Consider the following 54,953-nt stretch of genomic DNA (forward strand, 5'->3'; position numbering starts at 1 on the left):
GCCTGCCGCTGGAAGACCGACTGCTGGCCGTCCTGGCCAAGTACGGTTACACCACCAAGGCATCGCCGGTGATCGTGCAATCGTTCGAGGTATCCAACCTCAAGTACCTGCGCACCAAGACGCAGATCCGCCTGGTGCAACTGGTGGACGCGAACGATGTGAACCCCGACGGCAGCATGGACCTGACCGCACCCTACGACAAACCGTACGACTTTGCCGTGGCCGGCGACACGCGCACCTTCGCAAGCCTGCTGACGCCAGCGGGCCTCAAGGAAGTCAAGACCTATGCCGACGGCATTGGCCCCTGGAAGCCCTACCTCATCCCCTCCAAGCAGGTGGATGCCAACAAGGACGGCAAGGCCGACGACCTCAATGGTGACGGCAAGATCGACGAGCGCGACCGCGTGATGATGCCCGCCACCGATGTGGTGAAAAACGCCCACGCCGCAGGCCTGCTGGTGCACCCCTACACTTTCCGCAGCGAGGCCAAACGCCTGGCCTCGGACTTCAAGGGCGACCCCAAGGCCGAATACAAGCTGTTCTACCAACTGGGCGTGGACGGCGTGTTCAGCGACTTCCCCGATACCGCCAAGGCAGCGCGCGACAACTGAGCGACCTGAGGTGTGCGCCCGCGCGCATCCGATCCAAAAAAGCCTGCACCTGCAGGCTTTTTTTGTTTCCTCGGGGCCATGGCTTGGCCCCGCGCCGCGTATGGCACCTTCGCGCCGGATCGGGCCACAATGTGGCCGGTGCGGAGGCATCGCTGTCCTGCGCCTTCCGTGGGTTTGCTTCTTTCCACCCTTTGATTGATGAATGGCACCGCTATGTCCACAACTCCGATCTTCCGCACCACGTTGCGCTCCCTGGCCGTCACAGTGGCTGCGCTGGTCTTTACCAGTTCTGCCTTGGCGGCCGATGTCCTGCAGGGCATTGAGAAGCTGTTGGCCGACGCCCAGCAGCAGCGGCACAGCGTCACCCTGTATGTGGGCGGCCAGTCGGTGGGCGGCGCTGTCACGCGCCTGGAGCCCGGCCAATGGGTGGAGTTGCGCAACCAGCAGTTTGGCCGGATCCTGGTGCGGCTTGACCGCATCGACGCCGTGGCCACCCAATGAATGAAGGCGCGTTGCAGGGTGGCCGGGCCAGCGTGCCGTCCGGCGGCCATGCGCGCGCAGCACTTCCTCCCAGCCCGTGGGATCAGGCCGCTGCCGGTGCTCCCCCGATGTTGCCGTCGGCCAGGGGCATGTCCATCCAGGCCCGCATGAGTGGGACCTGTTTGCGCAGCCAGTGGGTGGGCATCGCCTGCGTACCCCACACAGGAATGCGCCCCGCGTATTCGCCCATCACCCAGAACTGCCGCACCGCAAGGCAGGGTGCAATGGCCGCCAGGTCCACCTCTGGCACTGCGCGCACGCCGGTGTAGCCGGCCAGATAGCGGCGCCAGCGCTCCTGCGTGGCGGCCGATGTGGGGGTTTCCAGGCTGCGCGGCAGCAGCACCCACAGGTACACGCTCAACTCGTAGGCCAGCAGGCCCGGGCCGGTGTCGTCAAAGTCAAAGAACGCGGCCACACGGCGGCCTTCGCCTGTGCCATGCGGCCCGTCGGACATGAAGTTGTTGCTGCCGTGGCAGTCGCCATGGCAACGCACGTGGGTCAGGCCGTGCAGTGTGGCAAAGCGTTCGTGCAGATCACGGGCCAGTGCAGAAAACTCGCGCGCCAGCGGCCCGTCCACCGTGGGCGCTTGCAGCATCCGCTCCAACGATGCGTCCAGCAGTTCGGGCAGATCCAGCACGTAGCGGCTTGCCGGGCCCGCGTAGTCCTGTGCTGCGGTGTGCAACTGCGCCAGCCCCCGGCCGGTGGCTTCGATGTCCACCAGCGATTCGCCGGGAGGATTGCCCGGCAGAAAGTCAAACAGCATCAGGGTGCGCGGCCCCTCGGGCAAGCTGAGTACCAGGCTGAATGTTCCATCTCCTGCAGCCAACGGCGCTGCCACTGGAATGCCCCGGGCTTGCAGGTGCAGGAGCAGGGCGGTTTCGTACGCGAGGTTGGGCTCGCCGCGCGGCCTCTCGGCGCTCAGGCGCGCGATGGTGTGGCGGCCACTATCAAAGTGCAGCTCGTACACCTGGTTGAAGCCGCGCCGCATCAGCACGCAGTGTTTTACGGGCCCGAGCGCCCAGAAGGACACGACGGCCTGCGCAATGGCCTCGCCCGTGGGTGTGGTCTGCGCGATGGATTGGGCGTTGAGTGCAAACATGAAAGGGCCAGCCAGAGGTGTGGGGCGGCCGATTCTGCCCGTGTCTGCGTCTTTGGAGCTTAACGCCAGCCAAAGGCTGGGATGGGCTCAACCGGTGGTGGTCGGGTGCCCGTTAACGGCCGCGCAAAAACAACCCATCCAGCTCCTTCATCGACAGCTGCCGCCACGTCGGCCTTCCGTGGTTGCACTGGTCCGACCGGTCCGTGGTTTCCATTTGCCGCAGCAGGGCATTCATCTCGTCGATGGTGAGCTTGCGGTTGGCGCGCACGGCGCCGTGGCAAGCCATGGTGCCCAGGATTTCATTGCGGGCGCGTTGCACCACCGTGGTGGCGTCGTGTGCGGCCAATTCGGCGAGCACGCTGCGGGCCAGTTCCACGGGGTCGCCCTGGGCCAGCGTGGTGGGCACGGCGCGCACGGCCAGGGTTTTGGGGGAGAAAGGCACGACCTCCAGGCCCAGCGTGGCCAGCACCTCGGCCGACTCTTCGGCGGTAGCCACTTCCTGCGGGGTGGCGGCAAAGGTGGCGGGGATCAGCAGGGGCTGGCTCGCAATGCGGGCGCCGCTGTCCACCTGGGATTTCAGGCGCTCGTAGACGATGCGTTCGTGCGCGGCGTGCATGTCCACGATGACCATGCCTTGGGCGTTTTCAGCCAGGATGTACACACCGTGCAACTGGGCCACGGCCTTGCCCAGCGGCCAGGCGATGTCGTTGCCGCCCTGGCCCTGGGGCCAGGCGGCTTCATGTCCGGTATTGTTGCTGGGCCAGGCCACAGCGCCTGCTGCGGCAGGGGGGATAGACGAGGCGGGCGCAAAGGGCTGCGGCATGGCGTCTGCCTCAGTGGTGTTGGCCGCAGTGCCCCAGTTCACGAAGGGTGCAGTGGGGCCAGAAGGCACGGTGGCTGCGTTGTCTTTCCGGGGCCCCCACAGGGCCTGCAGGTCGGCCACATGGTGGCCACGTTCTTCAAATTTGATAGCTGCTTGCGCTTGCCAGTTGTGCGCCAGGGGCTGATTGGGCTTGAAATTTTCGATGCTGCCCTGTGCCGAGGAGCCTGTGTCTGCTGATGCGCCAGCCCCTGCTGCCGCCAGCGCAGCGGCGCGCGGCGCGGCCAGCGCGTTTTCCACGGCGTGGCGCACGGCCTGGTGCACCTCGCGGCTGTCCCGAAAGCGCACTTCGATCTTGGTGGGGTGCACGTTCACGTCCACGCGGGCCGGGTCGATCTCGACATACAGCGCATAAATGGGCTGCTTGTGGCCGTGCAGCACGTCTTCATACGCGCTGCGGGCGGCGTGGGTGAGCACCTTGTCGCGCACGAAGCGGCCGTTGACGTAGCAATACTGGTGGTCGGGGCGCGAGCGGGCGGCGTCGGGCAGGCCTGCGCGGCCGGTCACGATGACAGGGCCCACGCGGTGCTGTACGGCGATCGATTGCGTGACGAAGTCTTCGCCCAGCACGTCCGAGAGGCGGCGGGCCAGCGCATCCTGCACGGCGTCGGCGGTGCCTTGGCCAGGAATGAAAGTCGCGCGCCATTGCTCCACCAGCTTGCCTTCGTGCCAGATGGCAAAGCCCACATCGGGCCGCGCCAGGGCATGGCGGCGCACCGATTCAATGCAGTGCGCCAATTCGGTGGCGTCGGTCTTCAAGAACTTGCGGCGCGCCGGGGTGGAGAAGAACAGTTCCTTCACCTCCACCGTCGTGCCGGTGCTGCGTGCGGCGGGGCGCAGTTCGCCGCTGCGGGCGTCCAGCAGGAACGCGCTGGCCTGTGCGGCCGGGCGTGAGAGCAGGGCCATCTCCGACACCGAGGCAATAGCCGCCAGCGCCTCGCCCCGAAAGCCCATGGTGGCCACGGTTTCCAGGTCGTTCAGGTTGGTGATCTTGCTGGTGGCATGGCGGCGCAGGGCCACGGGCAGCTCTTCGTGTGGAATGCCGCCGCCATCGTCTTCCACGGTGATAAGCCGCACGCCGCCGGCCGACAGGCGCACGGTGATCTGCGTGGCGCCCGCATCGAGCGCGTTGTCCACCAGCTCGCGCACCACCGAGGCGGGGCGTTCCACCACTTCGCCCGCAGCAATCTGGCTGATCAGCTCGTCGGGCAGGTCGCGGATGGGGCGGCGGGTGGCGGGTGGGGCAGGCTGTGCCGCAGCGAGGGTGGGGATGGTGTCGTTCACCCGGCAGATTTTAGGGCGAGGGCTGCGCAGGGGCATCGGTCGATGGGAATCGACCGATGGGGATAATGCCCGCAACTTTTTTAACGTCCGGTGCCCCCACCGGCTACCCCATGGAACTGGTCACTTTTCTGATCGACTTCATCCTGCATGTCGACAAGTACCTCGAAGCCTTCGTGCAAACCTACGGTGCCTGGGTGTACGCGCTGTTGTTCCTGATCGTGTTCGTCGAAACCGGCGTGGTGGTCATGCCTTTTCTGCCGGGCGACTCGCTGCTGTTCATCGTGGGCGCGCTCTGCGGCGCGGGGATGATGAGTTTTCCGCTGGCCTGCGCGGTGCTCATTGCGGCGGCCATTCTGGGGGACCAGTGCAACTATTCGATTGGTCGCTTCTTTGGCCCCAAGGTGTTCCAGTGGGAGGATTCGCGCTGGTTCAACCGACGCGCTTTCAACCAGGCGCACGAGTTCTATGAGCGGTATGGTGGCATCACCATCATCCTGGCGCGTTTCATGCCCTTCATCCGCACGTTTGCGCCTTTTGTGGCGGGTGTGGCCGAGATGGGGCGGGCCAAGTTCACGGCGTTCAATGTGGGTGGCGCGCTGCTGTGGGTGCTGGGCATTGCCACGGCGGGCTACTTCTTTGGCAACTTTGCCTGGGTCAAGGAGAACCTGGACAAGATCATCTGGGCGATGATTTTTGTGCCCGGCCTGATCGCTATTTTCGGCGCATGGCGTGCTGGGCGGCAGGCCAAGGCGGCCTGAGGCAATCATTTCATGGTTGCTATCAAAAAAGAGCTGCTGGCGCTTGTTGAATAAGCGCTAGCAGCTCTTTTTATGCCAGATTCCCGTGGGGATCCGGCACGGAGGGTGGGATCAACGGCGATAAGGCCTGCGCTGATCGCGGTCTTCGCCGATTTCGTGGCCGATGAGGGCGCCAGCTGCTGCCCCGCCTATGGTGCCCACCGGGCCGCCAAAGATGGCGTTGCCGGCCACACCACCGACCACGGCGCCGACACCGGTGCCGACCTGGGCGTTCGACGGATTCGAAGCGCAACCACCCAGAGCAAGGGCTGCAGTGCAGGTGGTCGCAAGAAGGATGTGACGGATTTTCATGGCAGGAGTCCTTTGTGAATGGATTCAGGCCTTGGCTCCCAGCAGCGGTTGCGTCTGGGCTCGACCTGTGGTTTCACTATCCATCCGGCGCCTGCCGTCTGGCGTAGGCACCCTTGGCATGCGCCTGTAGGACATGGGGCTTTCTGAGATCACTGTTTCCTCCTGCGTCGGGCCACCGCCGGGGCGATGGTGGGTCTCCATGGATCAGGGTTTACGTGGCGTGTGGGGTGGTTGCCAACGGGCGGGCACCGGCAGATCATTTCCTGTGTAAACCCATTACTCATACAAGGGGACACCATGGACCAGCAATCACGGCGGATGGGCGCGCAGCTGACGGTGGCGCAACAGATCGGGTTGATTGTGGGGGTGGCTGTGCTGGCGCTCGTGCTCATCCTGGCGTTGAGCCTGGTGCGGGTGCAGCATCTGGGCAGGACGGTGGACGGCCTGGCCACCGAGCAGGTCGAGCGGCTGCAACTGGCCCTGCGCTGGCGCAGCAACATTGCCGTCAACGCCACCCGGGTGTTCTCCATCGTGCAGACCGAGGGGGACGACCTGCAGAACTACTTCAAGGACATGATGGCGGCGACCACGGCCGACACCAGCACGGTGCAAAAGCGCTACACCGAGCTGGAGAACAGCCCTGAAGGGTTGCGCATCCAGGAGGAGCTTGCCGCCGTGCGCAAGAACTACCTGGAAACCCGCGACAAATCCCTGGCACTCAAGAAAGCGGGCGACATGGCGCAAGCCAAGAGCTACGCCCTGGGGACGTTTGCGCCCGTGCTGAACCAGTACAACGCCGTGGCCGACAAGATGGTGAGCTACCAGGTGCAGCGTTCGGGCGAACAGGCGTCCGAGGCGGCTGCGCTCATCCAGTCCTACCGCATGGCGGTGCTGTCGGCGGGCGTGGCGGGGCTGGCGCTGCTGGTGGTGTTGTCGTGGGTGGTGGTGCGGCGCATCCGCCGCTCGCTGGGCGAGGTCAGTGCGGTGGCGCAGCGCATTGGCGGGGGCGATCTGTCGCAGCCCATCCATGCCAGCGGGCGTGGCGAGGTGGCCGAGATGATGCGGGCGATGGAGGCCATGCAGACCTCGCTGGTACGCATCGTGGGCGACGTGCGCCACAGCAGCGACTCCATCGCCACCGGCTCCAGCGAGATCGCCTCGGGCAATGCCGACCTGAGCCAGCGCACCGAGGAGCAGGCCAGCAACCTGGAGCAGACCGCCGCCTCGATGGAAGAGATCACCAGCACCGTGAAGAACAACTCCGACACTGCGCAGCGCGCCGCCGTGCTGGCGGGCTCCGCTTCGGCTGCGGCCGTGAAGGGCGGTGAGGTGGTGGGCCAGGTGGTGGCCACGATGCAGGACATCTCGGCCGCGTCGCGCAAGATCACCGACATCATCGCGGTGATCGACGGCATTGCGTTCCAGACGAATATCCTGGCGCTCAATGCTGCGGTGGAAGCCGCCCGCGCGGGCGAGCAGGGCCGGGGTTTTGCCGTGGTGGCCAGCGAAGTGCGCAGCCTGGCCCAGCGCTCTGCCTCTGCGGCCCGGGAGATCAAGGCACTGATCAGCGACAGCGTGCACAAGGTGGAAAACGGCACCCAGCTGGTGGGCGACGCCGGGCGCAGCATGGAAGACATCGTCACGCAGGTCAAACGCGTGAGCGATCTGATTGGCGAAATCTCGAGCGCCACGGGCGAGCAGACCATCGGCATCAGCCAGGTGGGCGAGGCCGTGACGCAGCTTGATCAGGTCACTCAGCAGAACGCGGCGCTCGTGGAGCAGAGCGCCGCTGCGGCCGACAGCCTCAAACACCAGGCCGCGCGGCTGGCTGAAATTGTGAGCGTGTTCCGGCTGGGGCGCTGACCGGACGCGGCCTGGAAATCCTGTTTACGGTCGCCCCTGCGAGATCGTGAACACGTTCTTAACCCGGCCGCAGGCAGATGGTGACCAGCAGCGAGGCGTGCTCCACGGCCTTGAGCGCGTGCAGCGCACGGGGGGCCAGGTGCACAAAATCGCCGGGGTGCAGCCGCTGGATACCCTCTTCGCTGACAAACTCGACCACACCCTCGATGCACTGCACCGTGGCTTCGCCGGGGGTCTGGTGTTCTTTCATGGATTTGCCCACCGGCAGCACCACGCGCATGACTTCGAGCTGGCCCGCTTTGAGAATGGCGGTGGTGATGGCTTCTGGCAGGCGGTGGCCCAGGGGGCGCACGCTGACGATCTGGCCGGATTGGGCGTGGGGTAATGCCATAGCTTGCCTCCTTCCCATCGCTGGGATGGGCGTCGTGATGAAGGCTACTGTGCCTGCACTTGCCCGCCAGTGCAAGGCGCAGGGTACTCCCCGGGCAGCAGGGGTTACACGGAGCGGCTGCGCGCCAGCGGCGGGTTCTTGGCAAAGTAGCGTGTGATGCCGCGCATCAGCGCATCGGCCAGCTGTTCCTGGTAGGCGCTGCTGCGCAGGCGCTTTTCTTCTTCGGGGTTGCTAATGAAGGCGGTTTCGACCAGCACGCTGGGAATGTCGGGCGCCTTCAGCACGGCAAAGCCCGCTTGTTCCACGCGGGGCTTGTGCAGCTTGCCCACGTTGCCGATCTCGCCCAGCAGCACGGTGCCCAGCTTCAGGCTGTCGTTGATCTGTGCGGTGGTGCTCATGTCCAGCAGCGCGCGCTGCACGTGCTGGTCTTTGGACTGCACGTTGATCCCGCCCACCAGATCGGCCTGGTTCTCCTTGTTGGCCAGCCAGCGGGCGGCCGTGCTGGAGGCGCCGCCCTGGCTCAGCGCAAACACGCTGGCCCCCCGGGCGGCGGGCGTGGTGAACGCGTCGGCGTGGATGCTGACGAACAGGTCGGCCTGCACGCGCCGCGCCTTTTGCACGCGAGTGCCCAGGGGCACAAAATAATCGCCGTCGCGCGTCAGGTAGGCACGCATGGGGTTGCCGCCCACGGTGGTGGCGTTGATGCGGTCGCGCAGCAGGTGTGCCACGCGCAGCACCACGTCTTTTTCGCGCGTGCCTGCGGGGCCGATGGCGCCCGGGTCTTCGCCACCGTGGCCGGGGTCCAGCGCCACGATGATGAGCCGGTCAGTCTGTGTGGAGGTGGCTCGAATGCCGGGGCGCGCGGGTTCGGCGGGGGGCGGTGCAGTAGCCACCATGGGCGGCGGCTCGGGTGGGCCGGGGCGCTGGCTGCGTTGTGCAATCAGATCGCCCAGTGGGTCGTGCTCCGGTGGGGCGGGTGCGCGCGCAGCGGCTGCGGCGGTGGTCAGGGGTGGGTTGGGCGCCGGTGCGGCCTTGGCGGGGGCCTCCCGCAGGCGCTCGGCAATCAGTGCCTCCAGCGGGTCCACCGGCGCGGCCGGGTACAGGTCAAACACCAGCCGGTGCTGGTAGGCGGCCACGGGTGGCAGCGTGAACACCTGGGGCATGGCGGCCTGTTTCAGGTCGACCACCAACCGCACCACGCCGGGCGCGTTCTGGCCCACGCGGATGCCGGCGATGTTCGGGTCGTCCGGCTTGACCTTGGCCACCAGCTCGCGCAGCTCGGGGCTCAAGTCAATGCCCTCGATGTCCACCGCCAGCCGGGGCGGCGTGGTCACGAAGAACTGCTTGGCCACCAGCGCACCGTCGGATTCGATGGTCACGCGCGAATATTCGGGGGCGGGCCACACGCGCACGGCCAGGATGGTGGCGCCGCGCGCAATCTGCTGCGTGCCCAGCAACAGAACCAGGCTGCCCGCCTGCAGCACAGCGCGGCGTGACGGAAGGGGGGTAGCGGCGGGGCGGGCGGGCAGGGTGGGTTCGTTCACGGCGTCTCAGAGTGCTTGCAGCAGGCTGCGCCCGATGGCGGTGTGGGCGTGCAGCGTGACCTTCCTTTCGGTGTCATCCATTGCTTCAATGTGGATAGCAAGGTCCGCAAGTGGCGTAAGCCCTGCAGCCTTTTCCGGCCATTCTGCCACCTTGAGGCCGGGGTTGGCAAAAATGTCCCTGAAACCCGCGTCCTCCCACTCGCGTGGGTCGTCAAAGCGGTAGAAGTCAAAGTGCCAGATGGCCAGGCCCGGTGCCTCGTGGGGCTCCACCACCGCATACGTAGGGCTCTTGATGCGGCCCCCAACGCCCAGGGCGCGCAGCAGGTGGCGCACCAGCGTGGTCTTGCCCGCGCCCAGGTCGCCGTGCAGGGTCAGGTAGGCGTTGGCCAACTGCGGCTGCGCTGCAAGCTGGCGTGCAAAGGCGCTGGTGTCATCCTCGCTGTGCCAGGTGATCTGACGGGGTGGTTCTGCCGGAGCGGCAGCGGCGCTTCCTACAATCTGGCCGGTATGTGGTGCAACAGTCAACTCGTTCCTCAAATGCAGGCGTGGGCCCGCGAACTGGGATTTTCCCAAATCGGCGTGGCGGGGGTGGACTTGTCTGCGGCAGAGCCCGGTCTTTCGGCCTGGCTGGCGCAGGGCTTCCATGGTGACATGCATTACATGGCATCGCATGGTCTCAAACGCGCCCGCCCGGCCGAACTGGTGCCCGGCACCGTGAGCGTGATCACGGCGCGCATGGATTATTTGCCCGGAAACACGGGCAGGCAGGCGCCGGGGGCATGGCAGGCGTTTGAATGGGGGCGTCTGGCGCGCCCGCAGGAAGGCATCGTCTCGGTCTATGCCCGGGGGCGGGACTATCACAAGGTGCTGCGCGCGCGCCTGCAAAAACTCAGCGACCGCATCGCCGAGGCCATCGGCCCCTTCGGCCACCGCGTGTTCACCGACTCGGCGCCCGTGCTGGAGGCCGAGCTGGCCGCGCGCAGCGGCCAGGGCTGGCGGGGAAAACACACGCTGGTGCTCAACCGCGAGGCGGGGTCGATGTTCTTTCTGGGTGAGATTTATGTGGACATGGCTCTGCCCGCGAGCGAACCGGTCACGGCCCACTGCGGCAGCTGCAGTGCCTGCATCGACGTGTGCCCGACGCAGGCCATCATTGCGCCGCACCGGCTCGATGCGCGGCGCTGCATTTCGTACCTCACGATCGAACACGCCGGGCCCATTCCTCTGGAGCTGCGCCCGCTGATGGGCAACCGCATCTACGGCTGCGATGACTGCCAGCTCATCTGCCCCTGGAACAAGTTCGCACAGGTCAGCCGGTTGCCCGACTTTGACGAGCGCAAGGGCCTGGCGGGCCAGCAGCTGGTGCACCTGTTTGCATGGGACGAGGCCACCTTTTTGCGCATGACCGAGGGCGGCCCCATCCGCCGCATTGGCCACGAGCGCTGGCTGCGCAACGTGGCCGTGGCGCTAGGCAACGCGCTGCGTGCCACCGGGGATGAAGCGGTGCGTGCGGCGCTGCAGTCCCGCGCCCAGGACCCCAGCGAGCTGGTGCGTGAGCATGTGGCCTGGGCGCTGAATCTTGAGTAAAAATGGATGCTAGCGCTTGATGGATAAGCGCTGGTAGCTATCAAAAAATGAGTATTTGAACCGTGACCTTGTGTGGCTTTACCGTGCCAGCAGTCCGGTGTCCTTGAGCGTTTCCACCAGCCCTTGCGCAAATCGCTCGTAGCCCGCTGCATTGGCGTGGATCTGGTCGGACCGCAGGCGCGCGTCGGCCAGCACGCCGGACCAGCCTTTGCTGTGCAGGGGGATTTTCAGCTCGCTCGCCACTTCTTCGTACAGCGCGTGGTCGCTCAGCCGGCCGGTGGAGGCCGCCAAAAGCGACAGCTCGGGCACGGCCACCAGCAACACCTGGGCGCCAGTGGACTGCGCGTCGGTGCAGATCTGGCGGATGTTGGCGCGGGTGGCGCTGGCGCTCTGGCGGCGCAGGAAGTCGTTGCCGCCGATACCCACGATCACGAGTGCGGGCTGGTGTTTTTGCAGCAGGGCCGGCAGGCGTTCGAGCGCCTGGACCGAGGTGTCGCCCGATACGCCTGCGTTGACCACCTTCCAGCCCGTCAGGCGCGCCAGCACAACCGGGTAGGCGGTGTCTGCCGATGCGCCCACGCCGGAGGTCAACGAATCACCCAGCGCCAGCACCGTGGCACCGGTGGGCACGGCCTGGGCGCGCGGGGCCTTGCGCCCGCAGCCCGCCAGCGGCGGCACCAGCGCGACTGCGGCCAGGCCCGCCATCAGGGTGCGGCGCTGCGCCAAGACCAAGGAGGCGGAACGCGGGGCGGGGTGTGAATCGGTCATCGCAGAAATCCCAGGGCAAATGGCAGGCTGACCATGCCCAGCAGGGTGGACAGCGTCACCAGCCCGGCCACATAGGGGCCGTTGTAGCCCATGCGCGCCGCCAGCACATAGCAGGTGGAGGCCGTGGGCAGGGCCGAGAACGCAAGCAGCATGGTGGTCTGCACCGGGTTCAGCCCGAACAGGCGCGCCATGCCGAAGGCCAGCAGCGGCTGCACCAGGTGCCGGATGGACAACACCGCCACGCTCAGCGCCTTGCCGCGCGAGAGCAATCCAAACTGCAGGCCCGCGCCCGCCGCCATCAGCCCCAGCGCCAGCGATGCGGCACTGATGCGGCTGACCGTGGGGCTGGCCCACTCCGGAATCTGAAAGCCCAGCAGGTTTGCCACCAGGCCCGACACCGTGGCGACGATGAGAGGGTTGCGCACCAGCTCGCGCGCAAAGCTGTGCTGGCCATGCCGCGCCATGGGCCACACGGCCGCCACGTTGAACAGCGGCACACACACGCCGATCAGCACGGCAATCATGAGAAGGCCCTCCGAGCCTGCCAGGCGCTCGGCGATGGCCAGGCCAATGAAGGAGTTGAAGCGGAACGCCACCTGCGCACTGGCAGCGTGGTCGCGTGCGTCGATGTGTTTGCCCAGCCACGGCCAGTGCGGCAGGCTGTAGGCCAGCGCAATGCCCGTGACACCCATGGTCAAACCCGCAGCGATCAGGCCCGACGCGGCGCCGATGTCCACCGGGCTCTTGACGATGGACTGGAACAGCAGCACGGGGAACAGCAGGTAGTACACCAGGCTCTCCACGGGCTGCCACACCGAGCGGTTGAGGGCGGTGTACCGGCAGATTAGGTAGCCGCAAAGGATGAGGGAGAAGTCCGGGATCAGGAGCTGGGCGTAGTTCACGCACCGAGAATACTTGATGCGGGGCAAGTCCTTCGGGTTAGCCCTTATGTGGAATCCGCAGGGCTCCTTGGGGCTGGTTGCGCATACCATCAGCGCTGTTTGTTACCCCGCACGAAGGAGAACTCCATGCATCGTCGTCAATGGCTCGCACTGACCGTACTGGCTACCGCCGCAGGGGCCGCAGCCGCCCAGGGCTACCCCAACAAGGTGATCAAGCTGCAGGTGCCGTTTGCGCCCGGTGGCACCACCGACATCATTGCGCGCGTGATTGCCGACCCGCTGGGCAAAGCCCTGGGCCAATCCGTGATCGTGGAAAACAAGGCCGGTGGCGGTGGCATTGTGGGGGCGTCGGAAACGGCACGTTCGGCGCCGGACGGCTACACGCTGGGCGTGGCCACCGTGTCCACCACGGCGGCCAACCCGGCCATCAACCCCAAGACGCCCTACAACCCGCTGACGGACTTCACGCCCATCATCAACATTGCGGCCACGCCCAACATCATTGCGGTGCACCCGGGCTTCCCGGCCAAGGACTACAAGGCGTTCGTGGCCGAGCTCAAGAAGTCGCCCGGCAAGTATTCGTACTCTTCGTCCGGCACGGGTGGCATTGGCCACCTGCAGATGGAGCTGTACAAGAACCTCTCGGGCACCTTCGTCACGCACATTCCCTACCGCGGTGCGGGCCCCGCCCTGAACGACACGGTGGCGGGCCAGGTGCCCATGATTTTTGACAACCTGCCCTCGGCGCTGCCTTTCATCAAGGAAAACCGCCTCGTGCCCATCGTGGTGGCGGCGCCTCAACGCGTTGCCGCCTTGCCCAATGTGCCCACCTTCAAGGAAATGGGCCTGGAGCCCGTGAACCGCATGGCGTACTACGGCATCGTGGGCCCCAAGGGCCTGCCCAAGGACGTGGTGGACAAGGTCAACGCTGCCGTGCGCAAGGCACTGGAAGACCCGGCCGTGAAAAAACGCATCGAAGACACCGGCTCCATCGTGCTGGGCAACACGCCCGAGCAGTTTGCCGAGCAGATCAAGGCAGAGTTCGCCGTGTACAAGGATGTGGTGGTCAAGCAGAAGCTGACGCTGGAATAACCAGCACCGCATTCCGTCCTGCACAAAGCCGCCCGTTGCCATGGGCGGCTTTTTTCATGGGCTTTACGTGCTATTGTTTTTGGATGCTCACCGCCAGCCTGAACGCGATCGATACCTTTGTGGACGCCCTCTGGCTGGAGGACGGCCTTTCACGCAACACGCTGGCTGCCTACCGGCGCGACCTGACGCTGTATGCGCATTGGCTGGCCGCGCAGCAGCCTGCGCTGGCACTTGATGACACGGCTGAGCACCACCTGCAGGGCTACTTCGCGGCACGCCACGCGCAGACCCGAGCCACCTCGGCCAATCGGCGCCTCACGGTGCTGCGGCGCTACTTTCACTGGGCGCTGCGGGAGCGGCGCATCACGGCCGACCCTACAGTGCGGCTGCAGGCAGCGCGCCAGCCCCTGCGTGTGCCCAAGACCTTGTCGCAGGCGCAGGTGGAGGCCCTGCTGAATGCGCCAGACGTCGGCAACCCGTTGGGCCTGCGCGACCGCACCATGCTGGAGCTGATGTACGCCAGCGGGCTGCGCGTGACGGAGCTGGTGACGCTCAAGACGTTCCAGCTGGGCCTGAACGAAGGTGTGCTGCGGGTGATGGGCAAGGGCAGCAAGGAGCGGCTTGTTCCGTTTGGCGAAGTGGCCCGCCAGTGGCTCGACCGCTATCTGCAGGAGGGCCGCAGCGCCATCCTGGGCGGGCAGCAGACGGACGACCTGTTCGTCACCCAGCGTGGCAGCGGCATGACGCGTGTCATGTTCTGGGTCATCGTGAAAAAATGGGCGCAGGTGGCGGGCGTCACCGTGCCACTGTCGCCCCATACGCTGCGGCACGCGTTTGCCACCCATTTGCTGAACCATGGTGCCGATCTGCGTGTGGTGCAGCTGCTGCTGGGCCACGCCGATATCTCCACGACCACGATCTACACCCATGTGGCGCGGGAACGCCTCAAGTCGCTGCATGCGCAGCACCATCCGCGCGGATAGCGCGGATCGGCACTGGTAGTGCGGCCGTCTGCCGTTTGTATCTACAGCTTGTATTCACAAGGAAATCCATGAAAAAACTGATAACCGGCGCGTTGCTGATAGGCGCTGCCACCCTGGCCGTGGCGCAGGCCTGGCCCACGGCCAAACCCATCCGCCTTGTGGTTGCTTATCCCGCCGGCGGCGTGAGCGACACCGTGGCCCGTGCGCTGGCCGACAAACTCGCGGTGCAGCTGGGCACCCCCGTGGTCATCGAGAACAAGGCCGGTGCGAGTGGCAGCCTGGGCGTGGATGCGGTCGCCAAGGCAGTGCCAGACGGCTACACCCTGGGCTTTGCGGCGGTGAGCCCGCTGGCGCTCAATCCGCACCTTGGCAAATCTCCATTCGATCCCCACAAGGACATTGCACCGGTCGTGAGCGTGATGTATTCGCCCGTGCTGCTCCTCGGAACCTCGGCCAGCAAGGCGGGGGATTTCAAGGAACTGATCGCCACCGCACAGGCCCGGCCCGGTGCCGTGCGCTGGGCCACCTCGGGGCAGGCGTCGCTGGGCCACATCATGGTGGAGCAGATCATGGGCAAAAGCCAGGTGCAGATCACCCATGTGCCCTACAAGGGCGGTGGCCAGCAGATGAACGACGCGCTGGGCGGGCAGTTCGAGGTGCTGTCCACCAATGCGGGGCCTGCCGTGCTGCAGCACATCAAGGCGGGCAAGCTCAAGCCACTGGCGGTGGGTGCGCCGGCACGGCTGGATTCGTTGCCCCAGGTGCCTACGCTGGCGGAGCTGGGTCAGCCCGCCGCCAACCTGTCGTCGCTGTTCGGCATCTATGCGCCAGCACAGACGCCCGCCGCTGTGCTGGAGCGCATCAACACCGAGGTGAACAAGGCGCTGGCATTGCCTGACATCCGCAGCAAGCTCGAAGCCACGGACAACGTGCCGACCGGTGGCACGGCGGCGGAGTTCGCGCGCCAGATCGCGCAGGAGTCGGAGAGCAATGCGCGCATCATCCGCGCGGCGGGCATCCAGGGAAATCAATGACCGCCTGAAAAACGAAGGGCCCTGGATGGCCAGGGCCCGTGCAGGCGAATGCAAGGAGCGAGGAGCGCTCCCGCCCCCGGGAGGCTAGTCTTCGTTGAGGCTCTCGGCCCAGGTCAGGGCCTGCAGGTGGGCCCAGTTGACCTGGCGGTTGGACAGGTGCAAGGCATCGGCTGCCTTGGCAAAGGCCACTTCATCACCACTTTCGCAGGCCTTGGTCAGCTCCAGGAACGGGGCAAACACACCGGTCCCGCGCAGCAGGGCATCCATCACGGGCTCGGGCAGGGCGACGGATTCCAGCGCCTTTTCAATCGGAACCCCCAGCATGGTGTCGAGCAGGGAGAACACGCCCACGACAAAGGCGTTGTCGCAGTCTTCGGGCGGCAGCAACTCGCCGGCCAGCAGCTCCATGAGGCGCCCGCGCACCACGGCGGTCTGGCCCACAGCGGGTGGTGCCCCTCCGGCGCGGGAGGTGGTCATCAGCAGGGCTGCCCAGCGGAAAAGCTTCTTGAGGCCCAGGATCATCACGGCATGGCGGAACGAGGTGATCTCGCACGACAGGCCAAAACCCGAGGAGTTGATGAAGCGCAGCAGGTTGAAAGACAGCGTGGGGTCTTTCTTGAGCAGGTCTTCGATCTCCGCCGTGCTGGCCTGTTTGCGCACCAGGTTGATGAGCTGGATGATCGTGGCCTGCGAAGGGCGGATGGTGGTGGCCTTCACCAGCGAGGGGCGTGCGAACCAGTAGCCCTGGAACAGTTTCACCCCCAGGTCGCGCATCATTTCGTACTGTTCGGCGGTTTCCACCTTTTCGGCCACCAGCGTGGCCTTGCTGTGGGTGGTGGAAAACTTGACCAGCGGTCCCGCCAGCTCGGGCTTGAAGGCCTGCATGTCCAGCTTGATGAAAGACGCCAGCGGCAACCAGCTGGTGTAGGCGCGGCGCAAGGCCTGCTGGTCGAACGCCAGGCGAAAGCCGCGGGTGCGCAAGGCTTCCAGTGTGGGGATGCGGCCTTCGATTTCCTCGGGCGTGGCGCTGTCTGGCAGGGGGGGGACTTCCAGCACCACCTTTTCGGGGTGGATCAGTTCGAGGTGTCCACCCGAAAGGCTGTCATGGGTGCAGTTGATGAACACCGTCTTCTTGCCGACCAGGGCCTCGGTGCCAGCGTACGACAGGGCGTTGAACAGCAGGGCGGCATCGCTGGCCGCCGTGTGCGCATCCGAGGCGGTGGACCGGTCAAACAGCTCATAGCCATAGACGGCGCGGGATTCGTCCACGATGGCCTGGCGCGCGATGATGGCAAGGTTTTCGTCCACGGGGTCAACCGCAGTCGGTGCAGCTTCGGGGGCGTCTTGTTCAGGTGTGGTCGACATGGGGTCCGCGGTGGTGAAGTGCTGGGCGCTGCAATGATTCTAGACCGGCACGCGGCGCTCGCCTATGAATCAATGTGTGGAGCACTCAGGCAGCGAGCTGGTCGGCCCAGGCCAGGGCCTGAAGGTGCGCAAAGTTGATCTGCTGGCTGGTCAGGTGCAGCAGGCCCGCCGTGCGGTCAAAAACGACATCGTCGCTGGACTCGCAGGCTTCGGCCAGGGTCAGCAGGTCTCCCAGGAAGCCTTCGCGCCGCAGCAACGCCGCCGCCACGGGCTCGGGCACGTTGAGCAGGCCCAGCGCGGACTCCATGGGCATGGACAGCATCACGTCCAGCAACGAGAAAATGCCCACCACAAAGGCCTGGTCGGCTTCCTCGGGCGGCAGGGTCTCCAGGGCCAGCAGTTCCATCAGGCGGCCGCGCTCGACGGCGGTCTGGCCCACCGACGACGGCGTGCCGCTGGTACGCGATGCCGTGAGCAGCAGCGCCGCCCAGCGGAACAGTTTCTTGAGCCCCATGAGCATGACGGCCTGGCGAAAGGATGTGATCTCGCGCGTCAGGCCAAAACCCGCGGAGTTGATCAGGCGCATCAGGTTGAAGGCCAGGCCGGCGTCCTTCTTGAGTGTGTCCTCGATGTCATCGGTGCTGGCCTGTTTGCGCACCTGGTTGATGAGTTCGATGATGCTGGCCTGCGACGGGGTGAGCAGCTTGGCCTCCACCAGCGCGGGGCGAGCGAACCAGTAGCCCTGGAACAGCTGCACTCCCTGGCTGGACACCATGTCGTACTGTTGGGCGGTTTCCACTTTTTCCGCGATCAGCTCGGCCTGGCAATGGCGGCCTGCATAGCTGATGAGCACCGCCAGCTGGTCGGCGGCCAGCACCGAAAGATCGAGCTTGATGTAGTCCGCCAGCGGCAGCCACGGGGCGTAAGCCGACTGCAGCACCGTGTGGTTGAACGCTAGGTGAAAACCCCGGTCGCGCAGCTCTGCCAGGATGGGCATGCGCGTGGCAACTTCTTCGGCCGCCGTGTGGCCCAGCGGGGGGATTTCCAGCACCACCTTGTCGGGCTCCACCAGTTCGAGGTGGCCCCCGGAAAGGCTTTCATGCGTGCAGTTCACGAAGATGAGCTTCTTGCCCACCAGTTCTTCGGTGCCCGCGTGTGAGAGCGCCGTGAAGACCAGGATCACATCGGTGGCGGCCGTATGCGCCGCACCGCTGCGCGAGCGATTGAACAGCTCGTAGCCAACCACCACCTGCTGCGCATTCACGATGGCCTGCCGCGCGATCATGGCGACGGAGGTCTGGCTGCCGGAGGGGGGGGCTGGGGGGGTTCCGGGGGCGGAGGGTGAGGTCATGGTGGGAGTATCGAAGAAAGAGGGGCCAGTGTCAGTGGTGCCTGGCGCGGCGGATTGTAGGAGCCGCTGCCGGCCCGCGCTGTAACCACAGGAATTCAGATTTGCTGGAGCCAGCGCAACTCGTTGTCGGTGAACCCTGCCTTGCGGCGGGCGGTTTCGTTGAACGGTGGTTTCAGGCGTGGGGCCTCGTACAGCTTGACCAGGGTGCCGTAGTGGGCCTCCGGGTCCACCCCTTGGCGCTCGCACAGCCAGCGGTACCAGTGGTTGCCGATGGCCACATGGCCCACTTCGTCGCGCAGGATGATGTCGAGAATGTCCACGGCGGCCAGCGCGTCGGGCGTGCCCACCTGGCGCAGCTTGGCCTGGATCTGCGGCGTCGCGTCCAATCCGCGGGCCTCCAGTGTGCGCGGCACCAGGGCCATCCGGGCCAGGATGTCGTGCTGGGTCTTCTCGCACATCGTCCACAGGCCCTGGTGGGCCGGAAAGTCGCCATAGTCATGCCCCTGGCTGCGCAGGTGGTCGCGCAGCAAGCGGAAGTGCCGGGCCTCTTCGCCAGCCACAAGCATCCAGTCGGTGTAGTAGTCGCGGGGCATGCCATCAAAGCGCCACACGGCATCCAGCGCCAGATTGATGGCGTTGAACTCAATGTGCGCAATGGCGTGAATCAGGATGGCTCGCCCCTGTGCGGTGGCGGGCGAACGGCGGGCGACGTCGGTATGGCGAAGCAGCGACGGCCGCTCGGGCCGACCGGGCAGTGCGCTGGCGTCCGATGGGGGCGAGGGGGCTTTTTCTGCTACTGAAAATATAGCTGCTTGCGCATGCAGATCCAGCGCTGCAGCCGCTTTTTGTTCAGGGTCGGCGAGGCACAAGACCTGCAATGCACGGTGGCGAAGCTCCATCCTTACAATTCTAGGCCCTGCCATTCGGAACACTGCGCACGCTTTGTAACGACTGGCGACTTCCCTGGGCTTGCGCAAACGCTGGCCTTTCCCCTTTTTCGGAGTGGTGCATGGCGATTTACGAACTCGATGGCATGGTGCCCCAGTTGGCTGCATCGGCCTGGGTGGCGGACAGCGCCCAGGTGATGGGCAATGTGGTGCTTGGCGAAGACACCAGCGTGTGGTTTGGCACGGTGATCCGGGGTGATACGGAGACCATCACTATTGGTGCCGGTTCCAACATCCAGGATGCCAGCGTGCTGCACGCCGACATTGGCAAGCCCCTGGTGGTGGGCGAGCGTGTGACGGTGGGCCACCAGGTCATGCTGCACGGTTGCACCATCGGCGACGAGTCGCTGATCGGCATTGGCGCCGTGGTGCTCAATGGCGCGAAGATCGGCAAAAACTGCCTGGTGGGCGCGGGTGCGCTGGTCACCGAGGGCAAGGAATTCCCGGATGGTTCCATGATCATCGGCAGCCCCGCCAAGGCGGTGCGCGAACTGACCCCCGAGCAGATCGAAGGCCTGCGCGAGAGCGCCCGGCACTACATCGACAACGCCCGCCGTTACCACAACGGCCTGCACAAACTCGCCTGAGCAGCGGCCGCTTTCTTTCGTTGCTGCGGCCCATTTTTTCTCCTGGAACCCCTGCGTGTCTGAACTCCACAAGTTTCTTTTCGAAGGCCTGCCCGTGCGTGGCATGGTCGTGCGCCTGACCGATGCCTGGACCGAAATCCTGCGCCGCCGTGCGGGCAACACCGCCAACGGCGCTTACCCCGCACCCGTGAGCGAGCTGCTGGGCGAAATGGCCGCTGCAGGCGTGCTCATGCAGTCCAATATCAAGTTCAATGGCGCGCTGGTGCTGCAGGTGTTTGGCGACGGCCCCGTGAAACTGGCTGTGGCCGAAGTGCAGTCGGACCTGAGCCTGCGTGCCACGGCCACCCTCAATGGCGAAGTGCCAGAAGGCGCACCGCTGAGCCAGATGGTGAATGTGGGGGGCGGTGGCCGCTGCGCCATCACGCTGGACCCCAAGGACCGCCACCCCGGACAGCGGCCCTATCAGGGCGTGGTTCCGCTGTACGGCGACCGCCACGAGAAGCTGGAGCGCCTGTCCGACGTGTTGCAGCACTACATGCTGCAATCCGAGCAGCTCGACACCATCCTGGTGCTGGGCGCCAACGACCAGGTGGCCGCCGGCCTGCTGATCCAGCGCATGCCGATCAAGGGCGAGGGCAACCTGGCCTCGGGCCTCTCGCACCGCGAGAACGAAGACCAGATCGGCCACAACGAAGACTACAACCGCATTGCCCACCTGGCCGCCAGCCTGACCCGCGAGGAACTGCTGACGCTGGATGTGGACACTATCCTGCGCCGCCTGTTCTGGGAGGAAAAGCTGCTGCGCTTCGAACCCCAGCAGGGTGCCAGCGGACCGCGTTTTGCCTGCACCTGCAGCCGTGAGCGCGTGAGCAACATGCTGCGCAACCTGGGCATCGAAGAAGCCGAGAGCATCCTGGCAGAGCGCGAGGACATCGAGGTGGGCTGCGAGTTCTGCGGCCAGCAGTACCGCTTCGATGCGGTGGATGCCGCACAGATTTTTCTGCCACCCACCGCCACCCAGCCGCCGGGGCCGACCGGCATCCAGTAGGCGTCCCAGCGCCCGTTGCCGCCATGGAGCTGCAGCGGCCGGCCGAGGCATCGGGCGGATGACCATCGTTGACAATCGCGCGCGTTTTCCCCCGCTCTGCGCGCCTAAGATGGGCGCCTTTCACACACGAGGTTCTCTGCAGGGCGCTCCATAGGACACCTGGCAGCTGCGCCGCATGGTGTGGCAAGAGGGGCTATGGATTTCTTACGTCGTGTATTTGTGGGCGCCCGAGGGCGGGAGGCTGTGCCTTCGCTGGAGCTGTGCGACAGCAGCCGTGCCGCAGGCGCGCCGGACTCGCTGCGTGCGGACACTGTGCTTGCGGCCCTCGACATCGACGCAGCGATCAATGCCCACGAGCGCTGGAAAGCCCACCTCATGGACTACCTCGAAGGCCGCACCAGCGAGGGCCTGGACCCTGCGGAGGTGCGCCGCAGCGACCGTGGCGCGCTCGGGCGGTGGCTGCATGGCGTGGGCGGGGAATTGCTGGGCGACCAGCCTGCCTATGCAGTGCTGATGGCGCGCCACCAGTACTTTCACGAACAGGCCGCGGTGCTGGTGGAATGGGCCCAGCAAGGGGAATGGGAGAAGGCCGTGCAGGTGCTCCACGGCGGGTACCGCTATGGCTCCAGCCAGGTGGTGCTGCTGCTCAAGGAACTCAAGCGCGGCCTCGTGCAGCAAGCCTGAGTGCCGTCGCGCCACCCCCTCCCCAGCACGCATTTTCGGGGGATGTGCCCTGGGTTGCCAGGATTCAGGTGGTGCGTGTGTCTCGCCCCGTGAGCGCGGTGAACAGGCGGTACTCGCATTCAGGGTCGCTGCATTTTTCGCAGTTCCAGGCTCGAAGACGGGCCGGTGTGCGGGTGCTGGCATCGGATTTTGGGTCAAAAATGCCCCTGGTGCTTGATTGGTGAGTATTTATTGCTATATTTTTAATAGCAATCAGTGCATTGGCAATGCGTTGCTCGCCATGCCCATACACCACCCGATAGCCCATGCCAGCCTGGGCCAGATCCACACGCAAACGTGCGTCGACTGCCTCCTGCGCCGCCCGTTCGCCAGCGGGGCAGGGCAGATCCAGCCCCATCAGCAGAATCAGGCTGGCCTCAATGACTTCCTCAGGGGGCAGGCCGCACAGGGCAGGGTTGCAGAGAATGTGTACGGAACCGGCGGCAAGCTGCATGTGCAGCGCGTTGCTCAACGCCTGGGCTCCAGTGCCGGGCGCGCCGAGCAGAACGATGGTGGGCGAGGAGGGCACGGGGGCAGGTGGTCAGAAGATGGGGCGTCGCCCCCTGTGCCGTCGTCAAGACATCCGAACGGCGGTTTTTTGGGGGAGGGTCACTGAACCTCGGAGTGCAAACGCACGGGCTCAGCGTGGCGTGAACTGCACGTAGACCTCGTTGGGCTTGACCATGCCCAATTCGCTGCGCGCCTTCTCTTCCACCATGTCGAGCCCTTCCTTGAGGTCGTGCACCTCGGAAGACAAGCGCTCGTTGGCCTGCCGGGCCTGGTCATTGGCGACCTTTTGCACATCAATCTGCCGCTGCATCTCGTTGACGCGCGGAACACTGCCACGCCCCAGCCAGAGCTGGGCGTGCAGTGCTGCCAGCAGAGCCAGCAGGATGACAGGCACTATGCGGGAGCCCATGGCGGCGGTTCAGTCCTTGGTGCGATGCCGCGCCGTCCGACCGGCTGCAGCAGGCCATGCCTGTGTCCTGGGCGCGCTGCACGCCAGTGCACCCGTGGAACCGGCTTGACCGGGCCACTGGGTGCGTCCCCCTCCCGCAGGAGCGGGGGAAGGCGCGAAGCGGCTCAGAGGGAGCTTCATTTCAGGTTGTAGAACGCAGCGCGGCCAGGGTACTGAGCGATTTCGCCCAGGTCTTCCTCGATGCGCAGCAGCTGGTTGTATTTGGCGATGCGGTCCGAGCGCGACAGCGAGCCCGTCTTGATCTGGCCAGCGTTGGTGCCCACAGCGATGTCGGCAATGGTGCTGTCTTCGGTTTCGCCCGAGCGGTGCGAGATCACGGCGGTGTAGCCGGCGCGCTTGGCCATCTCGATGGCAGCGAAGGTTTCGGTCAGCGTGCCGATCTGGTTGATCTTGATGAGGATCGAGTTGGCGATGCGCTTGTCGATGCCTTCCTTCAGGATCTTGGTATTGGTCACGAACAGGTCGTCACCCACCAGCTGTACCTTGTCGCCCAGGCGTTCGGTCAGGTGCTTCCAGCCGTCCCAGTCGCCTTCGTGCATGCCGTCTTCGATGCTGATGATCGGGTACTTGTCGACCCAGGCGGCCAGCATGTCGGTCCATTGCTGGGCAGTCAGCTTCAGGCCCCCTTCGCCTTCCAGCACGTAGTGGCCGTCCTTGTAGAACTCGCTCGCAGCGCAGTCCAGGCCCAGGGCGATCTGCTCGCCGGCCGTGTAGCCTGCGGCTTCAATGGCTTGCAGGATGAGGCGGATGGCCGCTTCGTGGTTCTCGACGCTGGGGGCAAAGCCGCCTTCGTCGCCCACGGCGGTACTCATGCCCTTGTCGTGGATAATCTTCTTGAGCGCGTGGAACACTTCGGCGCCCCAGCGCACGGCTTCGCGGAAGGTGGGAGCGCCCACGGGGATGATCATGAACTCCTGCAGGTCCAGGCTGTTGTTGGCGTGCGCGCCGCCATTGATCACGTTCATCATGGGCACGGGCAACTGCACGCTGCCCATGCCGCCCAGGTAGCGGTACAACGGCAGACCGGATTCTTCGGCAGCGGCACGGGCCACGGCCATCGAGACGGCGAGCATGGCGTTGGCGCCCAGGCGGCTCTTGTTCTCGGTGCCGTCGAGGTCGATCAGGGTCTTGTCCAGGAAGGCCTGCTCGGAGGCGTCCAGGCCCAGCACGGCTTCGCTGATTTCGGTGTTGATGTGCTCCACGGCCTTGAGCACGCCCTTGCCCAGGTACCGGCTCTTGTCGCCATCGCGCATTTCAATGGCTTCGCGGCTGCCGGTGGATGCGCCCGAAGGCACGGCGGCGCGCCCCATCACGCCCGATTCCAGCAGCACGTCGCATTCGACGGTGGGATTGCCGCGGCTGTCCAGAACTTCGCGGCCTACGATGTCAACGATTGCGCTCATTTTTTTCCTTTGGATAGATAGGGGTCAGACCGGGGCGTCTACGCCTTCGACCAGCACCATATTGAAAAACTCGGTGGCGCCTTCGCGCTTGGCGCGCGCGGCCCGGTACAACTCGGCGTCGTAGAAAGCCTTGGCATTGTCGAAACTGGGGAAACGAAGCATGGCCACTCGTGCTGGCGTCCAGTCGCCTTCCAAAGTCTCGAACTTTCCGCCGCGAACCAGGTATTCGCCACCATGGGCTTTCACCGCAGCGGGGGCGGCGGCCATGTACAGCTTGTACTGCTCGGGGTCAGTCACTTTCATGTCTACGATGATGTAGGCGACGGCCATTTTTTCGTCCTGTCAGTTGAAGTTGTTTTCGAGGAATCCGTTTTTCTTTGTGATGTCGTCCAGCGCCACCAAGGTCTCCAGCAACGCCTTCATGTGCTTGAGGGGCACGGCATTGGGCCCGTCCGACCAGGCCTCAGCGGGCTTGGGGTGGGTTTCCATGAACAGCCCTGCCACGCCCGCAGCCACACCGGCGCGGGCCAGCACAGGAACCATGTCGCGCGCGCCGCCGCTCACAGCGCCAAGCCCACCAGGTTTTTGCACCGAATGGGTCACGTCAAACACCACCGGCGCGCCAGACTTGCGCATCTCGGCCAGGCTGGTCATGTCGGCCACCAGATTGTTGTAGCCAAAGCTCACACCGCGTTCGCAGGCCAGAAACCGGTCTTCCGACAGGCCAACTTCCAGCGCGGCAGCACGGGCTTTGTCGATGACGTTCTTCATGTCCCAGGGTGCGAGGAACTGGCCCTTCTTGATGTTCACCGGCTTGCCGGACTGCGCCACGGCACGGATGAAGTCGGTCTGGCGGCACAGGAATGCGGGCGTCTGCAGCACATCGACCACGCTGGCCACTTCGGCCACCTGAGCCGTGTCGTGCACATCGGTCAGGATGGGCAACTGCAACTGGCGGCGCACCTCATTCAGGATCTTGAGACCCGCCTCCAGCCCCACACCACGCTGGCTGGAGCCGGACGAGCGGTTGGCCTTGTCGAACGAGCCCTTGTAGATCAGCGGGATGCCCAAGGCGGAGCAGGTTTCCTTGAGCTGGCCTGCGACGTCGAGCGACATCTGCAAACCTTCAATGGAGCAGGTGCCCGCGATCAGGAAAAAGCGCTGGTGGAGGTCGACGTCGAATCCGCACAGTTGCATGGCCGTTTTCCTCAGGCTTTCGCCGCTTGCTTCTGGTGTTCCACCGCCGCCTTGATGAAGGCATTGAACAGCGGGTGGCCGTTCCAGGGCGTGGACTTGAACTCAGGGTGAAATTGCACGCCGATGAACCAGGGGTGCACGTTTTGCGGCAACTCCACGATTTCGGTGAGTTCTTCACGCTGCGTAAGCGCCGAGATCACCAGACCCGCCTTGCGCAGCTGGTCCAGGTAGTTCACGTTGGCTTCATAGCGGTGGCGGTGGCGCTCGGTCACCACATCTCCGTAGATGCTGTGGGCCAGAGTGTTGGCCGATACGTCAGAGCTTTGTGCACCCAGGCGCATGGTGCCGCCCAGGTCCGAGTTTTCATCGCGCTTCTTGATCGTGCCGTCTGCATCTTTCCACTCGGTGATCAGGGCGATCACGGGGTGCGGTGTGGTGGGGTCGAACTCGGTGCTGTTGGCGTTCGCCAGGCCCGCCACATGGCGCGCGTATTCGATGGTCGCCACCTGCATACCCAGGCAGATGCCCAGGTAGGGCACCTTGCGCTCGCGGGCAAACTGGGCCGTGGCGATCTTGCCTTCCACACCGCGTTGGCCAAAGCCGCCGGGCACCAGGATGGCGTCGTACTTGGCCAGTTTGGCCACAGCCTCTGCACTGTCGATGGTTTCAGAATCGACATGGTCGATCTTCACGCGCACATGGTTGCGCATGCCGGCGTGGCGCAGGGCTTCGTTGACGGACTTGTAGCTGTCCGAAAGGTCCACATACTTGCCCACCATCGCGATGGTGACTTCGCCTTGTGGGTGCTCGGTTTCGTGCACCAGGTCGTCCCAGCGCTTGAGGCTGGTGGGCGGCGTGTTCAGACGCAGCTTGTCGCAGATCAGTCCGTCCAGGCCCTGCTCGTGCAGCATGCGGGGCACCTTGTAGATGGTGTCCACATCCCACATGCTGATCACGCCCCATTCGGGCACGTTGGTAAACAGCGAGATCTTGGCGCGCTCTTCCTCGGGAATGCGGCGGTCGGCGCGGCACAGCAGGGCGTCGGCCTGGATACCGATTTCGCGCAGCTTCTGCACGGTGTGCTGGGTGGGCTTGGTCTTGAGCTCGCCCGCTGCTGCGATCCAGGGCAGGTAGGTCAGGTGCACGAAGGCCGCATTGTTGGGGCCCATGCGCAGGCTCATCTGGCGCACGGCTTCCAGGAACGGCAGCGATTCGATGTCGCCTACCGTGCCGCCGATTTCGACAATGGCCACATCCACAGCGTCCGGCGTGCCGATGCCAGCGCCGCGCTTGATGAATTCCTGGATTTCGTTGGTGACGTGCGGGATGACCTGCACGGTCTTGCCCAGGTAGTCGCCGCGGCGCTCCTTCTCCAGCACGGACTGGTAAATCTTGCCCGTGGTGAAGTTGTTGGTTTTCTTCATGCGCGTTTCGATGAAACGCTCATAGTGGCCCAGGTCGAGGTCGGTTTCTGCACCGTCGTCGGTCACAAAAACCTCGCCGTGCTGGAACGGCGACATGGTGCCCGGATCTACGTTGATGTAGGGGTCAAGCTTGATGAGGGTGACTTTGAGTCCCCGCGATTCGAGGATCGCGGCAAGGGAGGCTGAGGCGATTCCCTTACCGAGGGAAGACACCACACCGCCGGTGACGAAGACAAATTTGGTCATGTCTTTTTTGGTGGTGGGAAATTGGGATTATAGATGGCACCCCGGCAGCACCCCGGCCGGCAGGGTCACCCCCGTCTGCTAAATTCGCTCCATGAATGAGCTTGCTGGCAAACACATTGTTCTGGGTCTGAGTGGGGGCGTGGCTTGCTACAAGGCGGCTGATCTGTGCCGCCAGCTCGTCAAGGAGGGGGCCACCGTGCAGGTCGTCATGACCGAAGCGGCTGAGCAATTCATCACGCCGGTCACCATGCAGGCCCTGTCCGGTCGCCCTGTGTATGGCTCGCAGTGGGATGCGCGCGAGCCCAACAACATGCCCCACATCAACCTGAGCCGTGAGGCCGATGCCATCCTGATTGCGCCCTGCAGTGCGGATTTCATCGCGCGGCTGGTGCAGGGGCGGGCGGATGAGTTGTTGAGCCTGCTGTGCCTGGCACGTCCGGCGCAACAGGTGCCGTTGTTGCTGGCACCCGCCATGAACCGTGAGATGTGGGCTCACCCAGCCACGCAGCGCAACCTGGCCCAGGTTGCGCAGGATGGTGCGGTGGTGCTGGGTGTGGGCAACGGCGACCAGGCTTGTGGCGAGACCGGCGATGGCCGTATGTTGGAACCTGGGGAGCTACTTGAGGAGTTAATTGCCTTCTTCGCGCCCAAGGTCCTGGCGGGGCGCAAGGTGCTGGTGACGGCGGGCCCCACTTTTGAGGCCATCGACCCTGTGCGCGGTATCACCAACCTTTCAAGCGGGAAGATGGGCTTTGCCATCGCCCGCGCGGCCCGCGAGGCCGGAGCCGATGTCACTTTGGTGGCCGGGCCTGTGCATGTGCCCACTCCGCGTGGCGTGCGCCGTGTGAATGTGCTGTCGGCCGAGGAAATGTTGGCGGCGGTGGAACGGCATGTACAGGCGGCTTCGGTGTTCATTGCCACGGCTGCCGTGGCGGACTGGCGGCCTGCCAGCCAGTCTTCCCAGAAGATCAAGAAGGACGGATCGGGCCAGACGCCGACCCTGGGTTTTGTCGAGAACCCCGACATTCTGGCTGCGGTGGCGAAGTCATCGCATGCCCTCGCAGGCGATTTGTTCTGTGTCGGTTTTGCGGCGGAGAGCCATGATCTGCTGGCCCATGCGACGGCCAAGCGCGTGCGCAAAGGGGTACCGCTGCTGGTGGGCAACATCGGCCCTGCCACTTTTGGGATGGATGACAATGCCCTGTTACTAGTGGATGCGGAGGGTCACCGGGAGTTGCCCCGTGCTTCCAAGCGCGTGCTGGCGCAGCAACTGGTGGAGGACATCGCCGCCCGCTTGCCGCCCCTGGGTTCGTGACTTTCGTTTTTAGGAGGTCGTATGAATACTGGCTCCACCAAGCCTGAATGGGACACACCGCCCAATGGCGATTTTGCGCGATATGTGGAGCGGCTGAGCGCGTCAGCTCCCGCCAGGAGCGCGCAGGCACCGTCCCCTGGCTCCACCACGGCATCTAAGCCGGCGGCTGCAGGTGGTGTGCGCCCGATGTCTCCGGCTGTTCCGCTGGACCTTGCCCAGGTTCTCATGCCTTTGTTCGGAGTGCTGCGGACGGTGCGTGTCGTGCTGTTGGTGCTGATTGCACTGCATGCCGTTGCGCTGTTCGTGTTCAGCCAGGGCTCTTTGCCGGGGCTGGTGGTCATGGGGGCTATTTGGTGGGGGCTCGGCTGGCTGATGGAGGCCGCGCCCAAAGCCCTATCATCCGCAGGCTCCGGCGCCACGCCAGGCGTGGCGCCCTTGCAGGAGCGGCTGCGGCAAGTGACCCAGCAGCGCAAAACAGGAAAGAAAAAATAGCTGTGAAGATTGATGTGAAGATTCTGGATTCGCGCATGGCGGACCAATTGCCAACCTATGCCACGCCCGGTAGTGCTGGCCTGGATCTGCGGGCCTGCCTCGATGCTCCGCTGACATTGCAGCCCAATGGTTGGCAGCTGGTGCCCACGGGGATTGCCGTGTACCTCAAGGACCCCGGGTATGCCGCGCTGATCCTGCCACGCTCGGGCTTGGGTCACAAGCATGGCATCGTGCTGGGCAATCTCGTGGGGTTGATCGACAGCGACTACCAGGGGCAGCTCATGGTGAGCGCCTGGAACCGCAGCGGCACTGCATTCACTCTGGAGCCGATGGAGCGACTGGCCCAGTTGGTGATCGTCCCGGTGGTGCAGGCACAGTTCAATGTGGTGACGGAGTTTGCAGCGACGGAGCGTGGTGAGGGCGGCTACGGATCTACCGGAAAAGCCTGAAAAACGAGCAGCCAGTGGGCCGTGGGCGTGGTTGTAAGACGGCGCTTACCTTTGGAAGAGTCTGTTACTGACCAACTCGCAGCCTCCGCGTCTACGGCATGGGGTGCTCGCGCGTTGTTCCAATCAAGGCATGCGCACCGAGTCTGAATTCTCAGAGCGCCATGCGCCAGCCCCCTGACTTTAGGAGTTTGAAAATGCTGCAATTTACCCGTTCCTTCGCCATCGCCGGTGCTGTCGTCCTCGTGGGCTCTTTGGCCGCTTGCGGCCATAACCGATCGGCTCCTCCGCCGCAATATTCGGGTGGCTACTCGGGTGGCTACCAGACCGCGCCAGCCTACCCGAACAGCCCTGCAGGCACGGAATATGGTCGGGTTTCCAATATTGAAGTGCTGCAGGGGCGCTCACAAGGCCAAACCTCTGGTGCAGGTGCTGTGATCGGAGCCGTGGTCGGGGGTGTGCTGGGCAACCAGATTGGCAAGGGCTCAGGCCGCGCCGCAGCGACAGGCGTAGGCATTGTTGGGGGAGCCGTCGCAGGCAATGCCATCGAGGGCCGCAATAACAGCCAGGAAGTACAGGGTTATCGCCTGTCGGTACAACTCGATCACGGGGGCTACCGCGTCTACGACGTGAGCAGCCCTGGGGATCTGCGCATGGGTGACCGTGTGCGCCTCTACAACGGCCAGATTTCTCGCCTTTGATGAACCGGCAGGTTGCGCGGGAGTCCTGAGTCGTTCAGGACTGCCCGTCAACGTGGTTCAGTGGAGCGGGTTGTTGCCAGGAGCCTGGGGCTGAACCCGAAAGAAACCGGTACCGGCGGTGCCACGGCCAATCTCTTCTTCAGTGGCTTCACGCACCGCTTGTACGGTCAACTGCAAACGCAGCGCAATGCCCGCCAACGGATGATTGCCGTCCAGAACCACATGTTCAGGATAGATCTCGGTCACCGTGTAGAGCCCGGTGCGGGGAGCATCGGGGTTGCAGCCTTGCGGCAAAGCGGCGCCGTCAAACGTCATTCCCTCTTCGATCTCTGCGGGAAACAGGGCACGCGGTTCCAGGAACAGCAATTGATCATTGAAGTCGCCGAAGGCGTCTTCGGGCTCCAGGTGGAGTGCCAGCGTGGCCCCGGGGCTGTGGCCTTGCAGGGCTTCCTCGATGCGGGGCAGCAGATCGTCGCCCCCCACCAGAAACTCCACAGGGTCATCGAGAACGTCCAGCTCTTCGCCCAGGGTGTCTTTCAGCGTCCAGGTCAGTGCGACCACACATTGTTGGGTAATTTCCATAGGAGAATTGTCGCAGTTTGACCAATGGCCCCGCAAAGGGGTAGACCTGTGCCCATGGATATCCAGCAACCCCTTTCCCTGCTCGGTGGCCTGACCCCCGCGCAATTCATGCGCCGCCATTGGCAGAAGAAGCCTTTGCTGGTACGCCAGGCTATTCCCCAGTTCACGCCCCCGGTGCTGCGGTCCGAGCTTTTCGCGCTGGCCGCCCAAGAGGGGGTGGAGTCCCGCCTTGTTCAATTGGCCAAAGGGGCGTGGAAGCTGCGCCACGGCCCTTTCCAGCGGCGTGCCCTGCCTGCACTCCAGCAGCCAGACTGGACCTTGCTGGTGCAAGGGGTAGACCTGCACAATGATGCAGTACATGCGCTGATGCAGCAGTTCAGGTTTGTGCCGGAAGCGCGGCTTGATGACCTCATGGTCAGCTATGCGTCCCCTGGCGGGGGGGTGGGCCCGCATTTCGACAGTTACGACGTCTTTCTGTTGCAGGCCCACGGCCGGCGGCGCTGGCGCATTGGCCGCCAGAAGGATCTCACGCTGCGTGACGGCATTCCGCTCAAGGTGTTGGCGCAGTTCGAGCCGGAAGAGGAGTTTGTGCTGGAGCCTGGCGACATGCTGTACCTGCCACCGCGCTATGCACATGACGGCATCGCCGAGGGCGAATGCATGACCTATTCGATCGGTTTCAGGGCCCCGGCCCGTGCTGAGATTGCGCAAGAGCTGCTGGTGCGCCTGGCGGAAGATGCTGCCGATGAGGGCAGCCCCTTGTTGTACCGAGACGCGCAGCAGGAGGCTGTGCCTCAGCCCGCCGCCATTCCCGCGGGGTTGCAGGATTTTGCGCGCGATGCACTGGCCCGCGCGCTGGCGCAGCCCCTGGTGCTGGAGCGCGCGCTCGGTGAATATCTGACCGAACCCAAGCCCAGCGTGTGGTTCGAGCCAGGGGACGCGGGTGTGATGCTCGAAGGTGTACGCCTGGATCGCCGCAGCCGCATGATGTACGACACGCACCACGTGTTCATCAATGGCGAGAGCTACCGCGCTGCTGGCCGCGATGCGACGCTGATGCGCCGCCTGGCCGACGAACGCCGGTTGAGCGCCCGCGAACTGGCGCGCGCCAGTGACGATGCGCTGGAGCTGCTGTCGTCCTGGTGTGATGCGGGCTGGGCCCATGTCTGGGCTGAATAGACTGTCGCACCCAAGGAGACATCGCCATGACCGAGGCTTCCACTCCCCCGAATTCGCTGCCTGATCTGCCTTCAGGGCGTTTCAGTGGCAGAGAGGCGTTTCAGCAGATGGTGCGCGATGCGATTGCTACCGCCGCCCGGGATGGCTGGAAGGAAATTCTGATCAGCGATGCGAATTTTCATGACTGGCCCCTGGGTGAACGTGGCGTGGTCGAGGCCCTCCAAGATTGGGCCCATGGGAGCCGGCGGTTCACCATGCTGGCGTGCAGCTACGACGACGTGATTCGCCGGCATGCGCGGTTTGTACGCTGGCGGGGCACCTGGGACCACATCATCAATTGCCGTCGCAGCCCGACCGCCGATCCCTTGGATATTCCCAGCGCGTTCTGGTCGCCGCAGTGGGTGATGCAGCGGCTGGACCCGGAGCGGTGTGTAGGTGTTACCGGCAACGAGCCGGACCGGCGGGTGCTGCTGCGCGAGACCCTCAATGAGTGGGTGCGCAGCAAAAGCACGCCCGGTTTTCCCGCATCCACGCTGGGGTTGTGAGCAAAATGCACGCTTTGTGCCTTGTCAATCGGGTGTAAAGGTTTCGTCAGTGTTAGTCTGTATTGACTAAATACCAATATAATCGGCGGCTGCGCCAAAAAGGTGCAAGCCAAGCGCATTGTGCCAAAGCGTACCGGGGCTTCCAAAAAGCCTGACGCCGTGGCTTTTCAAGATTCTGTCTGTCCAACTAGGAAAATCGAAATGAAGAACTCTCTCGTTCTGGCCGCCCTGATCGCTGCTGCAGCACTCGCCGCTTGTGGCAAGAAGGAAGAGCCAGCTCCAGCGCCAGCACCTGCTGCCGTGGAAGCCCCAGCTCCAGCACCCGCACCAGCTCCTGCCGCTTCTGAAGCCGCTCCTGCTGCTTCCGACGCTGCTTCGGCTGCCGCCGCACCCGCTGCTGACGCTGCCAAGGCTGCTGCTGACGCTGCTGCCACCGCTGCTACTGGCGCTTCCGCAGCCAAGTAATTCGCTGCAGGCCACAGCGGGTTGCAAGACCCGCTATCGCCCCGAAAGCCCCGCATCGCAAGGTCGGGGCTTTTTCTTTTTAGCGGTGCCTTCCTTCCCTGGGGTTGGTCGTTTGCGACGTGGCCAGGGTCACTTCATCCTGCAACTGAAAGCCAGGGTGTTCCCATCGTTGGGCTGGCGACGGTGATTTCGTCGGCGGGCCACTCCAGCGCAAGACCCAGTGCCTGTTGGGCGAGGGCGGGGGCATTGTTCTGCGCGCTCAGGTGGGCGGCGACCACACGCTGCAGACCAGGGTGCCGCACGGCGCGCAGGATGTCGGCTGTCGCCAAATTGGCCAGGTGCCCATACGGTCCTCCGACGCGGCGCTTCAGAAAGGCCGGGTACCTGGACGCTTCGAGCATTGCGGGGTCGTGGTTGGCTTCAATCATGAGCGCATGGCAGCCCTGCAATTGCTGCAAAACATGGTCACTGGCGTGGCCCAGGTCGGTCAGCACACCCAGGTGGGTTGCACCGTCCGAGCAGCGCAGCTGCAGCGGTTCGCGGGCATCGTGTGGCACGGTGAAGGGCAGGGCGCTGAAGGTGCCCAGGTCCAGGGCCTGCATGTCGTGCGCGATGCGTAGCATGCCATCAAAGTCGGGCGCGCCCAGGGCAGCGTAGGTGCCTTGGCTCATCCACACCGGAATACGGTGGCGCACCGCCACGGCCAGCGCACAGCCGATGTGGTCCGAGTGTTCGTGGGTGATGAATACGGCATCCAGGTCTTCCAGCTGCAGTTGCGCTTGCGCCAGGCGGGCCTGCAGTTGCCGGATGCCGAATCCACAATCAATGAGCAGGCGGCGGACCTGCGGGCCGCTGCTGCCTTCCACCACTGTGGCGTTGCCCGTGCTACCGCTGCCCAGGTTTTTGAAGCGCAGCATGTCGTGGTCGAAAGCGTTTCCCGTGCAGCGTACCCCCGCTCCACGGGCAGGCGGCCGGGGCAATGGAGGTGGCGCGCGCCGGGGGTGCTTATTTCAGATCGTCGGCAATCACGCGCACGATGCGCTCGGCATTGGCTGACGACTCGGGGACGCCAGCCTCATTGAGCACCGACACCGTGGTGGACTCGCCCTGGCTGCGCACCACGATGCGGTACTTCAGTGGAGGCGTGGTGTTGGACGAGCTGAAGAGTTTGCCGAAGAATCCTGGGTCCTTCTTTTCGGCATTGGGGGCCACATAGCGCACAAAGTAGGTACCTTCATTGCGATTGCGGTCTTCCACCGTGAAGCCTGTGCGGTCCAGGGCCAGGCCGATGCGGCGCCATGCGCGGTCAAAACCCTCGTCGAGCTGGACCACGGGCTTGTTGTCCACCGTGGCCATGCGGGCAGATTGAGCACGTGGTGCGGGAGCTGCGGCCACCGCCTTCGACTGCTCCTGGCTCACACCCAGCTTGACCATCAGGCGGCGCAGGAATTCGGTTTCCAGCTCGGGGTCAGAGGGGCGGGGCTGCCACACCGTGTTGTCCTTGGTGGCCGTGCCGTAGACCTCGATCATCCCGCGGTGGGTGATGTAGACCTCGGTGCCGCCATTGGCGTTGCGCTCCAGGCGGGTGCGGAACTTGTCGCGCTCACCGGTGGAGTACAGCGAGTCCAGCAGCTTGCCCAGGGTTGAGCGGATGAAGTCCTGTGGCAGTTTGGCGCGATTTTCAGCCCAATCGGTTTCCATGATGCCCACGTTGGGCTCTGCCTGGGCCAGGTTGAAACCGCTTTCTTGCCAGAAGTCGCGCACGGGCTCCCAGAGCTTGTCGGCCGGGCGATTGACCACCAGCCAGCGCTGGTTGCCATCGCGCTCAATGCGCACGTCGCCCAGTTGCAGGGCGGCGGCGTTGGCAGTGCCCGATGGCTGCGCGGCCTGGCCGGCCTGCATGGCGGCAGCCGAGACAGCGCCGCCAGGGACGTTGTAGCGCGAATCGCGCGACAGCTGGGTCAGGTCTGGTGGGACTTCCAGGGTCGAGCCTTTGGTGGCGCTCTTGTAGTCGATCTTGTCGCCCTCCAGGGCGGCACAGGCGGACAGGGCCATGGCAAGGGTCAGCAGGCTCAGGCGGGTGGTAGCAGCTTTCACGCGGAAATCCTTGGAGAGTGTCTCGGGGAGCGGGCGCAGCCCGGATTAGATCAGGCCGCTGTTGCGCAGCGCAGATTCGACCACAGCCTCGTTGCTGGTGGTCAGCGGCGTCATGGGCAGGCGCATGGTGCCACCACACAGGCCCATGCGGGCCACGGCCCATTTGACCGGGATGGGGTTGGCTTCGACAAACAGGTTCTTGTGCACGGGCATGAGCTGGAACTGGATCTGCATGGCACGCTGGACATTGCCAGCCAATGCGGCCACGCACAGCTCGTGCATGAGGCGGGGCGCCACATTGGCCGTCACGCTGATGTTGCCATGGCCGCCGCACAGCATGAGCGCCACGGCGGTCGGGTCGTCGCCCGAGTACACACCAAAGCCTTTGGGCACATCGCGGATGAGCCACTGGGCGCGCTCGATGTTGCCGGTGGCTTCCTTGATGCCGATGATGCCGGGCACCTGGGCCAAGCGCAGCACGGTGTCGTGCTGCATATCGGCCACCGAGCGGCCGGGCACGTTGTACAGCACGACAGGCAGGTCGCCCGTGGCTTCGGCAATCGCCTTGAAATGCTGGAACTGGCCCTCTTGCGTGGGCTTGTTGTAGTACGGCACCACTTGCAACTGGCTGTCGGCCCCCACGCCACGCGCGAACTTGGCCAGTTCGATGGCTTCAGCGGTGGAGTTGGCTCCGCAGCCGGCCATGATCGGCACACGCTTGGCAGACTGCTCCACGGCCACGCGGATGATTTCGCAATGCTCTTCGACGTTGACGGTCGGCGATTCGCCCGTGGTGCCCACTACGCCGATGCAGTCGGTGCCTTCGGCAATGTGCCAGTCGATCAGTTTGCGCAGGGCCGGGTAGTCCACGCTGCCGTCCTCGTGCATGGGAGTGACGAGGGCGACGATGCTGCCGGTGAGGGCGACGGAAGAAGAGGTCATGTCCGCAGTGGTAAACGGTAAAAGGGCATTCTAACTAGCCCACATGGGCAAAAGATGTCGTGAGGGTCCACCAGACTGTGGGAGTTCCCGCACGGCCGTGATGCGTTGCACGAAACGGTCGGGGTTTTGTTGGAAGCCGTCTTCATAGGCCACGGTGCGCAGTCCGGTGCAGGCGGTTAGCAGTTCCCCGGGCTGTAGAAGAAATTCGGGCCGGGCCGGGCGGCCCACGGTGTCGTTGCCGTGTGCGAAGGTTTCGTAGATCAGCACGCCGCCCGGTGCCACGCTCTCCACCATGGTGGCCAGCAGGGGCCGCCACAGGTAGTTGGTGACCACCACTGCACCAAACTGACGGCCTGCAAAGGGCCATGGGCCCTTCTCGATGTCGGCCAGCACCAGCTCCCCCAGCCCCTCGCAGGCGGCCAGGGCCTCGGCAGAACGGTCGACCCCGACCACGGGGTGGCCCAAGCCGCGCAACCAACGCAGGTGGCGCCCTGCGCCGCAGGCCACGTCGAGCGCAGTGCTTCCCGGCGCGATCAGATGGGACCAGCGGCGAACCCAGTCGGAAGCGGCTTCGTTACCGTGCATTGTGTTTTGCTGCAAAAAATATAGCTAACAGCGCTTGATGGATAAGCGCTGGAGGCCAAAAATAACCGAAATTTTGAGGTGCCGGCTCAGAAGCAAGCCCACATCTGGTCGGTCAGCATCACCATGAAGTCCGGCACCGTGTACATGCCAAACACCGCGAGGCACAGCAGCACGGCAACCGTCCAGGCCAGCCAGCGCCAAGCCCACGGCACGCTCCGGCCGAGCGGCGTGGGAGATGTGCTGGTGGTCGGCATGGTGGTGTCTGGATGGCGTTGCTGGTTTCAGGCGGGTTGGGCCGCGCCGCGCTGGATGGGGCTTTCCCGGACGGGCAGGTTCACCAGGCCGGCGAACACCCCGAGCCCAATGGCGATGTACCAGACGATATCGTAGCTGCCCGTAACGTCATACAGGTAGCCGCCCAGCCACACGCCCAGAAAGCTGCCGATCTGGTGGCTGAAGAACACAAAGCCGCCCAGCATCGACAGATGCTGCACGCCAAAGATCTGCGCAATGGTGGCGTTGGTGGGTGGAATGGTGGACAACCACAGCGTGCCCATGACCGCCGAGAACACATACACCGACAGCGGCGACAGCGGCACGAGCAGGAACACAGTGATCACCGCCGCGCGCGCGAAGTAAATGAAGGCCAGGATGAACCGCTTGGGCATGCGCTGGCCCAGGGTGCCGGCCACGTAGGTGCCCAGCACATTGAAGAGGCCGATCAGCGCCAGCGCATAGCTGGCCACCTGGGGAGACAGGCCGTGGTCCTTGAGATAGCTGGGCATGTGGACCCCAATGAAGACCACCTGGAAGCCGCAGACGAAGTAGCCCGCCATCAGCAGGTTGAAGCTGGGATAGCGGAAGGCCTCGCCCAGCGCCTGCACGATGGTCTGCTCGCGTTTGACCGGGGCGGCTCCGGCAAAGCTGGGCTCGCGCAGGCCAAAAGCCAGGGGCACGATCAGCAGCACCATCAGCGACAGCGCCAGCAGCGCCTGTTGCCAGCCCAGGCCAGCGATCAGCCAGCCTTCCACCGGCACCATGAGGAACTGCCCGAACGAGCCTGCCGCAGCGGCCACGCCCATGGCCCATGAGCGGCGCTCTGGCGCAATCTGCCGCCCCAGCACGCCATAGATCACCGCATAGGTCGTGCCAGCCTGCGCTGCGCCGATGAGCACGCCAGCAGTCAGTGCAAACAGGGTGGGCGTGGGCGACAGCGCCATGCCCGCCAAGCCCAGGCCGTACAGCACGGCACCGCCCATGAGCACACGGAAGGCGCCAAACCGGTCGGCCACCATGCCGGCAAAAATCCCGATCAGGCCCCAGGACAGGTTCTGGATGGCAATGGCCAGCGCGAATGACTGGCGCGTCCAGCCCATTTCCTGGGTGATGGGCAAGAGCCACAGCCCGAACCCGTGGCGGATGCCCATCGACAGTGTCACGATGGCCGCGCCACAGGCGAGCACCTGGAACATGGACAGTTTGGGAGGATTCATATGCATGCGCAGGAATGTAGCGAGATTGGGCGAAACGCGCTGATACACCGGTGACCAATACAGTTGCAAGCAGGGTCAGGCTTTGCGAGTCTGCTGGAAGACTGGTTTTATATCCAGTTATTGCTGCGCTGCCGCACTACAATCCGCCCTATGTCTGCCAAACCGTCCCCCGTGTCCGCCAGTGAATATTCCGAAGGCTCGATCCGTGTGCTCAAGGGCCTGGAGCCCGTCAAGCAACGCCCGGGCATGTACACCCGCACCGACAACCCGCTGCACATCATTCAGGAAGTGCTGGACAACGCCGCCGATGAGGCGCTGGCTGGCCACGGCAAGAAGATCCGCGTCACGCTGCATGCCGATGGCTCGGTGAGTGTCGAAGACGATGGGCGGGGTATTCCCTTCGGCATGCACCCCGAGGAAAACGCCCCGGTGATCGAACTGGTGTTCACCCGCCTGCACGCGGGCGGCAAGTTCGACAAGGGCAAGGGCGGCGCCTACAGCTTCTCAGGCGGCCTGCACGGCGTGGGCGTGAGTGTGACCAACGCCCTGGCGACGCGGCTGGAGGCGACGAGCTACCGCGAAGGCAAGGCGGCGCGCCTGGTGTTTTCGGCCGGGGATGTGATTGAACCCCTGGTGGCCCGGCCGCTGGAGGCGGGCGAGCGCAAGCAGGGCACCTCGGTCCGTGTATGGCCTGATGCCAAGTATTTCGAGTCGAGCGCGTTGCCCATGGGCGAGTTGACCCACCTGCTGCGCAGCAAGGCGGTGCTCATGCCGGGCGTGACGGTGCAGCTCGTCAACGAGAAAACCCGCGAGACGCAAACCTGGCAGTACAAAGGCGGCCTGCGCGACTACCTGATGCAGACGCTCAACGGCGACCCGGTGATCCCGCTGTTTGAAGGCGAGGGTTTTGCCGACCGCAACAACGAAAGTTTTGCCGAAGGCGAGGGCGCATCCTGGTGTGTCGCCTTCACCGAAGACGGCCAGCCCGTGCGCGAGAGCTACGTCAACCTGATCCCCACCAGCGCGGGCGGCACCCACGAAAGTGGCCTGCGCGACGGCCTGTTCAACGCGGTCAAGAGTTTCATCGAGCTGCACAGCCTGTTGCCCAAGGGCGTGAAGCTGCTGCCCGAGGACGTGTTTGCGCGCGCCAGTTATGTCCTCTCAGCCAAGGTGCTGGACCCGCAGTTCCAGGGCCAGATCAAGGAGCGCCTGAACTCGCGCGACGCGGTGCGCCTGGTCAGCGGCTTTGTGCGCCCCGCGCTCGAACTCTGGCTCAACCAGCACGTTGAATACGGTAAGAAGCTCGCCGAGCTGGCCATCAAGGCCGCGCAAACCCGCCAGAAGGCCGGGCAGAAGGTTGAAAAACGCAAGGGCTCGGGCGTGGCCGTGCTGCCCGGCAAGCTCACCGATTGCGAAAGCAAGGACATCGCCCACAACGAAGTCTTCCTGGTCGAGGGCGACTCGGCTGGTGGCAGCGCCAAGATGGGCCGCGACAAGGAAAGCCAGGCCATCCTGCCGCTGCGCGGCAAGGTGCTCAACACCTGGGAGGTGGAGCGCGACCGCCTGTTTGCCAACAACGAAATCCACGACATTTCGGTGGCGATTGGCGTGGACCCGCACGGCCCCAACGACACGCCGGATTTGAGCGGCCTGCGCTACGGCAAGGTTTGCATCCTGAGTGACGCCGACGTGGACGGCTCGCACATCCAGGTGCTGCTGCTCACGCTCTTCTTCCGCCACTTCCCCAAGCTCATCGAAACCGGTCACATCTACGTGGCGCGCCCGCCGCTGTTCCGCGTGGATGTACCCGCTCGCGGCAAGAAGCCCGCCGCCAAGATGTATGCGCTGGACGACGGCGAGCTCACCGCCATCCTCGACAAGTGCGCCAAGGACGGCGTGCCGAAAGAGAAGTGCCAGATCAGCCGCTTCAAGGGCCTGGGCGAGATGAACGCCGAGCAGCTGTGGGAAACCACGCTCAACCCCGACACCCGCCGCCTGCTGCCCGTGCAGCTGGGCGACATGGACTTTGCCGCCACCGAAGGCCTCATCACCAAGCTCATGGGCAAGGGCGAAGCCGCCGCGCGCCGCGAGCTGATGGAGCTGCATGGCGACGCGGTCGAGATCGATATCTGACCGCATCGACACGCTCCGCCCGGTGTTTGTGATGAAAAACCCCCTTAAAAACAGTGCCCTGCGCTTGTCTGTATTGGGTATGCTGCTATGTTTTGTGCAGCAAGTGGCCCATGCGGACCTGTGGGCGCACGTGGACGAGCGCGGCGTGACGCACTTTGCCGCCGAGCAGATCGATGCGCGCTACCAGCTGTTTTTTCGTGGCAACGACTTTGACTCGACCCGGGATGCACCCGCCAAGGCCCCGCCCATGCCCTATGCGCTGCCTGCAGCGGGTGCGCGGTTGCTGGCTTTTTTTGACATCGCGCCCGACTACAAGAGGGTCAAACACCACCTGCGTGCTGCGTCCAGCAAACACGGTGTGGACTACGAATTGCTGCAGGCCGTCATCGCGACCGAGTCCGGTTTTGACGCCACTGCCGTGTCGCCTAAGGGTGCCGTGGGGCTGATGCAGGTGATGCCCGCCACGGCCCACCGGTTTGGCGTGAGCACGGATGCAAAACGCACGGTGGAGCAAAAGCTGGCCGACCCGGCCGTGAACGTGCCCACCGGCACGCGCTACCTGCGCCACCTGCTGGACCTGTTTCCAGGCCGCATGGACCTGGCTGTTGCCGCCTACAACGCTGGCGAAGGCGCCGTGCAGCGCGCGGGCAACCAGATTCCAGCCTTCAAGGAAACGCAGAACTATGTGCGCACGGTGCTGGGTCTGTATGCCCAGCTCAAGCCCCCAGCCCCGGTGCTGGCGCAACGGGCCGTGCCGGGCCGCGTGCGCATGGAGCTTTCGGGCGGCGCGCAGAACCGGGGCAACCTGCCGCCCACCCGCGTGGCGCAGACCCGCAGCGCCCCCCAGAACGTGAACCCAGAAACTGTATCCAACGAATGAGCGACCAACCCACTCTCGATTTCACCACCGCAGGCGACGACGGGGGCGACTCCCTGGGCCTGGCCGGCTACGCCCAGCGCGCCTACCTGGAGTACGCGCTGTCGGTCGTCAAGGGCCGTGCGCTGCCCGATGTGTGCGACGGCCTCAAGCCCGTGCAGCGGCGCATCCTGTATTCGATGGACCGCATGGGCCTGGGCTACAGCGGCCCCACGCGCAGCGCGGCGGCCAAGCCGGTCAAGAGCGCCCGTGTGGTGGGCGATGTGCTGGGCCGCTTCCACCCGCACGGCGACCAGTCGGCTTACGACGCACTGGTGCGCATGGCGCAGGACTTTGCCCAGCGCTACCCGCTGATCGACGGCCAAGGCAACTTCGGCAGCCGCGACGGCGACGGCGCAGCGGCCATGCGCTACACCGAGGCCCGCCTGTCGCGCATCACCAGCCTGCTGCTGGATGAAATCGACGAAGGCACGGTCGATTTCATGCCCAACTACGACGGTAGCACCGAGGAGCCGCGCCAGCTGCCCGCACGCCTGCCGTTCGCGCTGCTCAATGGCGCCAGCGGCATTGCCGTGGGCCTTGCCACCGAAATCCCGAGCCATAACCTGCGCGAAATTGCCGACGCCTGCGTTGCGCTCATCAAGACGCCGTCGCTCAGCCAGGAAGAACTGCTGGCCATCGTGCCCGGACCGGACTACCCCGGTGGCGGCCAGATCATCAGTGCTGCCTCCGACATTGCCGATGCCTACCGCACGGGCCGGGGCAGCCTCAAGGTGCGCGCGCGCTGGAAGATCGAAGACATGGCGCGTGGCCAGTGGCAGCTGGTGGTCAACGAGTTGCCACCCGGCGTGAGCACGCAAAAGGTGCTCGAAGAGATCGAGGAAATCACCAACCCCAAGGTGAAGGCGGGCAAGAAGGCCCTGAGCCAGGACCAGACGCAACTGAAGGCCAGCATGCTGGCCGTGCTGGACGTGGTGCGTGACGAGTCGAGCAAAGACGCGCCCGTGCGTTTGGTGTTCGAGCCCAAGACGGGCAAGACCCCGCAGCAGGAACTGATCACCGCGCTGCTGGCCCACACCAGCCTCGAATCCTCGGCCCCCATCAACCTCACGATGGTGGGGCTCGATGGCCGACCCACCCAAAAATCCCTGCGGCAGATGCTGGAAGAGTGGATTGCCTTCCGCCAGACCACCATCACCCGCCGCACGCAGCACCGTTTGAACAAGGTGCTGGAGCGCATCCACATCCTCGAAGGGCGGCAGATTGTCCTGCTCAACATCGATGAGGTGATTGCCATCATCCGCCAGGCCGACGAGCCCAAGGCGGCGCTGATCGCGCGCTTCAACCTCAGCGACCGGCAGGCCGAGGACATCCTTGAAATCCGCCTGCGCCAGCTCGCGCGGCTTGAAGCGATCAAGATCGAGCAGGAGCTGAAAGAACTGCGCGAAAGCCAGGGCAAGCTCGAAGACATCCTGAACAACCCTGGCTCGCTGCGCCGCACCATGGTCAAGGAGATCGAGCAGGATGCCAAGACCTTTGCCGACGCGCGCCGCACACTCATCCAGGCCGAGAAGAAGGCCGTGGCCGAAGTGAAGGTGGTGGACGAGCCCGTCACGGTGGTTGTTTCGGAAAAAGGCTGGGTGCGTGCACGCACCGGCCACGGGCACGAGGCCGCCAGTTTTGCCTTCAAGGCGGGCGACGGGCTGTATGGCACGTTCGAGTGCCGCACGGTCGATACCCTGCTGGCCTTTGGCAGCAACGGCCGCGTGTATTCGGTGGCCGTGTCGCTGCTGCCCGGCGCGCGTGGCGATGGCCAGCCCGTGACCACGCTCATCGAACTGGAAGCGGGCACGCAGCTGATGCACTACTTTGCGGGGCCCGCCAACGCCACGCTGCTGTTATCCAACTCGGGCGGCTACGGCTTTCTGGCGGCGGTCGAGAACATGGTCTCGCGCCAGAAGGGCGGCAAGACCTTCCTCACGCTGGGCGAGGGTGAAGCCGTGTGTGTGCCTTCGCACGCGGCGGGCACCACGGGCAGCAAGCCGGTGCTGCCTGCTACGCACGTGGCCTGTGCCTCCACGGGCGGGCGCATCCTCACGTTCGAGATCACCGAGCTGAAAACCATGGCCAACGGCGGCCGGGGCCTGATGCTGATCGACCTGGAAGACAAAGACCAGCTCGCAGGCGCTGCAGCCTACACGCGCAGCATTCGCCTCGATGGCATTGGCCGGGGCGGCAAGGTGCGCGATGAGACGCTGGAGATTCGCAGCCTGAACAACGCCCGTGCTGCGCGCGGCCGCAAGGGCAAGGCGGCAGACCTGGGCTTCAAACCCAACGCGGTGACGCGGGTGGAGTAAGGGTGTGGCGCGCAACTCACCCACGCTGGATGAGCTGCGCCGCTACGCGATTGCGCGCAGCCTGTTCAAACCACTGACGCTGCCCGGCGCGATTCGCAAGCTTGGTTTTGTGCAGGCCGACCCGATGCGGGCGCCCGCACGGGCACAGGATCTGATTTTGCGCATGCGGGTGCGCGGCTACCGCGCAGGGGACCTGGAGCGCCGCTATGAGCGGTTGGGCATCGAGGAAGACGCTTTCGTCAACTATGGCTTCGTCTCGCGCGAGATGCTGGCGCTGCTGCATCCACGCACGCCGCGCCGGCCCTGGGATGCCGTGACCACCGAGCGTGCGCGCGAGGTGCTGGCATTTGTGCAGGAGCGGGGCGTGGTGCACCCACGTGAGGTCAGCGAGGCGTTTGCACACCACGGCCGCGTGGCGGGCTACTGGGGCGGAGAGCTCAACGCGAGCACCCGCCTGCTGGATGCCATGCACCACCATGGCTGGCTGCGGGTGTGCCGCCGCGAATCGGGCACCCGGGTGTATGCGCCGATGGAGCACCCCGCGCAGGATGCCAGCCCCGCCGCGCGCCTGGCGCGCGCCGAAGCCCTGGTCGATCGCATCGTGGCACTGTACGCCCCGCTGCCCGCCTCCAGCCTGGGCTACCTGGTCACGCTACTGCGCTACGGCGCACCGCAACTGGCGGCCGAGGCGCGCGCGGTGGCCAAGGCCGCGCATTTGCGCTACGGTCATGCGGTGGTGGGCGGAACGACCTGGTTCTGGCCCGCCAACGAAAACCCGGTCTCACGCCGCCACCAGCCAGACCCGGGCGTGCGGCTGCTGGCACCGTTCGATCCCGTGGTCTGGGACCGCCGCCGTTTCGAGATGCTGTGGGGCTGGGCGTACCGGTTCGAAGCGTATGTGCCGGCCCCCAGGCGCACCATGGGCCACTATGCGTTGCCCGTGCTGTGGGGGGAACAGATGGTGGGTTGGGCGAACCTGCGCGTGGAGCGCGGGCAACTGCGGCATGAGTTGGGATTTGTGGCTGGCCGGCCTCCACGCGATGCGGGTTTTCGGCGCGCGCTGGACGAGGAACTGGCGCTTTTCGAGGCCTTTCTGGGCACCGCGGCCTGACGGCCGGTTGCCCTGTCCGGATCAAGGCTTCAGCATTTGCCGGCGGCTTTGCTGAGCGCGTTGCAGGAGGCCGAGGCGGCCGCAGGTGCTGCCGCCTTGCCGGCCATCGGCGTGCAGATGGCATCCGAATTCGGCGTCTGCCCGAACGACATGGCTTTCTGGAACCCCGTGGCCGAGTACATGTAGCACTGGTAGGTGGCCCCGTCGGTGGTCTTGGCGGTGTAGTTGATGCGCCCGCCGGTTTCTTCGCTCTTGTTGGTGATGGTGAAGGCGCCCACCTGGCGGCCAATCGCCACGGAGGTACGCTGCTCCAGGCCCTCCTGGCTGATGGTGGCGGCACATCCAGACAGGCCCAATGCGATCAGGAGGGTGGCGCCGAGGCACGTGCGGTGGAGCTTGCAGGAAGTCATGGAGTCATTGGCCTTTGAAAATGAATTAGGCCAGTTTGATGGCTTCGCCGCTGCGCGGGAACCCGACCCCGGTAGGGTGTTGTCCGCGCGCGAAATGTGGGCCAATGGGGGCCGTCGTGGACATCGACGCCCTGATCGGCACAGATCTTTTCGTGAGGCACTGCACTGGTGATGGGGCTGGGGGCATTCGCCCCAGACCAATGGTGGATGGATGTTGCCGCTGGCATGGCTCCACGCGTGGCCCCTGATGGGGCAGTGCAGGCAGGGCAGACCCTGATGTGTTGTGACAGAGTTTGTGCAATCGTGCAAAAGCGCGCAACATCTGTACGCAAACACACGCTTCAGGAGACAACCATGCCCACGAACTTTCGGATGGCTCACAAGCTCTGGCTGGCAGTGATTCTGATTGTGGTTCTGCTCGTCGCCGTGGTGGGGTTCTCAGGCTACCGGTCTGTCAAAGTGCAAGCCCAGGCCGATGCGGTAGCCCGGGACAGCGAGGCGCGCGTGCAGGCGGCGATCCGATGGTCGGGCCTCACCGAAACCAACGCCGCACGGACCCAGGCGCTCATCGTCAGCAGCGATGCGGCGGTGGAGGCCGAATTCAAGGACGTGATTGCCGCCACCAGCGCGCAGATCAGCGAGGTGCAGAAGTCGCTGGAGGCCATGGCGCTGTCCGATGCCGACAAGGCGCAGATGGCCAAGATCGCCGAAGCCCGCAAAACCATGATCGACCTGCGCGGCCAGGCCCGCAAGCTCAAGGCGGACGGGCAACAGGACCAGGCCGTGGCCCTGGTCAAGCAGTCCTACAACCCGGCCGTGGCCACTTACCTGCAAACCCTGCGCGACTTTGTGCAGCAGCAGCAGCAGGGCGCGGTCGCCAAGCAGCAGGAGATGGCGGCATCGCGCATGCTTACCGTCAAGATCGCGGCTGTCGCCGTGGGCCTGCTGCTGCTGGCCATCATCGTGGGGGCCTACTACCTGATTGGCAGCATCCAGCGGCCGCTTGCGCAGGCGAACGGGCTGGCCGAACGCATTGCGGGCGGTGATCTGAGCATGCAGGAGTCAGTGACCCGGGGCGATGAATTTGGCGACTTGCTGCGCTCGCTCTACACCATGAGCAGCGCGCTGGGGCGCATGGTGCACCAGGTGCGCCAGAGCACGGACAGCATTGCCATCGCCAGCGCCGAGATCGCCACCGGCAACCATGACCTGTCGGCCCGCACCGAGCAGACCTCCAGCAACCTGCAGGAGACGGCTGCCGCCATGGAGCAGTTCACCAGCACCATTCAGCAAAGCGCAGGCAGTGCCCAGCAGGCCAGCAGCCTGGCGGCGGGAGCCACCGGCGTGGCGCGCCGGGGCGGCGAGGTGGTGACCCAGGTGGTGGCCACGATGGAGGACATCAACCACAGCAGCAAGAAGATTGCGGACATCATTGGCGTGATTGATGGCATTGCATTCCAGACCAACATCCTTGCGCTCAACGCCGCCGTGGAGGCCGCGCGTGCAGGTGAGCAGGGCCGGGGGTTCGCCGTGGTGGCCAGCGAGGTACGCAGCCTCGCCCAGCGCAGCGCCGAGGCCGCCAAGGAGATCAAGCAGCTCATCAGCGCGTCAGTGGAAAAGGTGGAAACGGGGTCGAGGCTGGTGTCGGACGCTGGCACTACCATGACCGACATCGTGCAGTCGGTGCAGCGCGTGACCGACATGATTGGCGAGATCACGGCGGCATCGTCCGAGCAGAGTGCTGGCGTCTCCCAGGTCAACAAGGCGATCAGCAACCTCGACCAGATGACGCAGCAGAATGCGGCGCTGGTGGAAGAGAGCGCCGCCGCTGCCCAGAGCCTGCGCGAGCAGGCGGACCACCTTGCGCGCGAGGTGTCGATGTTCAAGGTGAATGCCGCCAGCTATGGGCCTGCGCAGGCGGCCATTGGTGCGGCGCGCGCCACGGCTGCCCAGCGGCCGCAGGTACCTGTCGCCGCCGCCGCTCCAGCTGCCCCAGCTGCGTCCGCACGGCCTACAACGGGTTCAGGCGCGAAGACGGCGGGGCACGGTGCCCGCCCCGCCGTGGCCAGGGCGCCCGTTTCCGCCACGGCGGTGGCCAAGGTATCTGCCGCACCTGTACCCGCCGGCCGCAAGCCGGTGGTGGCCCAGGGGGCGGAAGAGGATTGGGAATCCTTCTGACTTGTTGACGCGCGGTCTGCCAGGGGGCGGGAGGCTCCATCCACCGCCGCCTTGCGCGGAAAACAAAAACCCCATGGCAACCATGCCCTGGGGTTTTTTGTGGAGCACGTGGTCTGTCAGGCCAGTTCGGCGATCAGCTCGATTTCCACGCAGGCGCCCATGGGGATCTGCGCCACGCCAAAAGCGCTGCGGGCGTGCACACCCTTTTCGCCAAAGACCTGGCCCAGCAGTTCGCTGGCGCCGTTGGTCACCAGGTGCTGCTCGGTGAAGTCACCCGTGGAGTTCACCAGGCTCATGACCTTGACGATGCGCTTGACGCGGTTCAGGTCGCCGCCACAGGCTGCCTGCAGCGTGCCCATGAGATCAATGGCCACCGCGCGTGCGGCTTCCTTGCCTTCTTCAGTGCCGATATCGCGACCGAACTGGGCGGCCCAGGGCTTGCCGTCCTTGCGTGCGATGTGGCCCGACAGGAACACCAGATTGCCCGTTTGCACATAGGCCACATAGGCGGCAGCGGGCACCGACACCGGCGGCAGGGTGATGTTGAGTTCTTTCAGCTTGTCGTAAACGCTCATGGTCTTCCTTGGTGTGACGTGAAGGTGAAGGGTGGGCACTGACCGATGTCCGCAATGCCGACAAGGCCCGCAGGGGTGGCTGGGTCGCCCGGCCGCGCCCGGATGGCCGCGAGTGTTACACAGCCCGGTGTGCAGAATCCAGCGGCCAGCCCCCTGGAGCCGCATTAGCATCAGCCCATGCCCGCCATAAGCGCCTCTAATGCCGTTTCCTCAGTCCACACGGGCCCGGACGGTAGCGTGGTCGATGCAAGCCCTGCGGTGGCCGCCGCCACGCCCTGGCGGTTGCCCGCGTGGCTGCTGGGCGCGGTTTTCGGGGCAGCGCTGCAGCTGCAGCAGCCGGCGTTGTGGCCAGGAGGGGCCTATGGGGTGATCTTGGTGGCCGCCTGTGTGGTGGGCTGGTGCGCGCGGGCAGCCTCCAGAAGCCGCCGTGCGGTAGCGACAGGGGCTGCTGCGCCGGCCGCAGCGCTGGCGCTGGGCGCGGGGGTGCTGGCGATGTTCGCCCTGTGTGGATTGCGCGCAGTGGACTATGCGGGCCACGGGCTCGCGCCCGCGCTGGAAGGCCAGGACATCCGCGTGACCGGGGTGGTGGCGGCCATGCCCCAGACCAACGAAGCTGGCACCCGCATCCGCGTGGACGTTGAGGCCGCGCGCCTGAACGGTGCCCCGGTGCAGCTGCCGCCGCGCATCGACGTGGCCTGGTACGGTGGCCCGTTCCGCGATGCGGCAGGGGCGCTGGACCTGCAGCGCCCCCCGCCAGCCCTGAAAGCCGGTGACCGCTGGGCCCTGACAGTGCGCCTCAAAGCGCCGCACGGCCTGCGCAACCCGCATGGTTTTGATTACGAGCTGTGGATGTGGGAGCAGGGCGTGCAGGCCACGGGCTACGTGCGCGCGGGGCCCAAAGACGAGCCGCCAGAGCTTTTGGCCGCGACCTGGCGGCATCCTGTGGAGCGGGTGCGGCAGTCGGTGCGCGATGCGATCCTGGAGCGCCTGGCCCGCGATGTGAATGGCGACGACCCGGCCCGCGCGCGCATCGCGGGTGTGGTGGTGGCCCTGGTGACGGGTGACCAGCGCGCCATCGACCGCGCCGACTGGGATGTGTTCCGCGCCACGGGGGTGGCGCATTTGATGAGCATCTCGGGGCTTCACATCACCTTGTTTGCCTGGCTGGCTGCGCTGATGGTGGGGGTGCTGTGGCGGCGCTCCACCCGGCTGTGCCTGGCGGTGCCCGCGCCCTCGGCAGCACTGGCCGCCGGGGTGGTGCTGGCAGCGGCCTACGCGCTGTTCAGCGGCTGGGGTGTACCCGCGCAGCGCACCGTGATCATGCTGGCCGCCATTGCCGTGCTGCAACTCAGCGGCCGCCGCTGGCCGTGGCCGCAGGTGTGGTTGTGGGCATGTGCGGCCGTGGTGGTGGCAGACCCGTGGGCGCTGGCGCAGGCGGGCTTCTGGCTGAGCTTTGTCGCTGTGGGTATTTTGTTTGCTACAAATACGGTAGCTGTTAGCGCTTATCCATCAAGCGTAAAACGCCATTTTTATGCACTAATTCGGGAGCAGTGGGTGGTGACGCTGGCGCTTACGCCCCTGACCCTGTTGCTGTTTGGCCAGGTGTCCGTGGTGGGCTTTGCCGCCAACCTGGTGGCTATTCCCTGGGTCACCCTGGTGGTCACCCCGCTGGCTCTGGGTGGCGTGCTGTGGGCGCCCTTGTGGAATCTGGCCGCCCTCAGCCTGCAGCCGTTGGCAAGCTTGCTGCAATGGCTGGCGCAGTGGCCCTGGGCCGTGGTCTTCCTGCCTGCAGCGCCGTTGTGGGCGGGCATGCTGGCCGTGGCGGGGGGCGCGCTGCTGGCCACACGCCTGCCCTGGCGGTTGCGCCTGCTGGCACTTCCGCTGCTGTGGCCCGCCCTGTGGTGGCAGCCGGTGCGCCCGGCGGCAGGGCAGTTTGAACTGCTGGCCGCCGACATCGGCCAAGGCAACGCGGTGCTGGTGCGCACCGCCACCCACACGCTGCTGTACGACGCGGGGCCGCGTTTCAGCCGCGAGAGCGACGCGGGCCACCGCGTGCTCGTGCCGCTGCTGCGGGCACTGGGGGAGCGCGTGGACACGCTCATGCTCAGCCACCGCGATGCCGACCACACGGGCGGTGCGGCGGCGGTGCTGGCGCAGCAGCCGCATGCCGCGCTGGTGGGGTCGATCGAGGCCGAGCACACCTTGCAGGCTCTGCGCCCGGTTCGCCCCTGCCTGGCGGGCCAGCGCTGGGAGTGGGATGGTGTCGTTTTCGAGGTGCTGCACCCGCATCCGCAGCCGGACGACGCGGTGGCTGCGCGCACCTTGCGCCCCAATGCGTTGAGCTGTGTGCTGCGCATCGCGGCCAGCGGGGCGGTGGCGTCGGCGCCGGTGGCGTTGCTGGTGGGTGACATCGAAACCCCGCAGGAGCAGGCCCTGTTGGCGCGCGGTGCGGCGCTGCGTGCCGACCTGCTGCTGGTGCCACACCACGGCAGCAAAACATCGTCATCGCCGGCGTTTCTGGATGCTGTCCAGCCACGCACTGCTTTGGTGCAAGCCGGGTACCGCAACCGGTTTGGCCATCCGGCCCCCGAAGTGTTGCAGCGCTACCGTGCGCGCGGCGTTGAGGTGGTGGAGTCTTCACGCTGCGGCGCCGCGACGTGGGCGTCGTCAACGCCTGCAGCGGTGGGGTGCGAGCGCGATACGGGCCGACGGTATTGGCAACATCAGATGGCACCCCGGACGGAGTGATCGGACGGGATGGCGCAGCTCCATAGATGGCTGTTTCGGAAGTGTGGGCGCGCAACTTGCTATCCTATTACCAGGAGGCCAGTTCATGCAGAAATTTGACGAGATGTACGCCATGCTGCCTTTTGATGGCAGCGATGTGCGGGAACACTACAAGCGCTATGCGCAGTGGTTGAGCAAACAGCCCCCTGATGTGATGCAGGCCCGCCGGGCCGAAGCCGAGATGATCTTCCGGCGTGTGGGCATCACCTTCGCCGTCTATGGCGCGAAGGACGAGGGCGGCGCGGGCAACGAGCGGTTGATTCCGTTTGACCTGATCCCGCGCATCATTCCGGCCCATGAGTGGAGCAGCATGCAGCAAGGGCTGGTGCAGCGGGTCACGGCGCTCAACCGCTTCATCCACGACGTGTACCACGGCCAGGACATCATCCGCGCCGGCATCGTGCCCGCCGACCTCATCCTCAACAACGCGCAGTACCGGCCCGAGATGGCCGGCGTGCAGGTGCCGCAGAACATCTACGCGCACATCGCGGGCATCGACATCGTTCGAGCGCCCAATGAAAAGGGCGAAGGCGAGTACTACGTGCTCGAAGACAACCTGCGCGTGCCCAGCGGCGTGAGCTACATGCTCGAAAACCGCAAGATGATGATGCGGCTGTTCCCCGACCTGTTCAGCCTGCACAAGGTGGCGCCCGTGGCCCACTACCCCGACATGTTGCTCGAGACCCTGCGCGCCAGTGCCCCCGCTGCGGCCGACGAGCCGACGGTGGTGGTGCTCACGCCTGGCATGCACAACAGCGCGTACTTTGAGCACGCCTTCCTTGCGCAGCAGATGGGTGTGGAGTTGGTCGAGGGACAGGACCTGGTCGTCAAGGACAAGTTCGTCTACATGCGCACCACGCGCGGCCTGCAGCGGGTGGACGTGATCTACCGCCGCGTGGACGATGACTTCCTCGATCCGCAGGTGTTCCGCCGCAATTCCACGCTGGGCTGCCATGGCCTCATGGAGGCCTATCGCGCAGGCAACGTGGGCATCTGCAATGCAGTGGGCACCGGTGTCGCCGACGACAAGTCGGTCTACCCCTATGTGCCCGAGATGATTCGCTTCTACCTGGGGCAGGAACCCATCCTCAAGAACGTGCCCACCTGGATGTGCCGCAAGCAGGACGACCTGCAGCATGTGCTGGCGAACCTGAAGGACCTGGTCGTCAAGGAAGTGCACGGCGCCGGCGGCTACGGCATGCTGATCGGCCCGGCCGCCACGCAGGCCGAGATCGAGGACTTCCGCCGCGCGCTGCTGGCCAACCCGGCGGGCTACATCGCCCAGCCCACGCTCAGCCTGTCGAGCTGCCCCACGTATGTGGAAAGCGGCATTGCCCCGCGCCATATCGACCTGCGTCCCTTCGTGCTCAGCGGCCGCGAGGTGCAGATGGCCGCTGGGGGCCTCACGCGTGTGGCGCTGCAGGAGGGCTCGCTGGTGGTGAATTCGTCGCAGGGCGGGGGCACCAAAGACACCTGGGTTCTGGGCGAGGGTGCGCCTGCCGCGCAACCCAAGGCCGTGCAATCCCAGTCGCAGGGCCAGGGTCAGTCGCAAAGTCAATCGCAAGGGAGCATCTGAACATGCTGAGCCGCACTGCCGACCATTTGTTCTGGATGTCCCGCTATACCGAGCGGGCAGAGAACACCGCCAGAATGCTCAATGTGAGCTACGAAACATCGCTGCTGCCGCAGGCTGCCGATGTCGCGCAAAAAGGCTGGGAAGGGCTGTTGTCCATCAGCGAGCTGATCCCCGCCTACACCGCCAAGCATGGCGAGGTGACGCCCGCCCGTGTACTGGAGTTCATGGTGCGCGATGGGACCAATCCCTCGTCCATCCTGTCATGCCTGCGCGCCGCGCGCGAGAACGCACGGGCCGTGCGGGGCGCGTTGACCACCGAGGTGTGGGAGACGAAGAACCAGACCTGGCTGGAGCTGCACCGGCAGCTGGAGGGCGATGCCTTCGAGCGTGACCCGGGCCAGTTTTTTGAATGGGTGAAGTACCGTTCGCACCTCTCACGGGGCGTGGTGCTAGGCACCATGCTGCAGGACGAGGCCTTTCACTTCCTGCGCATGGGCACGTTTCTGGAGCGCGCCGACAACACCGCGCGCCTGCTGGATGTGAAGTTCCATGCGGTCAAGAATGATTTTTTTGGCCGTGCCAGCGACCGCAACCAGGAGAGCGATTTCTACCATTGGAGCGCCATCCTGCGCAGCGTGTCGGCCTTCGAGGTGTACCGCAAGGTCTACCGCGATGTGATCACTCCGGGGCGTGTGGCCGACCTGCTGATCCTGAGCCGCGACATGCCCCGCTCGCTCCACGCCTGCCTGCGCGAGGTGGTGGACAACCTGGCCGTGCTGGCCAACGGGCAGTCCGCCGAAACGAGCCGCAGGGCAGGGCGCCTGCTGGCCGACCTGCAGTACGGCCGCATCGACGAGATCCTGGCCACGGGCCTGCATGCCTTTCTCACGCAGTTCCTGGACCGGGTGAACGACCTGGGGGGCGGCATCAGCCGCGATTTCCTGGTGACCTCGGGCGACTGAGCCGGGGCAAGGTGACCGTGGCGCGGCGCAGGCACGCGGCCGGTCACTCCTGCGCGTTGCGCCTCTGGTCGCGCAGCATGAAGATATACAGGCTTTCGACCTTCTCGCGCGCCCAGGGTGTCTTGCGCAAAAACTTGAGGCTGGAGCCCACGCTGGGGTCGATTTGAAAGCACCGGATGGGGATCTGCTGCCCCAGTTCGTCCCAGCCAAAGTAGTCTGCCAGTCCCACCACCATGGCTTCCAGCGTCACGCCGTGCAGCGGGTTGCGTGGCTGCTTGGCCGGGGCGCCAGCAGGGCTCGGGGGGGCTGGGGTGCCTGGAGCGTCGGGCGTGCCTTCGGTGACGGGTGAACCAGGTATGGGGGTGGGCTCGTTGGCGTTCATGGCCCCAAGCATAAAGCCGCAGGGCCGCAGCGTCTCATCCGGACCGCTGCAGATGGGCCTCGCTGCGGAACAGTTCAGCGGCCCAATCCACGAACGCCCGCACCTTGGCGCTCAGGTGGCGGTTGGGTGGGTAGACCACGTACACGGGCAGCACGGGCTGCGTCCATTGAGGCAGCAGTTGCACGAGTGCCCCGCTCTTCAGGTGCCGTTCGGCCTGGAAACTCGTGATCTGGCCAATGCCCAGGCCTGCCACCAGGGAGGTCACGTACGCATTGGCCTCGTTGACGCTCAACTGGTAGGGCCCTGAAATATCGATGGACTCGGTGTCCTTGCGGAACTCCAGCGGGTAGTGCCGGCCCGAATGGGGCGAGAAATACAGCAGGCTGGTGTGCTTTTCCTCAATCTCCAGTGGATGCGCGGGTGTGCCCTTGCGGGCCAGGTAGTCTGGCGATGCGACGGTGATGAATTCCAGATTGCCGATGCGCCGCGCCACCAGCGACTGGTCGCTCAACTCGCCGCCCCGGATCACGCAGTCCACGTTGTCGCCAATCAGGTCCACGATGCGGTCGCTCACGCCCAGGTCGAGCTGGATGTCCGGATAGCGCGCGTGGAAATCCGCCAGGTGCGGTATCAGCAGCAATTGCGCCACTGCCGTACCCACATCGATGCGCAGGCGCCCGCGCGGGTTCGCCCGCGCGTTGGTCATGCTGGCCTCGATGTCGTCCAGGTCGGTCAGCAGGCGCACGGTGCGGTCGTAGTAGGCCGCGCCGTCGGGCGTCACCGTCACACGGCGTGTGGTGCGGTTGAGCAGCTTCACGCGCAGGCGCTCCTCCAGCGCTTGCACGTGCTTGGTCACCGTGGCTTTGGGCAGCGAGAGTGAATCGGCCGCCCGGGTGAACGTGCCGGCCTCTACCACCCGCACGAATATGCGCATGGCCTGTATTTGGTCCATGGCTTCTCCTTGAATCTGGAACTACAGCACCCACCAGTGGGTGCTGAGGAATTCTCACATGCCCGCCACCCTGCGATTGTTGAGCTTTTGGAAACAGTGCGGTGGTGTTTGACCTGTTTATCTGAAAGACGCAAGCCACTACATTTCATCCATCGTCAATTTACTGGGTACATGCCATGCAGCCCGACCATCTTTCCTCGCCATCTTTCATTCTGCCGCCCGTTGCTAAGCCCTCCGAAGGGGGCAAGGCTGCCTCCGTGTGCTCCGATTCCACTATTGAAGTGACCAAGGGGCGGGATGTGGCCGTGCGCATGTATGGGCGCAAGAAGAGTGGCCAGGCGTCGCCGGTGGTGGTGCATTTTCATGGTGGCGCATTCACCTCGGGAGGCCTGGACACCGGCTGCACCGTGGCCTCGCTGCTGGAAGGCGTGGGGGCCGTGGTGGTGTCGGTGGCGTACCCGCTCACCCCGTTCCCGCAGCCGGTGGACACGGGCTATGACGTTCTCAAGTGGGTGCACCGCAACCGCACCAAGCTCGGCGGGCAAGGTGCGCTGGTCTACCTCGCCGGTGAGGAAGCTGGTGGCAACCTGGCCGCCGCCGTGGGCCTGATGGCGCGCGACCAGTCGCACCCGCCGCTGGCCGGGCAGATCCTGCTCTCGCCCATGCTGGACCCGTGTGTGGGCACGGCCTCACTGCGCGAAGCCACGGGCAATGCCACCGGCTGCAAATGGGCCGAAGGCTGGCGCAATTTTCTGCGCAGCCCGCGCGATGCAGATCATCCTTACGCCGTGCCCGGGGCTGCACATCGCCTGGCAGGTTTGCCACCCACGCTGGTGCTGGTGGGCGACACCGAC

Annotated in this window: 55 protein-coding genes (2 of these 55 cut by a window edge); 27 read left to right on the top strand and 28 right to left on the bottom strand. The window is 65.2% G+C overall.

Annotated elements, in window-relative coordinates:
* Together IB243_RS07905 and IB243_RS07910 are read left to right on the top strand one after the other, a co-directional pair.
* Positions 1 to 611: the 3' portion of a glycerophosphodiester phosphodiesterase gene (locus IB243_RS07905; RefSeq protein ID WP_192426131.1), read on the top strand. 553 nt of this gene lie to the left of the window's left edge; only the last 611 of its 1,164 coding nucleotides appear in the window; its start codon lies off the left edge, out of view; the stop codon is at positions 609 to 611.
* A gap of 213 nt (positions 612 to 824) precedes the next feature.
* Positions 825 to 1,112, top strand: coding sequence for a hypothetical protein (locus tag IB243_RS07910; RefSeq protein ID WP_010463979.1), 288 nt, complete (start codon positions 825 to 827; stop codon positions 1,110 to 1,112).
* Between the two features lie 82 nt (positions 1,113 to 1,194).
* Here the strand turns inward: IB243_RS07910 and IB243_RS07915 are convergent, their stop codons facing one another.
* Both IB243_RS07915 and mutL read right to left on the bottom strand, forming a co-directional pair.
* Entirely contained in the window at positions 1,195 to 2,250 is a 1,056-nt protein-coding gene (locus tag IB243_RS07915) for a phosphotransferase enzyme family protein (protein ID WP_192426133.1), read from the bottom strand.
* Positions 2,251 to 2,362: 112 nt separating this feature from the next.
* Positions 2,363 to 4,414, bottom strand: a complete 2,052-nt coding sequence (mutL, locus tag IB243_RS07920) for a DNA mismatch repair endonuclease MutL (RefSeq protein ID WP_192426135.1) — start codon at positions 4,412 to 4,414, stop codon at positions 2,363 to 2,365.
* Between the two features lie 110 nt (positions 4,415 to 4,524).
* On the opposite strand from mutL, the gene IB243_RS07925 reads away from it, so the two are divergent.
* Complete coding sequence (locus IB243_RS07925; RefSeq protein WP_010463982.1) at positions 4,525 to 5,172, top strand: DedA family protein; 648 nt, start codon at positions 4,525 to 4,527, stop codon at positions 5,170 to 5,172.
* Positions 5,173 to 5,283: 111 nt separating this feature from the next.
* Here IB243_RS07925 and IB243_RS07930 read toward each other — a convergent pair whose 3' ends face one another.
* On the bottom strand, positions 5,284 to 5,523 hold the full coding sequence (locus tag IB243_RS07930) for a glycine zipper 2TM domain-containing protein (protein WP_010463983.1): 240 nt from the start codon (positions 5,521 to 5,523) through the stop codon (positions 5,284 to 5,286).
* Positions 5,524 to 5,820: 297 nt separating this feature from the next.
* Here IB243_RS07930 and IB243_RS07935 point away from each other — a divergent pair, with 297 nt between their 5' ends.
* Positions 5,821 to 7,386: a methyl-accepting chemotaxis protein gene (locus tag IB243_RS07935; RefSeq protein WP_035198212.1), complete on the top strand. Its 1,566-nt coding sequence runs from the start codon at positions 5,821 to 5,823 to the stop codon at positions 7,384 to 7,386.
* A gap of 58 nt (positions 7,387 to 7,444) precedes the next feature.
* Here the strand turns inward: IB243_RS07935 and IB243_RS07940 are convergent, their stop codons facing one another.
* The 3 genes from IB243_RS07940 to tsaE form a co-directional block, all read right to left on the bottom strand.
* A complete protein-coding gene (locus IB243_RS07940) occupies positions 7,445 to 7,777 on the bottom strand; it encodes a cupin domain-containing protein (protein ID WP_010463985.1) in 333 nt (110 codons plus the stop codon).
* A 104-nt stretch (positions 7,778 to 7,881) separates the two neighbouring features.
* Positions 7,882 to 9,321, bottom strand: coding sequence for an N-acetylmuramoyl-L-alanine amidase (locus tag IB243_RS07945; RefSeq protein ID WP_192426137.1), 1,440 nt, complete (start codon positions 9,319 to 9,321; stop codon positions 7,882 to 7,884).
* A 6-nt stretch (positions 9,322 to 9,327) separates the two neighbouring features.
* Positions 9,328 to 9,846 carry a tRNA (adenosine(37)-N6)-threonylcarbamoyltransferase complex ATPase subunit type 1 TsaE gene (gene tsaE / locus IB243_RS07950; protein WP_010463987.1) on the bottom strand — a complete coding sequence of 173 codons (519 nt, stop codon included), beginning with the start codon at positions 9,844 to 9,846 and terminating at the stop codon, positions 9,328 to 9,330.
* Positions 9,847 to 9,858: 12 nt separating this feature from the next.
* On the opposite strand from tsaE, the gene queG reads away from it, so the two are divergent.
* The gene (gene queG, locus IB243_RS07955; RefSeq protein ID WP_192426362.1) at positions 9,859 to 10,908 is read left to right on the top strand and encodes a tRNA epoxyqueuosine(34) reductase QueG; all 1,050 of its coding nucleotides are present in this window, start codon (positions 9,859 to 9,861) and stop codon (positions 10,906 to 10,908) included.
* Positions 10,909 to 10,986: 78 nt separating this feature from the next.
* Here queG and IB243_RS07960 read toward each other — a convergent pair whose 3' ends face one another.
* Positions 10,987 to 11,676 (bottom strand): GDSL-type esterase/lipase family protein, encoded by a 690-nt coding sequence (locus tag IB243_RS07960; RefSeq protein WP_192426139.1) that lies wholly within the window; start codon positions 11,674 to 11,676, stop codon positions 10,987 to 10,989.
* Positions 11,673 to 12,578 (bottom strand): AEC family transporter, encoded by a 906-nt coding sequence (locus IB243_RS07965; RefSeq protein WP_192426140.1) that lies wholly within the window; start codon positions 12,576 to 12,578, stop codon positions 11,673 to 11,675. Before IB243_RS07965 ends, IB243_RS07960 begins: the two co-directional genes overlap by 4 nt.
* 126 nt (positions 12,579 to 12,704) lie before the next feature.
* Between IB243_RS07965 and IB243_RS07970 the strand changes: the two genes are divergently transcribed.
* The 3 genes from IB243_RS07970 to IB243_RS07980 all read left to right on the top strand — a co-directional run bounded on the left by IB243_RS07970 (position 12,705) and on the right by IB243_RS07980 (position 15,687).
* Positions 12,705 to 13,670 (top strand): tripartite tricarboxylate transporter substrate binding protein BugE, encoded by a 966-nt coding sequence (locus tag IB243_RS07970; RefSeq protein WP_192426141.1) that lies wholly within the window; start codon positions 12,705 to 12,707, stop codon positions 13,668 to 13,670.
* Between the two features lie 83 nt (positions 13,671 to 13,753).
* Entirely contained in the window at positions 13,754 to 14,653 is a 900-nt protein-coding gene (gene xerD / locus IB243_RS07975) for a site-specific tyrosine recombinase XerD (RefSeq protein WP_192426142.1), read from the top strand.
* A gap of 68 nt (positions 14,654 to 14,721) precedes the next feature.
* Positions 14,722 to 15,687, top strand: coding sequence for a tripartite tricarboxylate transporter substrate binding protein (locus IB243_RS07980; protein WP_192426143.1), 966 nt, complete (start codon positions 14,722 to 14,724; stop codon positions 15,685 to 15,687).
* 84 nt (positions 15,688 to 15,771) lie between these two features.
* Here IB243_RS07980 and IB243_RS07985 read toward each other — a convergent pair whose 3' ends face one another.
* The 3 genes from IB243_RS07985 to IB243_RS07995 all read right to left on the bottom strand — a co-directional run bounded on the left by IB243_RS07985 (position 15,772) and on the right by IB243_RS07995 (position 19,302).
* Positions 15,772 to 17,052, bottom strand: coding sequence for an EAL and HDOD domain-containing protein (locus IB243_RS07985; RefSeq protein WP_010463994.1), 1,281 nt, complete (start codon positions 17,050 to 17,052; stop codon positions 15,772 to 15,774).
* An 85-nt stretch (positions 17,053 to 17,137) separates the two neighbouring features.
* Positions 17,138 to 18,403 (bottom strand): HDOD domain-containing protein, encoded by a 1,266-nt coding sequence (locus tag IB243_RS07990; protein WP_029414088.1) that lies wholly within the window; start codon positions 18,401 to 18,403, stop codon positions 17,138 to 17,140.
* 95 nt (positions 18,404 to 18,498) lie between these two features.
* Positions 18,499 to 19,302, bottom strand: a complete 804-nt coding sequence (locus tag IB243_RS07995; RefSeq protein WP_192426144.1) for a ferritin-like domain-containing protein — start codon at positions 19,300 to 19,302, stop codon at positions 18,499 to 18,501.
* Between the two features lie 110 nt (positions 19,303 to 19,412).
* On the opposite strand from IB243_RS07995, the gene IB243_RS08000 reads away from it, so the two are divergent.
* The 3 genes from IB243_RS08000 to IB243_RS08010 all read left to right on the top strand — a co-directional run bounded on the left by IB243_RS08000 (position 19,413) and on the right by IB243_RS08010 (position 21,669).
* A complete protein-coding gene (locus IB243_RS08000) occupies positions 19,413 to 19,937 on the top strand; it encodes a gamma carbonic anhydrase family protein (protein WP_010463997.1) in 525 nt (174 codons plus the stop codon).
* Between the two features lie 55 nt (positions 19,938 to 19,992).
* Positions 19,993 to 20,985, top strand: coding sequence for an Hsp33 family molecular chaperone HslO (locus tag IB243_RS08005; protein ID WP_010463998.1), 993 nt, complete (start codon positions 19,993 to 19,995; stop codon positions 20,983 to 20,985).
* Between the two features lie 195 nt (positions 20,986 to 21,180).
* Positions 21,181 to 21,669 carry a CZB domain-containing protein gene (locus IB243_RS08010; RefSeq protein WP_192426146.1) on the top strand — a complete coding sequence of 163 codons (489 nt, stop codon included), beginning with the start codon at positions 21,181 to 21,183 and terminating at the stop codon, positions 21,667 to 21,669.
* A gap of 64 nt (positions 21,670 to 21,733) precedes the next feature.
* Here the strand turns inward: IB243_RS08010 and IB243_RS08015 are convergent, their stop codons facing one another.
* The 6 genes from IB243_RS08015 to IB243_RS08040 form a co-directional block, all read right to left on the bottom strand.
* On the bottom strand, positions 21,734 to 22,237 hold the full coding sequence (locus tag IB243_RS08015; RefSeq protein WP_192426147.1) for a hypothetical protein: 504 nt from the start codon (positions 22,235 to 22,237) through the stop codon (positions 21,734 to 21,736).
* 111 nt (positions 22,238 to 22,348) lie between these two features.
* The gene (locus IB243_RS08020) at positions 22,349 to 22,627 is read right to left on the bottom strand and encodes a septum formation initiator family protein (protein ID WP_010464001.1); all 279 of its coding nucleotides are present in this window, start codon (positions 22,625 to 22,627) and stop codon (positions 22,349 to 22,351) included.
* A gap of 176 nt (positions 22,628 to 22,803) precedes the next feature.
* Complete coding sequence (eno, locus tag IB243_RS08025; RefSeq protein WP_010464002.1) at positions 22,804 to 24,090, bottom strand: phosphopyruvate hydratase; 1,287 nt, start codon at positions 24,088 to 24,090, stop codon at positions 22,804 to 22,806.
* Between the two features lie 24 nt (positions 24,091 to 24,114).
* The gene (locus IB243_RS08030) at positions 24,115 to 24,420 is read right to left on the bottom strand and encodes a DUF1330 domain-containing protein (protein ID WP_010464003.1); all 306 of its coding nucleotides are present in this window, start codon (positions 24,418 to 24,420) and stop codon (positions 24,115 to 24,117) included.
* Between the two features lie 12 nt (positions 24,421 to 24,432).
* Positions 24,433 to 25,287, bottom strand: coding sequence for a 3-deoxy-8-phosphooctulonate synthase (gene kdsA, locus IB243_RS08035; RefSeq protein ID WP_192426149.1), 855 nt, complete (start codon positions 25,285 to 25,287; stop codon positions 24,433 to 24,435).
* Between the two features lie 11 nt (positions 25,288 to 25,298).
* Positions 25,299 to 26,957, bottom strand: coding sequence for a CTP synthase (locus IB243_RS08040; RefSeq protein WP_192426151.1), 1,659 nt, complete (start codon positions 26,955 to 26,957; stop codon positions 25,299 to 25,301).
* A 91-nt stretch (positions 26,958 to 27,048) separates the two neighbouring features.
* Between IB243_RS08040 and coaBC the strand changes: the two genes are divergently transcribed.
* The 4 genes from coaBC (at position 27,049) to IB243_RS08060 (ending at position 29,911) form a co-directional block, all read left to right on the top strand.
* A complete protein-coding gene (coaBC, locus tag IB243_RS08045) occupies positions 27,049 to 28,272 on the top strand; it encodes a bifunctional phosphopantothenoylcysteine decarboxylase/phosphopantothenate--cysteine ligase CoaBC (RefSeq protein WP_192426153.1) in 1,224 nt (407 codons plus the stop codon).
* 21 nt (positions 28,273 to 28,293) lie between these two features.
* Positions 28,294 to 28,764, top strand: coding sequence for a hypothetical protein (locus tag IB243_RS27095; RefSeq protein WP_225584798.1), 471 nt, complete (start codon positions 28,294 to 28,296; stop codon positions 28,762 to 28,764).
* Positions 28,765 to 28,766: 2 nt separating this feature from the next.
* Positions 28,767 to 29,213 carry a dUTP diphosphatase gene (gene dut / locus IB243_RS08055; protein ID WP_192426157.1) on the top strand — a complete coding sequence of 149 codons (447 nt, stop codon included), beginning with the start codon at positions 28,767 to 28,769 and terminating at the stop codon, positions 29,211 to 29,213.
* Between the two features lie 194 nt (positions 29,214 to 29,407).
* Complete coding sequence (locus IB243_RS08060) at positions 29,408 to 29,911, top strand: glycine zipper 2TM domain-containing protein (protein ID WP_192426159.1); 504 nt, start codon at positions 29,408 to 29,410, stop codon at positions 29,909 to 29,911.
* 57 nt (positions 29,912 to 29,968) lie between these two features.
* Here IB243_RS08060 and IB243_RS08065 read toward each other — a convergent pair whose 3' ends face one another.
* Complete coding sequence (locus IB243_RS08065; protein ID WP_192426162.1) at positions 29,969 to 30,493, bottom strand: peptidylprolyl isomerase; 525 nt, start codon at positions 30,491 to 30,493, stop codon at positions 29,969 to 29,971.
* 54 nt (positions 30,494 to 30,547) lie between these two features.
* On the opposite strand from IB243_RS08065, the gene IB243_RS08070 reads away from it, so the two are divergent.
* The 3 genes from IB243_RS08070 to IB243_RS08080 all read left to right on the top strand — a co-directional run bounded on the left by IB243_RS08070 (position 30,548) and on the right by IB243_RS08080 (position 32,682).
* Positions 30,548 to 31,672, top strand: a complete 1,125-nt coding sequence (locus IB243_RS08070; protein ID WP_192426164.1) for a cupin domain-containing protein — start codon at positions 30,548 to 30,550, stop codon at positions 31,670 to 31,672.
* A gap of 26 nt (positions 31,673 to 31,698) precedes the next feature.
* Positions 31,699 to 32,217 carry a hypothetical protein gene (locus IB243_RS08075; protein WP_192426166.1) on the top strand — a complete coding sequence of 173 codons (519 nt, stop codon included), beginning with the start codon at positions 31,699 to 31,701 and terminating at the stop codon, positions 32,215 to 32,217.
* Positions 32,218 to 32,418: 201 nt separating this feature from the next.
* Positions 32,419 to 32,682, top strand: a complete 264-nt coding sequence (locus IB243_RS08080; RefSeq protein WP_081474651.1) for a hypothetical protein — start codon at positions 32,419 to 32,421, stop codon at positions 32,680 to 32,682.
* 134 nt (positions 32,683 to 32,816) lie between these two features.
* Here IB243_RS08080 and IB243_RS08085 read toward each other — a convergent pair whose 3' ends face one another.
* The 6 genes from IB243_RS08085 to IB243_RS08110 all read right to left on the bottom strand — a co-directional run bounded on the left by IB243_RS08085 (position 32,817) and on the right by IB243_RS08110 (position 37,805).
* Positions 32,817 to 33,599 carry an MBL fold metallo-hydrolase gene (locus tag IB243_RS08085; RefSeq protein ID WP_057226985.1) on the bottom strand — a complete coding sequence of 261 codons (783 nt, stop codon included), beginning with the start codon at positions 33,597 to 33,599 and terminating at the stop codon, positions 32,817 to 32,819.
* Between the two features lie 88 nt (positions 33,600 to 33,687).
* Positions 33,688 to 34,779, bottom strand: a complete 1,092-nt coding sequence (gene bamC / locus IB243_RS08090) for an outer membrane protein assembly factor BamC (RefSeq protein WP_192426167.1) — start codon at positions 34,777 to 34,779, stop codon at positions 33,688 to 33,690.
* A 45-nt stretch (positions 34,780 to 34,824) separates the two neighbouring features.
* Entirely contained in the window at positions 34,825 to 35,721 is an 897-nt protein-coding gene (dapA, locus tag IB243_RS08095; protein WP_010464015.1) for a 4-hydroxy-tetrahydrodipicolinate synthase, read from the bottom strand.
* 30 nt (positions 35,722 to 35,751) lie between these two features.
* On the bottom strand, positions 35,752 to 36,306 hold the full coding sequence (locus IB243_RS08100; RefSeq protein WP_029414092.1) for a bifunctional 2-polyprenyl-6-hydroxyphenol methylase/3-demethylubiquinol 3-O-methyltransferase UbiG: 555 nt from the start codon (positions 36,304 to 36,306) through the stop codon (positions 35,752 to 35,754).
* Between the two features lie 86 nt (positions 36,307 to 36,392).
* Positions 36,393 to 36,560 carry a hypothetical protein gene (locus IB243_RS08105; RefSeq protein WP_192426168.1) on the bottom strand — a complete coding sequence of 56 codons (168 nt, stop codon included), beginning with the start codon at positions 36,558 to 36,560 and terminating at the stop codon, positions 36,393 to 36,395.
* A gap of 27 nt (positions 36,561 to 36,587) precedes the next feature.
* Complete coding sequence (locus IB243_RS08110; RefSeq protein ID WP_010464018.1) at positions 36,588 to 37,805, bottom strand: MFS transporter; 1,218 nt, start codon at positions 37,803 to 37,805, stop codon at positions 36,588 to 36,590.
* Positions 37,806 to 37,949: 144 nt separating this feature from the next.
* On the opposite strand from IB243_RS08110, the gene IB243_RS08115 reads away from it, so the two are divergent.
* From IB243_RS08115 to IB243_RS08130, 4 genes are read left to right on the top strand one after another with little or no spacing between them, the layout of a single operon-like run.
* Positions 37,950 to 39,932, top strand: coding sequence for a DNA topoisomerase IV subunit B (locus IB243_RS08115; protein ID WP_192426169.1), 1,983 nt, complete (start codon positions 37,950 to 37,952; stop codon positions 39,930 to 39,932).
* Between the two features lie 31 nt (positions 39,933 to 39,963).
* Positions 39,964 to 40,812, top strand: a complete 849-nt coding sequence (locus IB243_RS08120) for a lytic transglycosylase domain-containing protein (protein ID WP_370540322.1) — start codon at positions 39,964 to 39,966, stop codon at positions 40,810 to 40,812.
* Positions 40,809 to 43,166, top strand: coding sequence for a DNA topoisomerase IV subunit A (parC, locus tag IB243_RS08125; protein WP_192426170.1), 2,358 nt, complete (start codon positions 40,809 to 40,811; stop codon positions 43,164 to 43,166). Before IB243_RS08120 ends, parC begins: the two co-directional genes overlap by 4 nt.
* 4 nt (positions 43,167 to 43,170) lie before the next feature.
* Positions 43,171 to 44,277: a DNA glycosylase AlkZ-like family protein gene (locus IB243_RS08130; protein WP_192426171.1), complete on the top strand. Its 1,107-nt coding sequence runs from the start codon at positions 43,171 to 43,173 to the stop codon at positions 44,275 to 44,277.
* Between the two features lie 29 nt (positions 44,278 to 44,306).
* Here IB243_RS08130 and IB243_RS08135 read toward each other — a convergent pair whose 3' ends face one another.
* Positions 44,307 to 44,687: a hypothetical protein gene (locus IB243_RS08135; protein WP_057227002.1), complete on the bottom strand. Its 381-nt coding sequence runs from the start codon at positions 44,685 to 44,687 to the stop codon at positions 44,307 to 44,309.
* A gap of 354 nt (positions 44,688 to 45,041) precedes the next feature.
* Here IB243_RS08135 and IB243_RS08140 point away from each other — a divergent pair, with 354 nt between their 5' ends.
* Positions 45,042 to 46,865: a methyl-accepting chemotaxis protein gene (locus tag IB243_RS08140; RefSeq protein ID WP_192426172.1), complete on the top strand. Its 1,824-nt coding sequence runs from the start codon at positions 45,042 to 45,044 to the stop codon at positions 46,863 to 46,865.
* A gap of 116 nt (positions 46,866 to 46,981) precedes the next feature.
* On the opposite strand, the gene IB243_RS08145 is transcribed toward IB243_RS08140, so the two are convergent.
* Positions 46,982 to 47,440, bottom strand: a complete 459-nt coding sequence (locus tag IB243_RS08145; RefSeq protein WP_192426173.1) for a RidA family protein — start codon at positions 47,438 to 47,440, stop codon at positions 46,982 to 46,984.
* Positions 47,441 to 47,617: 177 nt separating this feature from the next.
* Here IB243_RS08145 and IB243_RS08150 point away from each other — a divergent pair, with 177 nt between their 5' ends.
* From IB243_RS08150 to IB243_RS08160, 3 genes are all read left to right on the top strand, one after another.
* Positions 47,618 to 50,188, top strand: coding sequence for a DNA internalization-related competence protein ComEC/Rec2 (locus IB243_RS08150; RefSeq protein ID WP_225584799.1), 2,571 nt, complete (start codon positions 47,618 to 47,620; stop codon positions 50,186 to 50,188).
* 85 nt (positions 50,189 to 50,273) lie between these two features.
* A complete protein-coding gene (locus IB243_RS08155) occupies positions 50,274 to 51,803 on the top strand; it encodes a circularly permuted type 2 ATP-grasp protein (protein ID WP_192426174.1) in 1,530 nt (509 codons plus the stop codon).
* A 2-nt stretch (positions 51,804 to 51,805) separates the two neighbouring features.
* Positions 51,806 to 52,765 carry an alpha-E domain-containing protein gene (locus IB243_RS08160; RefSeq protein ID WP_010464028.1) on the top strand — a complete coding sequence of 320 codons (960 nt, stop codon included), beginning with the start codon at positions 51,806 to 51,808 and terminating at the stop codon, positions 52,763 to 52,765.
* A 43-nt stretch (positions 52,766 to 52,808) separates the two neighbouring features.
* Here the strand turns inward: IB243_RS08160 and IB243_RS08165 are convergent, their stop codons facing one another.
* Together IB243_RS08165 and IB243_RS08170 are read right to left on the bottom strand one after the other, a co-directional pair.
* Positions 52,809 to 53,147, bottom strand: coding sequence for a VF530 family DNA-binding protein (locus IB243_RS08165; protein WP_192426176.1), 339 nt, complete (start codon positions 53,145 to 53,147; stop codon positions 52,809 to 52,811).
* Positions 53,148 to 53,181: 34 nt separating this feature from the next.
* On the bottom strand, positions 53,182 to 54,099 hold the full coding sequence (locus tag IB243_RS08170; RefSeq protein WP_010464030.1) for a LysR family transcriptional regulator: 918 nt from the start codon (positions 54,097 to 54,099) through the stop codon (positions 53,182 to 53,184).
* A gap of 176 nt (positions 54,100 to 54,275) precedes the next feature.
* On the opposite strand from IB243_RS08170, the gene IB243_RS08175 reads away from it, so the two are divergent.
* On the top strand, positions 54,276 to 54,953 hold the 5' portion of the coding sequence (locus IB243_RS08175) for an alpha/beta hydrolase (RefSeq protein ID WP_192426178.1). Its footprint extends 201 nt past the window's final position; 678 of the gene's 879 nt are visible here — the first part of the coding sequence; its start codon is at positions 54,276 to 54,278; its stop codon lies beyond the right edge, outside the window.

It is taken from the genome of Acidovorax sp. ACV01 (genome assembly GCF_014851495.1).
Taxonomy (GTDB): domain Bacteria; phylum Pseudomonadota; class Gammaproteobacteria; order Burkholderiales; family Burkholderiaceae_C; genus Acidovorax; species Acidovorax radicis.

What these genes read in the sequence shown, in the direction of transcription:
- IB243_RS07910 (WP_010463979.1), top strand. Translation starts at nt 825, where the DNA reads ATGTCCACAACTCCGATCTTCCGCACCACGTTGCGCTCCCTGGCCGTC.
- IB243_RS07915 (WP_192426133.1), bottom strand. Translation starts at nt 2,250, where the DNA reads ATGTTTGCACTCAACGCCCAATCCATCGCGCAGACCACACCCACGGGC.
- IB243_RS07925 (WP_010463982.1), top strand. Translation starts at nt 4,525, where the DNA reads ATGGAACTGGTCACTTTTCTGATCGACTTCATCCTGCATGTCGACAAG.
- IB243_RS07930 (WP_010463983.1), bottom strand. Translation starts at nt 5,523, where the DNA reads ATGAAAATCCGTCACATCCTTCTTGCGACCACCTGCACTGCAGCCCTT.
- IB243_RS07935 (WP_035198212.1), top strand. Translation starts at nt 5,821, where the DNA reads ATGGACCAGCAATCACGGCGGATGGGCGCGCAGCTGACGGTGGCGCAA.
- IB243_RS07940 (WP_010463985.1), bottom strand. Translation starts at nt 7,777, where the DNA reads ATGGCATTACCCCACGCCCAATCCGGCCAGATCGTCAGCGTGCGCCCC.
- queG (WP_192426362.1), top strand. Translation starts at nt 9,859, where the DNA reads ATGCAGGCGTGGGCCCGCGAACTGGGATTTTCCCAAATCGGCGTGGCG.
- IB243_RS07960 (WP_192426139.1), bottom strand. Translation starts at nt 11,676, where the DNA reads ATGACCGATTCACACCCCGCCCCGCGTTCCGCCTCCTTGGTCTTGGCG.
- IB243_RS07970 (WP_192426141.1), top strand. Translation starts at nt 12,705, where the DNA reads ATGCATCGTCGTCAATGGCTCGCACTGACCGTACTGGCTACCGCCGCA.
- xerD (WP_192426142.1), top strand. Translation starts at nt 13,754, where the DNA reads ATGCTCACCGCCAGCCTGAACGCGATCGATACCTTTGTGGACGCCCTC.
- IB243_RS07980 (WP_192426143.1), top strand. Translation starts at nt 14,722, where the DNA reads ATGAAAAAACTGATAACCGGCGCGTTGCTGATAGGCGCTGCCACCCTG.
- IB243_RS07985 (WP_010463994.1), bottom strand. Translation starts at nt 17,052, where the DNA reads ATGTCGACCACACCTGAACAAGACGCCCCCGAAGCTGCACCGACTGCG.
- IB243_RS07990 (WP_029414088.1), bottom strand. Translation starts at nt 18,403, where the DNA reads ATGACCTCACCCTCCGCCCCCGGAACCCCCCCAGCCCCCCCCTCCGGC.
- IB243_RS07995 (WP_192426144.1), bottom strand. Translation starts at nt 19,302, where the DNA reads ATGGAGCTTCGCCACCGTGCATTGCAGGTCTTGTGCCTCGCCGACCCT.
- IB243_RS08000 (WP_010463997.1), top strand. Translation starts at nt 19,413, where the DNA reads ATGGCGATTTACGAACTCGATGGCATGGTGCCCCAGTTGGCTGCATCG.
- IB243_RS08010 (WP_192426146.1), top strand. Translation starts at nt 21,181, where the DNA reads ATGGATTTCTTACGTCGTGTATTTGTGGGCGCCCGAGGGCGGGAGGCT.
- IB243_RS08020 (WP_010464001.1), bottom strand. Translation starts at nt 22,627, where the DNA reads ATGGGCTCCCGCATAGTGCCTGTCATCCTGCTGGCTCTGCTGGCAGCA.
- eno (WP_010464002.1), bottom strand. Translation starts at nt 24,090, where the DNA reads ATGAGCGCAATCGTTGACATCGTAGGCCGCGAAGTTCTGGACAGCCGC.
- IB243_RS08030 (WP_010464003.1), bottom strand. Translation starts at nt 24,420, where the DNA reads ATGGCCGTCGCCTACATCATCGTAGACATGAAAGTGACTGACCCCGAG.
- kdsA (WP_192426149.1), bottom strand. Translation starts at nt 25,287, where the DNA reads ATGCAACTGTGCGGATTCGACGTCGACCTCCACCAGCGCTTTTTCCTG.
- IB243_RS08040 (WP_192426151.1), bottom strand. Translation starts at nt 26,957, where the DNA reads ATGACCAAATTTGTCTTCGTCACCGGCGGTGTGGTGTCTTCCCTCGGT.
- coaBC (WP_192426153.1), top strand. Translation starts at nt 27,049, where the DNA reads ATGAATGAGCTTGCTGGCAAACACATTGTTCTGGGTCTGAGTGGGGGC.
- IB243_RS27095 (WP_225584798.1), top strand. Translation starts at nt 28,294, where the DNA reads ATGAATACTGGCTCCACCAAGCCTGAATGGGACACACCGCCCAATGGC.
- IB243_RS08060 (WP_192426159.1), top strand. Translation starts at nt 29,408, where the DNA reads ATGCTGCAATTTACCCGTTCCTTCGCCATCGCCGGTGCTGTCGTCCTC.
- IB243_RS08065 (WP_192426162.1), bottom strand. Translation starts at nt 30,493, where the DNA reads ATGGAAATTACCCAACAATGTGTGGTCGCACTGACCTGGACGCTGAAA.
- IB243_RS08070 (WP_192426164.1), top strand. Translation starts at nt 30,548, where the DNA reads ATGGATATCCAGCAACCCCTTTCCCTGCTCGGTGGCCTGACCCCCGCG.
- IB243_RS08075 (WP_192426166.1), top strand. Translation starts at nt 31,699, where the DNA reads ATGACCGAGGCTTCCACTCCCCCGAATTCGCTGCCTGATCTGCCTTCA.
- IB243_RS08080 (WP_081474651.1), top strand. Translation starts at nt 32,419, where the DNA reads ATGAAGAACTCTCTCGTTCTGGCCGCCCTGATCGCTGCTGCAGCACTC.
- IB243_RS08085 (WP_057226985.1), bottom strand. Translation starts at nt 33,599, where the DNA reads ATGCTGCGCTTCAAAAACCTGGGCAGCGGTAGCACGGGCAACGCCACA.
- dapA (WP_010464015.1), bottom strand. Translation starts at nt 35,721, where the DNA reads ATGACCTCTTCTTCCGTCGCCCTCACCGGCAGCATCGTCGCCCTCGTC.
- IB243_RS08100 (WP_029414092.1), bottom strand. Translation starts at nt 36,306, where the DNA reads ATGCACGGTAACGAAGCCGCTTCCGACTGGGTTCGCCGCTGGTCCCAT.
- IB243_RS08105 (WP_192426168.1), bottom strand. Translation starts at nt 36,560, where the DNA reads ATGCCGACCACCAGCACATCTCCCACGCCGCTCGGCCGGAGCGTGCCG.
- IB243_RS08110 (WP_010464018.1), bottom strand. Translation starts at nt 37,805, where the DNA reads ATGCATATGAATCCTCCCAAACTGTCCATGTTCCAGGTGCTCGCCTGT.
- IB243_RS08115 (WP_192426169.1), top strand. Translation starts at nt 37,950, where the DNA reads ATGTCTGCCAAACCGTCCCCCGTGTCCGCCAGTGAATATTCCGAAGGC.
- IB243_RS08120 (WP_370540322.1), top strand. Translation starts at nt 39,964, where the DNA reads ATGAAAAACCCCCTTAAAAACAGTGCCCTGCGCTTGTCTGTATTGGGT.
- parC (WP_192426170.1), top strand. Translation starts at nt 40,809, where the DNA reads ATGAGCGACCAACCCACTCTCGATTTCACCACCGCAGGCGACGACGGG.
- IB243_RS08135 (WP_057227002.1), bottom strand. Translation starts at nt 44,687, where the DNA reads ATGACTTCCTGCAAGCTCCACCGCACGTGCCTCGGCGCCACCCTCCTG.
- IB243_RS08140 (WP_192426172.1), top strand. Translation starts at nt 45,042, where the DNA reads ATGCCCACGAACTTTCGGATGGCTCACAAGCTCTGGCTGGCAGTGATT.
- IB243_RS08145 (WP_192426173.1), bottom strand. Translation starts at nt 47,440, where the DNA reads ATGAGCGTTTACGACAAGCTGAAAGAACTCAACATCACCCTGCCGCCG.
- IB243_RS08150 (WP_225584799.1), top strand. Translation starts at nt 47,618, where the DNA reads ATGCCCGCCATAAGCGCCTCTAATGCCGTTTCCTCAGTCCACACGGGC.
- IB243_RS08155 (WP_192426174.1), top strand. Translation starts at nt 50,274, where the DNA reads ATGCAGAAATTTGACGAGATGTACGCCATGCTGCCTTTTGATGGCAGC.
- IB243_RS08160 (WP_010464028.1), top strand. Translation starts at nt 51,806, where the DNA reads ATGCTGAGCCGCACTGCCGACCATTTGTTCTGGATGTCCCGCTATACC.
- IB243_RS08165 (WP_192426176.1), bottom strand. Translation starts at nt 53,147, where the DNA reads ATGAACGCCAACGAGCCCACCCCCATACCTGGTTCACCCGTCACCGAA.
- IB243_RS08170 (WP_010464030.1), bottom strand. Translation starts at nt 54,099, where the DNA reads ATGGACCAAATACAGGCCATGCGCATATTCGTGCGGGTGGTAGAGGCC.